This is a genomic window from Mucilaginibacter sp. 320_HR (assembly GCF_059691875.1).
Map to the genome: position 1 here is coordinate 403,699 of NZ_JCAWAI010000002.1, position 57,671 is coordinate 461,369.

Below are 57,671 nucleotides of genomic sequence, written 5' to 3' on the forward strand. Positions count from 1 at the left end.
AGGTGCAAAGTTACCGACATGCCGGCAACTGCTTCGTAGGGCTGCTTCTCATACAGTTCTATTTTGGATACTATAGAGCTGAAACCGGATGGGAGAACGGTAACCTTATCGTTAACCCTGAACGATCCGCTGGATACCCTCCCTGCGTAGCCCCGATAGTCATGCAATTCCTCTGTTTGCGGGCGTACTACCCATTGCACCGGCAACCTCGCGTGTGACGAAAGATCATCTATCTTAATTTCTACGTTTTCCAGGTGGCTCAAAAGGCTGTCGCCAATATACCAGCTCATGTTTGACGATGGATACACAATATTATCGCCTTTCAAAGCACTCACCGGAATGTAAGTTACATTGGTTAAGCCCACCTTACCTGCCAGCACTTTGTAATCAGCTACAATCTTATTGAAAACATCCTCGTTGTAGCCAACCATGTCCATTTTGTTTATCGCTACTACCACTTGCGGTATCTGCAACAGCGATACAAGGAAAGAGTGCCGGGTAGTTTGTTCGACCACGCCCTTGCGAGCATCAACTAAAATAATGGCCAAACCGGCGTTACTTGCACCAGTAACCATATTACGGGTGTACTGTATATGTCCTGGTGCGTCAGCTATAATAAACTTACGTTTGTCGGTGTCAAAGTATTTGTAAGCTACATCGATGGTGATCCCTTGCTCGCGTTCGGCTTTAAGGCCGTCTGTAAGTATTGCAAGATCTATAGTGCCGTCGTCGTTTTTACGGTTAGACGCGTGAAGGGCCTCCAGCTGATCTGCAAGTATTGCCTCACTATCGTACAAAAGGCGACCTATCAACGTGCTTTTGCCGTCATCTACACTGCCTGCCGTTATAAATTTTAGTATGTCCATCTATTTGGATATTAGATTTCAGATTTAGTTAAAAATACCCACCTTTTTTTCGTTCCTCCATTGCGGCCTCGCTTACCTTGTCGTCCATTCGGGCGCCGCGTTCACTTATTTTAGAGGATGCAATCTCGTCGATAATATCATCTATCTCGAACGCGTAAGATTCCACTGCCGCTGTGCAGGTCATGTCGCCAACAGTACGGAATCGCACGTTCTTTCGGGTAACCACATCTTCCTCATCCATATTCAGAAATGGGGAAGCCGCCATTAATTGGCCATTGCGGGTAATGCAATCCCTTTGGTGGGCGAAGTAAATAGTAGGTAATGGAATATTTTCCCTTCGGATGTAATTCCAAACGTCGAGTTCTGTCCAGTTGCTTATCGGGAAAACGCGTACGTTCTCGCCCTTGTGTATCTTGCCGTTGTAAATATTCCACAACTCAGGGCGCTGGCGTTTAGGATCCCATTGGCCAAACTCGTCGCGTACAGAGAAGATGCGCTCTTTAGCGCGTGCTTTTTCCTCGTCACGGCGGGCACCCCCTATACAGGCATCAAATCCATGCTTGGCAATGGTGTCTAACAGGGTGACCGTTTGCAGCGCATTGCGACTGGCGTTCTTACCCTTTTGCTCAATTACTTTTCCTTCGTTTATACTGTCCTGCACATGGCCTATGATTAATTTTTCACCTATGCGGGCGATCATCTCATCGCGGTAGATAATGGTTTCCTCAAAGTTATGGCCGGTGTCTATATGTACCAGCGGGAAAGGGAACTTACCCGGGCGAAATGCTTTAAGTGCAAGGTGTACCAGCGTAATGGAATCCTTACCGCCGGAAAACAGCAACGCAGGTTTTTCAAACTGCCCGGCTACTTCGCGCAAAATGTATATGGCCTCTGCTTCTAACTCGTCCAGGTGATCTAACCGGTGTCTGCTCATTCTTTTAAATCATTTAGTTCTACTGCATGCGAGTGCAGGCCGCACTCTTTTTTACTTTGATCTTCCCACCACCATCGCCCGGCCCTAAAATCTTCTCCCGGTTGTACAGCACGGGTGCAGGGTGCACAGCCTATGCTCGGGAAGCCGCGGTCATGCAGCGTATTGTAAGGTATATTATGTAGTTTGATGTATGCCTTGACATCCTCCAAGGTCCAGTTGAAAATAGGGTGGAACTTGAACAGGTTGTTACCGCCATCCCATTCTACATCAGTCATGTCTTCCCGGTTGGGGGATTGCTCTGCACGTATGCCTGTTACCCAAAGCTTGTTGCCCGCCAGAGCACGGTGAAGTGGTTCTATCTTGCGAATTCCACAGCATTCTTTACGGTTTTCTACCGACTCATAAAAACTGTTTGGCCCTTTGCGGTTCACCATATCCTCTAACAGGTGGTGCACAGGATAATAGGCATGAATAGGTTGACCGTAGATCTCCATCGTGCGGTTCCATACGTAATATGTGTCGGGGAACAAGCGACCGGTTTCCAGTGTGAAAACCTTGATGGGGATATTATTGGCGAAGATCATGTGTGTAATTACCTGGTCTTCCCAGCCAAAACTGGTAGAAAAAACAATTTCACCCTGAAACTCCGCTGCAAGTACACGTAAAGCTTCCACCGGATCTTTTCCGTCAATTATTTGGGATATGTAAGTAGTATCTGCCACTTAAAAAACCTTTGTTATAAATAAAGTAATACTGCGTAAACTGATCAAAATTACAATAACTGCTACCGCAAACATGATTGCCCGCGCGGAGATCTTATTAGATATGCGTGCTGCTATAGGTGATGCCAGTGCACTGCCGATGATCAACCCTGCAACCGCTTCCCAATGTTTGCCATTTAGCATGGCAATAAAAGTAAGCGAGCCCATTAAGGCGATAAAGAACCTTGATAGTTTTACCGTTCCCAGCGAAAATCGGGGATGGCGTCCACCGGCAATTAAAGTGGAGAGTACAATAGAACCCCAGCCGCCACCACCAACAGCGTCGATAAAACCGCCGCCTAACCCCAGTAAGGATATGTTTTTGATCTTTCCGCCTTTACGTTTGCGGTTCAGATTGATAGCTTTCATGAATATAACAGAACCCAATATCAGCGTGTAAACAGATACCAGCGGCTTAGTATACTGAGCGTAATGCTCCAGCGATGATAACAGGTAAGCTCCTGTTACTGCTCCTATAATGCCTGGCACGAGTAATAGTTTAAACAGCTTCCAGTTTACATTACCCATGCGGTAATGCATCCAGCCGGCTATTCCGTTGCTCATTATCTCCGATAGATGTACCCCCATACTGGCAGATGCAGGAGGGATACCCATGGACAGAGAAAAGGTAGTAGAGGTAACACCGTAAGACATACCTATAGCTCCATCGATAAGGGCGAATACAAAGCCTGCACCGAGAAAATAGTAAAACATCGGGTTAATTTGCTCTACAAAGTTTTTAAAACCAGGCTCTTTAAGCCACAGTGCCGAAAAGGTAATTGCCAGGAACAGGACAAACGTACCCCAAACCACTAGTTTCAGCAGCTTGTTGCTGGGTGGTTTTTCGCCGCCGATCAAAATAGCTGTTACCTTGTTAAGTTCTTTCACTTTGTGAGCAAAGTCGCCAGAGAGGTTGTTGCGTACCTGGCTCATATGTTGCAGGGTTATGTCAAGCTCTGCAGGTAGCGCTTCGTTTAAAACCTCTTTAAGGCGCTTGGCTACTGTGGGTGATTTCCCGTTTGTAGAAATGGCTAATTTTAAGTCGCCCTTTTGTACAATAGAGCCAAGATAAAAATCGCATAGCTCCGGCTTGTCAGCCACATTAATCAGCAACTTACGATCATGTGCCGCCTGCCGCGCGTACTTGTTCAGGTCAGAATCGTTTGTAGCTGCAATAACCACATCGGCAGCGTCAAGATCGCTGTCCTCAAAAGCCTTTTGTTTAAGCACCACCTGCGGGTGCCCGCCGGCTAATGCCTCTATTTGCGGCAGGAAAGTTTTAGATACGACAGTAACTGCTGCAGCAGGGCTGTTCTGCAGCAGGGCGGTTAGCTTTTCCAAGCCAACATTACCACCGCCAACAAGCACCGTATGCAGGTTTTCCAGCTTTAAAAATACCGGGAAAAGTTCATTTCCGCGCGTTTTTTCAGGCTGAGGCTCTGTTATGTTATTCTTGTGCAACAATGTCATAAAATTCCCTGATGGGCTGGAACTTTGGATGTAACGATACTACATCGCCAAACACGATCAGTGCAGGAGAGGAGATGTTGTTCTCTTCGGCGAGCTCGGCAATGGTGTCTACAATGCCTACAACAACTTTCTCGTTAGCGGTCGAGCCACTTTGTATTACCGCGGTTGGCAACCTGTGTTTGCCTTCGATACGAAATATCTCCGCTATTTCGGCTAGTTTATGAATGCCCATCAGCACGACAACTGTTGCTTTGGTTTTCGCTGCTTCATACAGGTCGGCAGATACTTTTCCTTCTGATGTGGTGCCGGTTACCACCCAAAAACTCTCGCTTAAACCACGATGGGTTACCGGAATGCCCTGCAGACCGGGTACACCAATGGAACTAGAGATGCCTGGAATGACTTCGGCGGGAATGCTGTAATCGGCAGCGTGGTCAAGCTCTTCGTAACCCCGGCCAAAAACAAATGGGTCACCACCTTTTAAACGCACCACATGTCCGTAGTTAAGTGCATAGTCTATCATCAGCTTATTGATGTTCTCCTGCGAAAAGGAATGATCGCCGGAACGTTTACCTACGTAAACCTTGGTAGCACCTTCGGGTGCAAACTCCAGCAGCTCTTCGTTCACCAGGGCATCATAAAGCACCACATCGGCAGCTTGCAAAGCTTTTATGCCCTTTATGGTGATCAGTTCGGCATCGCCGGGGCCAGCACCAACCAGCGTAATGCGTGGTTCTTTTACCGTGTTCTTTGTTTTTGTAATGATCATGACTGTAACACCGCCTCTCTTTTTTCTTTAACCAATGTCAGGAACTGCGTGGCCTGCTCTTTATAGGCGGTTGCAAATTCTTTTGTTGGTTCGTTCTTGTTTATTTGTAATACCAGGTCTGTAAAGCTGCCATCAATGGTTAGTTCACCTGTTGTTACGTAGTTATTGTCAAACTCTTTTATAATGCCGGCCTGTGTGCTGCTGTTTACACCTTTGTCCAACAGCAAAGCTTTAGCACCGCTGATCATCGTATTGTACGAGTGGTATATAGCATCGCTCCACAAGCCTTTTTCATAAGCGCCATTTGCCCAACCCAGTTTTTCGTCCGCCTCGTACAGCAGCGTTGCTACCAAGTCTATCACCACACCGGCACATTCGCCCACGCCAATAGCGGTTGCAAAAGTTTCCTGATGGCCCCAGTCAACAAACTCATCATCAGTGAGCGTGGCCAAATCTGCAAGTGGCTTTAACAGGCGGTAGAAGTAATCTTTTCCCTGTCTGTCGTAATAATCATTAAACCGTTCTTCCTCGTGAGATAAAGCTTTGTAGTCGTTCAGTACCGCTCTTAAAACATGTGTTGCACGTTTAGAGGGTACTTTTATCACCCGTTCGGCAGCGCGGCCCACACCATCGCCAACTGTGCCACCGCCAAGCATTACCTGCACCGAAGGAAGCACCTTAGCGCCGGCTTTTAACGAACTGCCGTGAAAGCCGATATGCGCCAGGCCATGCTGACCGCAGCTGTTCATACAACCACTTATTTTGATCTTGATATCGCGGTTATAGATAAAATCCTCGTATTCGTTATAGATCACATCTTCCAGCACCCGTGCCATGGTCATGCTGTTGCTGATGCCCAGGTTGCAGGTATCTGTACCCGGACAGGTGGTAACATCGGCCAGGCTATCAAAACCGGGAGCGGCCATATCCAATGCGTGCAGGCCCTGGTATAAGGCAGGCAGTGCTTCTTTACGAACGTATTTGAGTAATAGGCCCTGGTTTTGCGTAATACGTATCTCGTCGCCGACATAAGGTTCCACGGCTGCAACAAACGCGCGGGCTTTGTCTGAAGGAATATCGCCTACAGGTACTTTAACATATACGCCGTAAAAGCCGGTTTGCTTTTGTTCGAAAACATTGGTAGACAGCCACTGCTCATAACGAAAAGGATTGGCAATTAACACCTGCGGATATTCTGTTGCAGCGGGCAGCGGTGCCTCGGCTAAAGCATCACGGTTGATAGGGTAAGTTTTAACCTTTAATGCGGTACGTTCTTCTTTGGCCAGGCGCAGCACTTCATCTAAACCTAGTTTTTGGATAAGGTACTTCATACGAGCCTTATTGCGATTATTGCGCTCTCCGTAGCGGTCGAACACACGGATAATTGCTTCTATGTATGGAATCAGCTGATCCTCGGGCAAATAATCCTCTACTATGCTTGCCAGCAAAGGCTGAGCGCCTAAACCGCCGCCTAGCATTACCTTAAAGCCCCTTTCGCCATTCTCTTTTAATTTGGGGATGAAGCCAAGGTCATGTATGTAAGAGAAAGCAGTATCGTCATCCGTTGATGAGAACGAGATCTTGAATTTGCGGCCCATCTCCTGGCAAACAGGATTTCGCAGAAAATACTCGAACGTTGCTTGTGCATAGGGCGAAACGTCAAATGGTTCTTTTGGATCGATGCCGGCGGTAGGGGATGCAGTTACGTTTCGGACAGTATTACCGCAGGCTTCGCGCAGGGTTATATCATCTTGTTCCAGTTCGGCCCAAAGCTGTGGTGTGCGGTCGAGGCTTACATAATGTATCTGGATGTCCTGGCGGGTAGTAAGGTGCAGGTTGCTGCTGCCGTATTCATCAGATATGTCGGCTATCTTTAACAACTGCTTAAAAGTGACCTTACCAAATGGCAGCTTTATGCGTACCATTTGTACACCTGGCTGACGCTGGCCATATACCCCGCGGGCAAGGCGCAGGCTACGGAACTTCTCGTCGTGGATCTTCCCCTCGCGGAATGCTCGTATCTTCCGTTCCAGGTCTATGATGTCCTGCTCTACTATCGGGTTCTCCAGTTCTGTCCTGAAGCTCTGCATATCGTTTTGGTTATATCTTAAAAAAAAGCCCCTTCTGCTGCGGCTGAAGAGGCTGATATTTTTATTCTCAACTACTTACAACCGCGACTCTCCGCTGTACATACAGCAAAACATCAGTTGGTTAAAGTAAATAGTTGCAGTGTAAATCATATTATACTTCCAAATATATATATAGTATACGGGAATAGTAGAATTTATTTTAAAAAAGAAGAGAAGCTGACTTTCAGATCTAGCTTCTCTTCTTTAAAAGATTAAGAGGCATACTTATTCGTAGATTACTTTCTTAAAATACCAACCATCTGCATCTATAACCGGCATGGTTGTGCTGGTGATAACAACGCCTTTGCTGTTAGCCATAATATGCTGAACCCCGGCGTCGGTTGTAACATCAAGCGGGAGGTCCATATTGATGTTAGAAAGCTTGATCAAATACTGGTTATCGCGCCGTCCGGATGAAACGCTTATCTCAAGCTTATTGGTGGTACGCAGGTACATGTCAAACAAAGGCTTTAACGATTTGCCATATGCCTTGCTGAAGAATTGCTCAACACCATCTGTATTGTTGAGGTTATTGTACGTATGTTCCGGCGACGTAGCAAAGCTTTTCAAAGTAGGGAAGAAAAGGCTGTCGCCCATTACATAATTCAACGTGTGCATGAAGAAAGCGCCTTTGGTGTAGATGTCATTATTATAGGCGGATTCCTCGTCAATATCCTTGCCCAGCACCAGCGGCTGTTTATTCTGGATGCCCTTGCCTGATTTCTTAAAGTAATCTATATAAGCGGGCTTGCCGGCATATTCCAGGGTGAAAAGCGCATCAGAGTAGCTGTCGATCCCTTCGTGGATCCAGTAGTCGGCCCAGTCAATAGCGGTAACTTTGTTTCCCCACCATTCGTGACCGAACTCGTGGTGCAGCAGCCAGTCGTAATCCTGGTTTCCTATTTTCACATACCTGAACTTGTTGCCATAAGCCACCATGCTTTGGTGTTCCATACCTAAGTGCGGGGTTTCTACCAGGCCCACCTTTTCTTTAGCCCATGGATACTCGCCAAAGTATTTTTCTTTTTCGTGGATGGTCACCTCGAAAATGTCCATCAGCCTATCAGCTTTTTCGGCATGCTCATTAAGTACGTAGAACCACATTGGTACCGTGTTGCCGGCGATGCTTTTGTAACTGCGTTTTACCAGTTTGTAGTCGCCTACGTTGAAAAGAATGCTGTAGTTATTAATGGTGTATTTGGTGCGCCAGTGAAATGTAGCTTTATTGCCACTGGTCGACTGCTTCACCAGCAATCCCGGCCCAGCAACCACCAGACCTTTAGGCACGGTAATAATGAGATCGGCACCTTCATTTGGCTCATCAGAGGGGTGATCTTTGCAAGGATAGTAGATCTTGCCGCCTGTACCTTCGGCAGTAACCGCCAACCAATTGTGGCCAGTAGAGTCGCGCGTAAAAGTAAAGCCATCATCCCATGGTGGATTACGGGCAATATGAGGCTTGCCGCCATAAACCACCTTAACGGCGTACTTACCGGCGGGTAGTTCTTTAGCTGTGTTGATGTTGATAAGGTTGTTCCTATAAACAAACGGCTCGCTCTTGCCGTTAACGGACACGCTCTTTACAGTGAGTGAATCGAGCAGATCGAACAGCAAAGTATGCGTCGGCTTAGCCGTGATAATGTCTATAGTAGTATAACCATCTATCGTCTTCTGATCAAAGTTGACGTCCAGCGCTATCGTATAATGGCGCACATCCATGTTGGCCTGTTCGAGCTTGAGCTTACCACCGGATGTTGTTTTAGTTTGCGCTGAGGCGGTGAGGGTAACCGCAATAAAGCATATTATATGTAAGAGTTTCTTCATGTTGATTGAAGGTAGTTAATTCCGGTTAAAAGCGATTGGTAAAGACATCTGTGCCCTTATAGGCTTCCATCCTAACCCTTTGTTTACTTTAGCAGGTATCCATTGCGGACTATTTTTGAGAACTTTCAATGCTTCGGCATCATAAAGAGGTGCCAAATGTTTTGTGATTTTCACATGCGACAAGGTTCCGTTCTTTTCAACTATAAAAGCTACTACAACTCGTCCGAACAACCTTTTACCAGGCGGAAATTTAAGGTTGTGTTGAATATAACGAGTGAATGCATTTTTTCCACCCGGAAACTCGGGAAGCTTTTCAATACCATGATCATCATTAAAGGTGAATGCTTGTTTTCTTTGTCCGTAGGAAGAGGCGCAAATGCAGCAATATAAACAGATTAAGGCAAGGCAACGCATATCTAATATTCCCTTACCAACAACCCGTCAGCAAAGTCGCGGAGGTACTGTTTGCTTTCTATGGGCAGGTTTATTTTCTCAAGGGCTGTAAAAGCCTTTTCGGCGTAGGCCTGCATTTCTGCTTCAGCATGGCGCCTTACATCAACCTTGTTATAAATGGCCGTTACTGCAGCTACTTTTTCAGCTGCATCAAACTTAGGAGTGGCAAGCCAGGTATTAAGTTCATCACTCCCTGATAATTCCTGAGCTTTAAGTAGCAAATATGTTTTTTTGTTGGAGATGATGTCTCCACCTACCTGTTTGCCAAATTTCTCTGGGTCACCATAAACGTCCAGTATATCGTCCTGTAGTTGAAAGGCAATGCCCAGGTTAACACCAAAATCGGAAAGCAGGTCGGCGTCTGTTTGATCAGCATTGCCGATAAGCGCACCTATCTTTAAAGCGCCGCCAAGTACCACAGCTGTTTTCAAGCGGATCATGTTGATGTATTCCGCAATGGTAATGTTATTGCTGGTTTCAAAAGTCATGTCCAACTGCTGACCTTCACATACGCCTACAGCAGTATCATTAAAAATGTCCAGTACCTGGCGAAGGAGATCATTACGTACCTGCATCATCAGCTTGTAACCTTCAATCAGCATTACGTCTCCGCTTAGGATCGCTACGTTGTTGTTCCACTTTTCGTGAACTGTAGCACGACCCCGACGCTTTGGTGCATTGTCCATAATGTCGTCATGCATCAGCGTAAAGTTGTGGAACACCTCTATGGCAAGGGCAGGAGGAAGGGCAGCTTCTACATCGCCGCCGAACAGGTCACAGGCCATGAGCAGCAGCGCGGGTCGCATACGTTTGCCACCTATCGCTAATATGTATTTTATCGGCTCGTAAAGCTCAGCCGGGTAAACCGGGTACGCCAGCTTCTCTACAGATGTGGCTATGAGCGCTTGCAGGTCTTCGAGTTTTCTCATTTGGGATAATACACCAGAGCAGTATTAAGCCGCGGTGTTTGCTCTTTATGGTGAGCAACAAACCATTGTTGTTGAAGCTGCTAAATAACTAATTAATCCTGTACTAAACTAAAATCAATCTGTTTCTTGGTAAGATCTACCTGTTTTACGCGGATCTTTACCTCGTCGCCTAACTGGTATACCTTCTTTTTGCGCTGACCAATAATGGCGTAGTTCTTTTCGTCCAGTGTATAAAAGTCGTCGCTTATATCGCGCAGGCGAATCATGCCTTCACATTTGTTTTCAATGATCTCCACATACATACCCCACTCTGTAACACCGGAAATGATGCCTGTGAAAACGTTGCCCACTTGATCGCGCAGGTACTCAGCCTGTTTGTATTTTACTGAAGAGCGTTCTGCATCTGCAGCCTTTTTCTCCATAGCCGAACTGTGCTTACACAACTCTTCATAATGGTCGGCATTGGCGCTTTGTCCCCCATTAAGGTAGTGGAACAATAGGCGGTGCACCATTACATCAGGGTATCTACGAATAGGCGAGGTAAAGTGCGTGTAGTGGCTGAAAGCCAGACCGTAATGGCTGCTGCTTTGTGTGGTATAGATAGCTTTTGCCATAGAACGGATAGCCAAGTGGGTAAGTACGTTCTGCTCTTTTTTGCCTTCCACATCTTCCATCAGGTGATTAAGTGATCTGGCGATCTCCTTATCTGATTTCGTATTTATCTTATAACCAAACCTTGCAGCAAATTGCGCGAAATTAGCGAGTGCATCAGGTTTTGGGGAGTCGTGCGCCCGGTAAACAAAGGTGTATTTATGTTTGCCTTTACCCATTTTGCTTACAAACTCAGCCACTTTGCGGTTGGCTAAAAGCATGAAGTCCTCTATCAGCTTGTGTGCGTCTTTACGTTCTTTCACATAAACACCGGTTGGCTTACCAGTTTCATCAAGCTTAAACTTAACCTCAGTTGTTTCGAAGCTGATGGCACCAGCTTTAAATTTCCGTTCACGGAGCTTGTAAGCTAAAGCGTTAAGTTTCTCTATTTCTTCAACGTAGTCGCCTGTCTTGGTCTCGATCACTTCCTGCACTTCCTCATAGCTAAAGCGCCTGTCCGAGTGGATAACAGTCTTGCCAAACCATTCGGTAATAACATTGGCGTTTTCATCCAATTCAAATACCGCAGCAAAACACAGTTTATCTTCTTTTGGCCGCAACGAACAAAGCCCATTGCTCAACCTCTCGGGCAGCATCGGTATCACTCGGTCAACCAGGTAAACCGAGGTGCCGCGTTCATATGCTTCCCTGTCCAGAGCAGAGTCTGGGATGATGTAATGTGCAACGTCGGCAATATGTACGCCGACCTCGTAATTGCCGTTCTCCAGTTTTTTGAACGACAGCGCGTCGTCAAAATCTTTGGCATCTACCGGGTCTATAGTAAAGGTGAGTACTTCTCTAAAATCGCGGCGTTTTGCAACTTCCTCTGCACTTATCACATCAGATATCTCCTCCGCATCTTTTTCAACATCAGCAGGGAAGGAAAGGGGAAAGCCATACTCTGCCAGTATAGCGTTCATCTCTGTATCGTTTTCACCCTGGTTGCCTAAAATATGCTTTATACGCCCAACAGGGTTTTTAGCGCCTGCTGGCCAGTCGGTAATTTCGGCAACTGCCTTTATGCCGTTTACAGCGCCGTTGAGATCTGTAAGCGGAATGAAAATGTCATGCATCATCTTCCGGTCGTCGGGGATAAAAAATGCAAAGTGTTCCGATAGTTTTACAATGCCGGTAAACTCCATTTTGTTGCGCTTTAGTATCTCTACTACTTCGCCTTCCTGGCGTTTTCCTCTGCTTTTAGCATAAACATATACCTTCACCCGGTCGCCGTTTAAAGCGTTGCGGAGTTTACGCGGAGCAACGTATATGTCAGTTTCGGCAGGGTCATCTGTTACGATAAAAGCTGAGCCGTCGTTAGTGAGATCAACCTTGCCCTCTACAAAGGTTTTGAGTTCAAGTAATTGAAACTTGCCTGGAGAGGCTTCTTTCATGACGCCCTTAAAGGTTTCATCATGTAAAATATCCAGTATTACCCCGCGGGCATCAGGGTCGCGTACGTTCAGTTTAGCAGAAACTTGTTTATAATTTAACGGCGTATTACCGTTTTGTTCGAATACGTCCAGCACCATTTGGGTAAGTACCTGGTCAATGGACGATGCGTGTTTTTTCTTTTTAGACATAAATAAATGTATCGCGTTAAAGATACGGAAAGATGTATCTCTTTGTTAACCTTAGTTGTTTTGCATAGGTTTTAGCGTATTGAACAGTTATGTAGACGAACCTGTTTAAACAACAGTGATACATTCCTCCTCAATCAAGGGCTCACCACGATATCGCCTGATGAGTTGCGCGGTAGCTACCACATCCTTCTGGCAATAGGTACAAATTCGGGCCAGGTCCTTTTCCACCCAATATACATGGCCAACCTGGCTGCCGTCAATATCATCCTTTGGAGTAGGGATATCAAAAATGGCAGTAAGCAGGCTAAGTGAAGTGTAGTTTTTATAATCGCCAAATTTCCAAAGTTCCATGGTATCCAGGTGGTTTATCTCCCATGGCTTTTTACCAGCTATTTGCAGATGAGGCGGAAACTGTACGCCATTTATCAGCATTCGGCGGCAGATGTATGGGAAATCAAACTCTTTGCCGTTGTGTGCGCAAAGGATGATGCTTGCCGGCTGGCTTGTAAGCATCCGGCTAAAATCTTCCAGGAGTTCTTTTTCATCGTCGCCTGCGTATGATTTTACCCGTAAGCCTGTCTTTTTACCGTTTAAGAATATACCTACAGATATACAAACGATTTTCCCGAACTCGGCCCATATGCCGGCACGTTCGTAAAAGATATCGGCGCCCTCTTCTTTACGCTGGTATTGTGTCTTGGCATCCCATAACTCTTTCAAATGTTCGGGCACCAGGTCGTGACTAGGATATTGAGGTACGGTCTCAATATCCAGCACCATCATATTGCCAAGGTCGTATTGTTCAAGCATGCAACTAAAATAGTCTATTTATTTTTATCGAGTACTTCAAAGTTCAGCTGCAGCGTATTGCCGTCGGCATCAACCAGGGTCAGTTTATGGCGACCCGGCGACGGATTAAGCGCAACCTGGTGAAATGCGGTTGTTGCAGCTACATATTTGCCATCCAAATGCCAAAATATCTTTATACCCGTTTGCCGGTGCGCTGCATTAAATATTACTCTGCCACGTTTACCATCGGCCTCAATGGGAACGTATATTTTGGCATTCTCTTTCGGGTAGATGAGCTCCATAGGATTGCCGTAGTCGCCTTCGCCACAGCCAGCCTTAAACGGCGGCAAAACGTGGTACTGGTAGTTTTTAGCCTTGTAATAATATTCCATGGATGGGGGAAGCACAAACCATGGCCGGTTTACAATATTTTCGGGCAGTTCGCAGTTGCCGTTTACCTGCCACTGCAGGTCAGGTGAAAGGTGTACCAGCTTATGCCACGGGCAGGCAGGGGCTTTGAGTCCGCCACGGGGTACATATTGTTCAACCGTGTTATTGCAGTATTGCCCCGCCCTAAAACCGCTTTCTTTACATACGTTGATCTTGACCATTTCACTAACCGGCATATCAAACCAGTCGCGGGCTGCCGGCAAGAGCCGGAATATTTCAAAAAGGGCTGGGGCAGCGGTATTAATTCCTGTTAAACCCGGTCTTCCTTCGCCATCAGTATTACCCACCCAAACCCCTACCACGTATTTTGGTGTAATGCCTATGGCCCAGCCATCACGAAAGCCAAAGCTGGTACCTGTTTTCCATGCAATGCGCTGTGTGGAGCTAAACTGCTGCCAAAGCATTTCTTCGCCGGGCCGCATCACTTCTTCCATTGCTTGCAGGGTGTAATATATGGAGCCGGCGTCCAGTAATCCATTTTTCTCTAGATGCTCTTCAGTCTTTGCCACCGACGAGTAGACAGGCTGATGATAATCGTCAGGATCGTACCTACCGCCGTTCTTGTTGTAGTGGTTAAGCACCCGGGCCATGCCTGCGTAAATACCCGAAAGCTCCCATAATGTGCTCTCGCCACCACCCAAAATCAGCGATAAACCGTAATGATCTGCCGGCTGTTTTAACGTTGTAACCCCCGCTTTTTTCAACACATCATAAAAGCGCTCATACTTATATTGCTGCAGCATTTTTACGGCAGGCACGTTAAGGGAGCGAGCAAGCGCCGTGGAAGCAGGCACCGCGCCGTCATAACCAAGATCGAAATTTTCAGGATGGTAGCCGGCTATTTGTGTGGGCACATCGGCAATCAGGCTGTTTGGAAGTATGAAACCATCGTGCAGCATAGAGGCATACAACATTGGCTTTAGCGTGCTGCCTGGACTGCGTGGCGCGTCTATTACATCTACATCGCTCTCCATCTCGGGGTCTTCGCGGTGAGATACGTTGCCTGCATAAGCCAGGGTAGCGCCAGTCTCAACATCTAAAACTATAGCCGCAATGTTGTTAATGCTGTTGGCTTTTAGTACCTGGTGATGCTGTTCCAGTATATCTGTAACCTGCTGCTGCAGGTTGGTCTTAAGCGTTGTAGTGATACGTGTTGTTCCCTCAGGATTAGCTTTGTGATCGTTCTTAAAACGTTGCAGCAGGTGTGGGGCCATTTGCGGCAGTGCCACAGGTTTTTCAGGCACAGGTTCAAACTCGGCAAGCTTTGCTGTTGTGCTGTCTATTACACCCTGCTTGTAAAGCCTGTTTAGCAGCAGGTTTCTTTTTCTCAGCAGAATTTGGCGGTTCTTGCCCGGATGTACCAGTGACGGTGAATTAGGAAGTACCGCCAAAGCCGCCATTTCTCCCCAGGAAAGTTTATCCGGGCTTCGCCCAAAGTAGCGCCACGATGCAGCATCAAGCCCGATTACGTTGCTTCCGAACGGCGCATTGCTGGCGTACATGGCTAAAATCTCGTTTTTACTGTAGCCAAGCTCTAACCGCGTAGCCATAAAAATCTCACCTACTTTATTTAGTACAGTTCGCTTGTGGTGTGTGGCCAGGCGTGCTACCTGCATGGTAAGTGTACTGCCACCGCTGGTCACCTTCCCTCGTTTGATAGCCTGCCTTACAGCCCGGCCGAAAGCCAGAGGGTCGAACCCTAAATGGTGCATAAAGCGCTTGTCTTCAAAGGCGATAATGCATTGTTTAAATTTGGGGGGCACACTGTCATTGTGTGGAAATCGCCATTGCCCGTCTGATGCTATAAACGCGCCAAGCAGTTCACCTTTGTCATCATCAATCACAAATGAAGTAGGGCTGTTAAATAGCGGACGAGGCAAACAAAAGGCAAACCATACCCCAAAAGCCAGTAAAATGGTGCTGATAATAATTACTTTTGGCTTTTTAAAATAGCGCTTTATTCGGGAGATGACGGGTAGCATTAAAAAAGCCCTGAAGGTTAAATCGGGTATGAAAATAGGTAAATTAATTGATGGATATATTCCGGTTTAAACAATTCAGTATAAACCAGGCCGGCTGTGCCATGAAGGTGAACACCGACGGAGTTTTGCTAGGAGCCATAGCAGGAGAGGAGATGCCTGAAAGTATCTTAGAAATAGGGACTGGCACCGGTGTTGTTGCTTTAATGCTGGCGCAACGGTTTCCTGCTGCTAAGGTTGACGCGGTAGAAATTGATGTATCAGCGGCTAAAACTGCCGGAGAAAATTTTGAAAAATCTGTTTTTAAGGATCGACTTAGCATATTTCCGATGGGTTTTGAGGAGCATTTAAACAGTGATAATCAAAGTAAATATGAGCTGATTGTTTCTAATCCGCCGTTCTTCCTTAATTCACTGGCGTCCAAAGGAGTTCAAAAGAGCATGGCGAGACATACGGACGAAGCTTTTTTTGAGAAATTAGTATGCTGTGTTACAGAACACTTGACCCGGGAGGGTCGCTGTACAATGGTGCTGCCGCCCGAGATTGCTGACCTGGTGAATGACCTGTTCTTGGCAAAGGGTTTACACCTGCAGGCAGTTACCTACATTAGCTCATTCCCGCAGTCGCAACCGCATCGTGAGATAGTTTCGTTTGGCAAACTAACCAATGTTGTAACAGAGACCGAACTGACTATTTACGAACAGCAGAAGGTTTATTCGGCAGAGTACCGGGACACGTTGAAAAACTTTCTAACGATATTTTAATTGTACATAAATGCGTATAGGCCTTATATCAGACACTCACAATTACCTGGACGAGGCTGTGTTTAAACATTTCGAATCATGCGACGAGATATGGCATGCGGGCGATTTTGGATCTTTGCAATTAGCCGATCAACTAGCTGCTTTTAAACCGCTAAGAGGTGTATATGGCAATATAGACAGTGCCGACCTGCGGCAGGTTTATCCAGAAAACCTGCGCTTTAAATGTGAGAACGTAGATGTATGGATGACGCACATCGGCGGCTATCCTGATCGGTACGCGCCTGCTGTTAAAAAAGATATCTACCTTAACCCGCCACAGTTGTTTATCAGCGGGCATTCGCATATTTTGAAGGTGATCTATGATAAAAAGATCAGCTGCCTGCACCTGAACCCGGGTGCAGCAGGTAAACAAGGCTGGCACAAAGTACGAACACTAATGCGTTTTGAAATAAACGAAGATAAAATTAGCGGATTAGAAGTTATTGAACTAGGCGGAAAGTAGGTTACCGATTTTCCATCTCAAACACAGAATCAATCAGAAGGTCCTTCTGCTTGCCTGCAGCTACCGCCAGCTGATCACAGCGCTCGTTCTCCGGATGGCCATTATGGCCGCGCACCCATACAAATTTCACGTTGTGCAATTTGGCTACGGAAAGGTACCTAAGCCACAGGTCTTTGTTTTTTTTACCGGCGAAACCTTTGGCCAGCCAGCCATTTACCCAGCGTTTTTCGATGGCATCAATAACGTATTTAGAATCGGAGAAGATGGTTACATTTTGATTAGGGCTCTTCAGCGCTTCTAACCCGGTGATAACTGCCAGCAGTTCCATACGGTTGTTAGTGGTTTTACGGAACCCGGCGCTCAATTCTTTATAGTGGTTGCCAGATCGTAAGATCACGCCGTAACCACCCGGACCAGGGTTCCCGCTTGATGCACCGTCTGTATAGATCTCGATCATTCCAAAATATTGTTAAACAAAAAAAGTCCCGGCATAACTACCAGGACTTTAAGGGTAAATGATGGGGCTCGAACCCACGACCCTCGGTACCACAAACCGATGCTCTAACCAACTGAGCTACATCTACCGTGTTGGGATTGCAAAAATAGAAATTTACCTAAGCTTTGCAAAAGCTTTTTTAAAATAACATTAACTGCCAAGTTCAGAGTACCTTACAGCAGCAATTATGCCTGTTGCTGTGAAGTATAAAGGAAAATGCCTCCAATAATTACCGCCAGGGCTAATAAAATAGCAAGCACTATTTTGATTACGCTTAAAGGGCGTTCACCAATTACTTCACCTGTGCTGGCGTTTACTTTAAATTGGAATAATTTATTGTTGTATTTATAAGCACTCATCCATATTGGGAGCATGGTATACTTTATGCCTTTATTATTATATTGGCTGTCGGTGCTGTCAACACGCTGCTCGTCGCCACCGATGTCATCCCGAACGGTATCCAAAATGCGTGGGTGAATTGCCTCGGTCATTTTAACAAAACCTTCCTGTGGGGTTATCTTGTAAGTTTCGGACCGGAAACCGCTCATGTAACGCTCATCAAACTTCACCAGCATTTTGAAATTCCATGGGCCAAGTTCTAAGAGGGTTTTCTCCGGCAGTGAACGGCTTGCCGGGATAGTCTCGTCCTTAAACGTGCAGGACACCGTTCCCGATGCATAAGACCATCTGGTATGTCTTACTCGCCGGGTGCGTGTTTCAGTTTTGCCGTTTACTGTTTCGGTATAAGTTTCAGTTGTATAGTAGTAGTCGCCGCGTTCGCCGGTGTAACGGGTTACAGTATCGGCATCATAGGCCCAATGCGGTATGTAAATGCCCTTTAAACGGGCGTTACTTTGCACAAGCTTTTTCTCCAGATTATTTGGCGACCACCATAACCCGCGTATCCATTTTTTAAAAAGGTCCATTGCTTCCTTCTCCGTTATATGAAAGGGGAGAACATAATGCGGTGTAACATATTCCTGCCCTGCTGCAATGTCCAGCACCAGCGGGGCAGTACAAAACGCACATGAATCTGCGGTAACAAACTCGTCCAGTAAACTTTGCGAACCGCAGCCATTGCATTTTACCACTTTTAAGTGGCCGGTTTGTTTACCGGTGCTTATGCTTGCAACATACTCGTCGTAGTCATAACTTACAATTTGCTGCTCATCATTCTTTTCGATAATGTTGCTTTCGCCACAGTAATCGCACTTGAGTTCATGCGTGCCCGGGGCAAAATGAAGCAATGCACCGCAATTTTTGCAGCTAAGTGAATTGTTTATAGCTGATGGTGTTTCCAGTTTGTCCATGTATAATGCAGTGCAGTTTATAACGGAAATGGAGGTGGCTGGCTGTTCAGTAAGTCTGCAAGCTCGGTTATAGTTGAAGCCTTTGCCCATGCGGCCATACCTTTAGTCCACACCAATGTTTCGCCGGTAAGCGTATGCTGGCTTACAAGGTTTTCCAACACCGCTAGGGTGTGCGGGCCTTCCTGCTTACCATCTTTAACAATAAAATACTGCGTAGATGCTTGCAATGGTGGAGGCGTATCTCCTGTGTTCACTTCAGTGGTATTCGTGTCGTACTGGCCTTGTTTAAATATGTTGCCAATTTGCCCCATCATGGCTGCGCCCACTCCAAGCCCCATACCTGCAGCGCCCAGGTTGCCGCCGATGCTGTTTTCTGCAGACTTCTCTATGGCGTTAGCTGCCTGGTACTGCGCGTAAGCGCCCAAATTGCCAATGATGCCCATGCTGCTGCGTTTATCCAGTACCTGCTCCACTTCAGGAGGAAGGGATATATTCTCTACCAGCATTTTGGTGAGGTTTAGCCCCAGTTCAGCAAAGTCTGGTTGTATATTGGTGGCAATCAACCCACCCACTTCGTCGTAGTTCGCAGCAAGGTCCAGTATGCTTATTTTTGATGCTGCTACTGCATCCATACCGCGTGATACTACCAGGTTTCGCAACTGCTCATGTATATCATCTACAACAAACTCCGGGTTGGTTGCAGATATTTGCTTAAGAAAGGTTTTCGCGTCATCTACCTTAAAGTTGAACGAACCATAAGCGCGTAACCTTACCGGCCCAAACTCTGCATCGCGTATCATCACAGGGTTTTTAGTACCCCACTTTTGATTTGTGAATTGGCGGGTGCTAACAAAGTATACATCCGCCTTAAAAGGGCTTTTAAAGCCATACGGCCAGTTCATAAGAGTGGTGAGCAGCGGCATGTTCTCGGTATCAAGCGTGTAAAGCCCTGGGGTAAACACGTCTACTATTTGCCCCTCATTCATGAAAACTGCCACCTGAGATTCGCGAACGGTAAGTTTTGCGCCCATTTTAATGGCATTACCTTCGCGTGGAAACTTCCAAACTAAAGTGTTTTGCGTGGAATCTACCCATTCAATTACATCAATAAACTCGTTTAACAGTCGGCTTAACAATCCCATTTTTATAAATCTATTTGTTCTTAAATATGATTAAAATACCACTTTATTGTTACTGTGTTTTCAATTTAATTTAAAAGCCTTTTAACGACCACAATATAACAAGGATATAGGTTGAAAAACATTTCGTTTTAAGAGATGTATTTAATTAAAATACATCGATGTCAACAATCCAAATTCTTGAACGTACCCTCTTAAGTGATCAAAAATACCGTTTGGAGCGCGTGTTGTTTGAAAAACCTAACTTGAAAGGGAAGATGCACCACCAGGAAAATGAGGTGTACTTTCGACCTGACGCTGTCACCGTACTTCTTGTTGATGAAGAAAAAGAAAGGTTTTTGTTTACCAAGCAGTTCAGGCTACCTACTTTATTAAATGGTAGCGAAACCGGTTACCTTCTGGAAATCTGCGCCGGGCTTATAGATGAGGGTGAAACACCTGAACAAGCTGCATACCGAGAAGTAAAAGAAGAAACAGGGTATGATATAAAGGAGCTTACCCGCTATACAGGCGTCTACTCATCGGCAGGTGGTATTACGGAATATATCTACCTCTTCACGGCCATTTACGACAGCAATGGCGATAAGGAACAAGGTGGCGGGCTGGAGAACGAAGGGGAAGATATTGAGATTGTTGAGATGAGTTTTAATGATGCTAAAACTAAACTATTCGCAGGCGAGTTTAGGGACGCAAAAACAATAATGGTGCTGCAGCACTATTTTTTAACAAGGGATGTTGCAAACTAAAATTTCTACTTCTTGTTAATCAACTAAATTATAAACTATGAATAATTTCTTCAGAGGCATAATAGCAGCTTACGGTGCAAAAAAATTAGGTGGCGGGTGTTTTTCTACCGTTATCATATTTATTTTAATATGGGTTGCCTTAGGTAAATGTAACCAGCAGTCACGTGCGCAAACCTTGCCTGTAAAAGCAAAAACAGTGGTTTGTAAGTAAACGCTAAGTAGTTAACCCGGCGTCCTAAAATCCGATGGGGCTAATTGTTCATTACGCTATATTTTACGCTTTTCTATTCAGTTTTTTCTCTTTAAACCTTTAATCTATCATCACTATTATTGACTAACCAATAACTTTAGGTTTTAGTACGGTCGTTATTTATTAACAAATTAATTATAACGAAAATACATTTTGGCTTTTTGATAAAATGTAATAATTTAGAAATCCTGTTTTTACAGCCTGAATTAAGTACTATGCCTAAGCCGACCAACAACTCTTCTAACGCTTTAGACGAACGATTACTTCATTTACTCGTATCGAGAATTGAAGGTTATGCCATTTTTATGATGGACCCCAATGGGTATATCCTAAGCTGGAACCAGGGTGCTGAGAAAATTAAAGGGTATAACGCAGACGAAGCAATAGGCCATCACATTGCTATGTTTTACACCGAAGAAGACCGGCGTAAAAACATACCTGGCAAAAATCTAAATCAGGCACTTAAACACACCACTTACGAAACCGAAGGCTGGCGCGTTAAAAAAGATGGATCTAATTTTTGGGCTAATGTTGTATTTACTGCATTGTACGATGACAATGGGTATTTAGCCGGGTTTGCTAAAGTAACCCGCGATGTTACTGCCAAAAAAGTTAATGACGAGCAAAGGACGCTTATAAATGCCGAGCTGGAACGAAGGGTAGCCTCCAAGACCGAAAAAGTTATTGCTACGGAAAGGCGCTTTAGAAAACTAGTTGAGAACAGCACGGATGGTGTAGCGCTTTTCGATAGTCATTTTAACTTGTTTTACCGTAGCCTATCTGCCAAACGGATTACAGGATGGGGCAATGAAGAACGTGCGCTGAAACCAATAGAAGATTTTGTACATCAGGAAGATATTGCAAGTGTTAAAGAGGCTTTTAACAATGTTCTTCAACGCCCGGATTTAACGTTAATAAGTACATATAGAGCCAGGCACAAGCAAGGACATTATTTCTGGGTAGAATGCATGTACACCAACAAGTTGAATGACCCTGATATTAATGCCGTGGTTTGTAACTTTAGGGATGTTACAAAAAAAGTGGAGGCTGAAGAGCAGATTAAAGAGCAAAATAAACAAATAGAAAGCATATTTCACAGCATTACAGATGGCTTTATTGCTGTAGATAAGAACTTTAATTACACTTACGCCAATAGAAAAATTGGTGAAATGCTGGGCTGCGAACCTGCTTCGTTAATAGGTAAGAACATGTGGGACTTATACCCTGATGCAGTGGGGTCAGATACCTATAAAGCTTTCCATGAGGCCTTGAATAAGCAGTGTTATGTTGTTAAGGAAGATTACTACCCACCGTTAGAGCTTTGGCAGGAAAGCCATATCTATCCGTCAGCAAACGGCCTTTCTATATTTATACGCGATATTTCAAAACGCAAGAAGGCCGAGGCATCTTTATTACAGTCAGAATCAAACTTAAGGTCAGTTTTTGAAAATACTGACCTTGCTATTATCTTGTTTGATATGGATGCGAAGCTGCTCTCATTTAACAACAATGCAAGGGAACTCGCGAAAATTTACTTCAAAAGAGAGCTTGAAATTGGGCAATCAGCTTTTTACTACAGTCCGCCTGAACGTCTAAAAGATATAAAGCATATCATGAAGCGCCTGCGCAGACAACAGGCAATAGCTTATGAGGTGCCTTACGCTGTAGGCGATAATAACACAGCTTGGTATGAAGCGCGTTGGGTAAGCGTGTTGAACAAAGAAGATGAGGCCGTAGGGATAATCCTGACGATGAAAAATATTACTGACAAAAAGCAGGCAGACCTGGAACGTGATCGCATGACAGCGGACCTTATTCAGCGTAACAAAGACTTGGAGCAGTTCACTTACATTGTATCTCATAATTTGAGAGCGCCCGTCGCGAATATTAAAGGATTAACTGATTTGCTGCAGTTAGAAGCAGGAGAGCGTGATAAAGAAAGTACCGACGAGCTAAAAGCATTGTCTGCGTCGGTTTACAGCCTCGATAACGTTATCATTGACTTAAATAACATTCTGCAAACAGGAAACGCCTCTAACGATACATTGGAAGTGGTGTCGTTGCCCCGGTTGGTTGACGAGGTTAAAGATGTTAATGCCCAACTGATAAGCAAAAACAAGGCGATTATCAATTGCGATTTCAATAGTTTAAGTAAACTAAATAGTTTAAAAAGTTACCTGTACAGTATTTTTCAAAATCTGATTATAAACAGCATTAAGTATTCGTTACCAGGTGTAGATCCTATTATAAATATAACCTCTCAACTGGAGAATAACAAGGCTTATATAACATTTAAGGATAATGGCAGGGGTATAGACATGGAACGTAACGGGCACAATATTTTTGGCTTATATAAACGTTTCGACCTAAGCGTTGAGGGCAAAGGAATGGGATTGTTTATGGTAAAAATGCAAACCGAGAGGCTGGGTGGAAAAATAAGCGTAAGCAGCAAGCTAAACCATGGCGCGGAATTTAAACTTGAATTTCCATTGAGTAGCTAGGAGTAGCTTTACTGAGTACGGACTACTTGTTCCTCGGTTTTGTTCGTAATGGTAGTTATCACACTATCCAATTCCCTTGCCGAAATGGCTATTTTGTCCAGCAGGTCTGTCTTATCCAGTTCATCTGCATTGTAGTTTTTAAACAACTCAATAAGGCCCAAAATTCTTGCCAATGGTGCTCTTACAACGTGTGACTGTATCCAAGATATATCTTGTAAGTGCTTGTGCTGTGTTTGGATAGCGTTTATCTGCACCCTAAGTTGTTCTTCGGCCAATTTAGCTTCCGTGATGTCCAGGCATGCTCCTATCATCTTCAGTGGCTTACCTTGTTCATCAGTCTGAACTTTTCCCCAACTCTTCAGATATCTGATTTCGCCGTTGGGTCTTACTATCCGTTCTTCAAAAACCGAGTCTTTTTGGGTGTGCAGTACGCTGGTAATAAGGTTGTAAACACGTTCTCTGTCATCTTGGTGCAGCAAATCAAGATATCCCTCAAATGTCGCCTTGAATGTTTGTTTATTGAGGCCGTAGATGTTGTATAACGTCTCGCTCCAGGTTACAATATTTTGGTTAATGTCCCATTGCCAATTACCAAAATTTGCCAGTTCCTGTCCCTGAGTCATCAACAACGAGGCTTCCTCTAAGTTCTTTTGAACGCTTTCTTGCGCGGCTTTAATAGCTATCGTTTCTGTTTCCTCTGTAACGGTATGAATGATATAAGCCACTTCGCCAGTCGGGTCCATTATAGGTACGTTTGTAGCTCTAAAATGCCTAATGTGTTGTTCTCCGGAGATTAAATTTTTGAAGTTGTAACTATTGACCTCAGTTTCAGTAGCTTCTTTGGTTGATAGTACCGTTTGCAAGGCGCAAAGATCATCACTCATGTCTTTGCCCTCAAAATTGATGAAGTATTCAAAAAAACTTTGTCCTACAAGGTCTTCTTTTAAAAGATTTAATCCTTTCAAATAAGCATCGTTAACTTCAGCAATGGTAAATACCGGCTCATCTGGCAAAAGGATTAAGCATGGTAAGGGAATAAGCGAATAAATAGAATTTAGGGCGGAGTGACTGAGCATCGGGTATTCTATTACTTGATCAATTTCAACATGGTACAACCGGGGGACATAATACCTTCATAAATATAAAGTAATTAGCTGCCCTTTATATTTATAGTTGTTAATATTTGTAAAATAGATGTTCCGGATAATACGAATGTTCTAATAGTTAAAATACGTGCGGTACGGTTATTGTACTAAAGATTATGTAAATAATTGTTAACTAAACTTATTGTTATGAAGGCTCAGGATATTAAGAATAACAACAATGGACAGGGCAGTACCAGAGCCGATCGTGCATTTACAGATCAAAAGCAAAAACAGCAACAAACCGGCATTAGCAACGGCGGCGCACAACGGTCGGATCAAACTTCCAGCAGAGACGGAGCTCATCAGCCGCAACGTAAAAAATAATAAAGCAAAGCCCCGGAATGGGGCTTTTTATTTGTATGATGTTATGTTTGTATCAACACAACTTAAATGTATCCACGCGACATCATCTTTGCTGCTATATTAATTGGCGTTACAACTGCTGTCTACAAAACCGGCAAACTCACTCTCGCCGGTAGTTTTACCGGAGCAACCGTGGCAATATGTTTGTATCTAGGTTTCTTAGTTCCTGGTTTTAGTATTCTTGCTGCGTTTTTTGTTATGGCAACAGTTGCAACATCATGGCAGAAAAGGAAAAAGCTTGTAAAGGGTGAACATACGCATCAGGAAAAAAGAGACGCTTACCAGGTACTAGCCAACGGGGGCGTTGCTGCAATAATGGGCTTGTTTAACTTGTTTGTACCGTCGCTTACTTCGTATTTCGTTATCATGGCGGCTGCAATGGCATCGGCAACAGCGGATACGTTGTCGTCTGAGTTAGGCATCGTTTACGGAACGCGATTTTATAACATTGTTAGTTTCAAGCTCGACGAAAGGGGTAGAGATGGGGTAATAAGCCTGGAGGGTACTCTTATAGGTGTTGCCGGCGCGGCCGCCATCGCAGTTGTTTTTGCTTGTTACGGTGGGGCAACAGCGCACGCAATAGTGATTATAATTGCAGGTACTGCAGGCAACCTTATGGACTCTTTACTGGGAGCTACGCTTGAACGTAAAGGCTGCCTCGGCAACAATATGGTAAATTTCCTGAATACCGCTTTTGCAGCCTTTATAGCTTGGTTGTTGCTAATTATTTAATCACTACCTGCGCGGTGTTCCTGTTGGTTTGCTTCATCAACACTGTTTTGCCGTCGGTAATTTCCACCAGGGAGCTATTGGTATAATGCCTTAGTGTGATCAGTGTAAGCTCGTCATTGTATTTTACTTTAAAGGACTGTTTAAGTGTTGCCAATAGCTTTGTGAATCTTTCTAGTGAATAGTCTATACATACAGTGAAACTCAAAGCAGAAGTCTGCATCAGGTTTACCTTAACGTGATTTTCGGCAAAAATGCCAAAGATCTCGCTTAAATGTACCTCAGATATAAACGAGTAATCGTTTGTAGATATGGACAGCAATACCTGCTTTTGCTTCACGATGATTACCGGTTTGGCAAATGCATTTACAGCACCTTCCCTGATAATAGTGCCTGCAGACGAAGGATCACTAAAGGGCTTCACCAGGAGCGGTATTTTAGCGTTCTGAAGTGGCTTAATTGTTTTTGGATGAATGACGCTCGCACCATAGTAGGTCATTTCTATCGCTTCCTGGTAGCTTAACTCATCAAACTTTATAGTATCAGTAAAATATTTAGGGTCGGCATTGAGGATACCGGGCACGTCCTTCCAAGTGGTTACAGATTCTGCACCCAGGCAGTTGGCGAAAATAGATGCCGTGTAGTCAGAGCCTTCACGGCCCAATGTTGTGGTAAAGTTTTCGGAAGTGCCGCCTAAAAAGCCTTGGGTAACTACAATGCTGTTCTCCAATAATGCAGGTATGTCTTTTTGTATGCTTTCCCGTGTCTTATCCCAGTCTACAACACCTTCACGATAAGCGTTATCAGTATGGATGTAACTACGTACATCTATCCATTTGCTTGCAATGCCTTCCTGGTTAAACCAGGCATTTACGATGCGGGTAGAAACCAATTCGCCGATAGAAACAATTTGATCATATATAAAATCAAAGTCGTCGTGCGGTTCATCTTCAATGGCCCAGTCTATCTCAACAAAAGTATTCGCTACTTCGTCATAAACCGAATGCCCAGGTGCGAAAAGTGAAGATAATATGCTATAATGGTATTCTTTAATCTCATCAAAGATCTGATGCAAGTCGTCTTGTTGGTTTACGTAAGCAGTTGTAAGCCGCTCTAACGCATTAGTGGTTTTACCCATAGCAGATACAACAACAAGTATTTGATTCCCGGCATAGCTGTTTACCACTTTGCCCAGGTTTATAACACCGGCAGCATCCTTTACCGACGCGCCCCCGAATTTAAATACCAACATCGTTCTTTATGTATCTAGCTATGACAGATTTAGGTTTTATCAGCTCTTTTATCCTGTCGTAAGGAATCAGCAATTCTGTTTGCCCGGCTGCGAAGGGCTTTATCTCATATTGGTTGTAAATAAATCTGATCCCAATTGGAGTAAGCGAATAATTGTTGTTGAGTGCAAACTTGTTATCCTTGAAAAAGTAATCGCGGGCAAGAGACGAGGTGTCTTTTAACTTTTCGTTTTTTCTGAAGATGCTTTCTGCTATGTGCGTGAGCTTTTCATTATAACCATCTGTAAGCACATCCTTAAGCAATACTTCTTTTTTGATTATCGGGTTCCAGTTGATAAAGCCAGTGAAGGTGGCTCCATGTGCCCCGCCTTCGTAGGTATATCCGCCGTATTCAAGTGCAACAACCGCCGAATCCTGGTAAACAACCTTAGAGAATAAGTCAATTGTGAAAAATATTGAAGGCTGGGCATTTGCAGCATTTGGTTCGGTTTGCCTTGCAGGAACAGCATCAGTTTTTGAGTTTGCCGATTGCCTTGAGTTAAGTTTTTTATTATTGACAGAGCTTGAGAAGTTTCTGTTGAATTCCGCATAGGCCTTCATGAACGATCCAACCATTGCATTTAAAGTTGTGTCTCGTTGTTTATCTGTGTAAGCAGGATAAAGTGTGGTTAGCCTTTTTACTATTGTGTCGTTAAGCACATGATCATTATTAAACTCCGGGTATCTGATCTTTGCCACCGTGCATGCACTATCTGCCTTGTTACCGCAGTCAGTTGCCCGCTCATGAATAGTCTTGTATGTATAAGTGAGGGTGTCTTTGAAAATATCCGGCCGATCTTGCCGGCGTTCAGTTCCAAACTGACACGATGAAAAAACAATCAACACAGTACAAACCCAAAACAATATTCTCATTACATCAAATTTAAAACCTGCTCTTTAGAAAGCGATGCGTTTAGCCATCCGGCTTCTATATTCGCCTCGTACTTCCGGTAAAAATTAATAGCCGGTTCGTTCCAGTCAAGCACCTGCCAAACCATACCGTTAAAGCCAAGTTCGCGGGCTTCCTGTATTAGCCGGTCAAACAACAGTTTACCAAAACCCTTGCTGCGGTAAGCTTCCGTTATGATCAAGTCTTCAAGATACAAGCGCTGGCCTTTCCAGGTAGAAAAGCGGATGTAATACATCGCAAATCCAACTATTATCCCGTCTACTTCTACAACAAAAGCTTTCCAAACAGGTTTGCTGCCAAAGCCGGCTTCTTCAAATTCCTGCAGTGTAATGGTAACTTCCTCCGGCGCGCGCTCAAAAAGTGCTAGCTCATGTACAAGTTCCAGCAATCGTGGGCAATCTTTTTTTACCGCTATGCGGAGAGGGCTGGTTTTTTGTTCACTCATGCTAAGTAAATCTTATTAATTATTTTTCCAGTGCTTTATTACGCGGCTTCCAAATATGGTACTTCCTAGTCTCACCAGGTTACTGCCTTGCTCAATGGCTAGCTTGTAATCAGACGACATGCCCATCGACACAATATTAAACGAATCTTCCTTGCGAAAAAAACTAACCTTAACACCGTCAAAAAAAGTCTTCAACTCGTAGTATTCTTCCTTTATCTGCCGCTCTGCGTCTGTATTAGTTGCTATTCCCATTAGCCCACGTATACGCACATTGGTTAATGCAGCAAATTCTTCACTCCGCAGCAGTTCTATAGCTTCGTCAAAACCCAGGCCATACTTGGTTTCTTCATCGGCAATATATATCTGCAGCAAGCAATCTATCACACGTTTATGTTTAAGGGCATGTTTATTGATCTCCTGCAGCAGCTTAATACTGTCTACAGATTCAATCATACTTATAAAAGGTGCTATGTATTTTACCTTGTTGGTTTGCAGATGACCTATTAAATGCCATTCTATATCCTTCGGCAAAGCTTCATACTTTTCGGTAAGTTCCTGCACTATGTTCTCACCAAACAGGCGTTGCCCAGCATTGTAGGCCTCCAGTATATCTTCATTGGGCTTTGTTTTTGATACAGCCAGTAACGTAATACCAATGCCGTCCGTTTCTTTTTTTAAAGCGCGGATATTATCTGTAATGCTCATTTATGCGTATTTTTGTACTTTATAAACGCCGCTAAATTACGTAATGCATAAACATATCATTGTGTTTTTTTCAGTATTGGTATTTTTGAGTGCCTGTAAAGAAGATACCCCAGCAGGAATACTTTCAGAAAACCGGATGGTAAATGTACTTACCGACATGCACATTACCGATGGCAGCCTTTATGTAGTGCCGCAAATTCCGGATAGCTTGTACAAGTATGGTGCGGAAAAGTATAGCGCGTTATTTAAAAAACACCACATAACCAGTGGACAATTCACCGCAAGCCTTCGCTACTATAGTAAGCAGCCTGTACAATTAACAGAAATGTACGATAAAATTGCTGCCAACGTTAAGGCCAAGGTAGATTCGTTAACGAAAAGCAACAACTCAAAAGTAAAAAATGCTCTACCCGCCCAATAGTGCCGATAAACTGGGTTTTACTGAAATAAAGGAATTGATAAAAACACACTGCCTCAGCGTTATGGGGCAGCAAATGGTTGATAAAATTGGTGTAATGACCAATTACGACCAAGTGGTGAAATTCCTGAACCAGGCAAACGAATTTAAGAACATACTGCAGAACGATGACGCGCTGCCCATAAACCACTTTTACGATATTAAGTCGCTGGCCAATAAGGCCAGGATAGAAGGCGCTTTCTTATCTGAGGAGGAATTCTTCCAGGTACAGGCATCATTAACAACAGTGTTTGGTGTCATAGCTTACTTCAATGAGCGTGTCGGGGTATACCCTAATCTGGAGGCGTTGTTTGAACATCTTCCGATAGAAAAGGCGATCATCAGGAAAATAGACCAGGTAATTGATCCTAAAGGCAAGATACGCCATAATGCTTCACGCGAGTTGCTAGAGATAACTAGTGGTATCGCGAAAGCCGAACAGGAGGCACGCCGTAAAATAGACCAGATATTTAAGAATGCTGCTGCTAACAACTGGACAGCAGATGGCTCGCTGACTATACGCGACGGCAGATTATGTATACCTATGCTTGCCGAAAATAAGCGTAAGGTGAAGGGCTTTGTTCATGACGAATCTGCGTCTGGGCAAACCGTTTACCTGGAACCTGAAGAGGTATTTACCCTTAACAATCGTATACGAGACCTGGAATTTGACCGCCGCAGAGAGATCATCAAAATACTTACGGCGCTTACAGATGAACTGCGGCCGTATGTTCCACTGCTGTTATCTTATCATGGGTTACTCACTAAATTAGACTTTGTACGTGCAAAGGCATTGTTCGCCATTGATATCGAAGCTGAAATGCCCAAGGTAGTGAACGAAGCCAAGCTAAAGCTATTTAACGCCCGGCACCCGCTGCTGTATCTAAATTTTAAAAGGGAACAGAAAACTGTAGTGCCGCTTAATATGTCAATAGACGATGGTACACGTATAATAGTTGTTTCGGGGCCTAATGCGGGTGGAAAATCGGTTTGTATGAAAACGGTTGGCTTACTGCAAATGATGGTACAGGCAGGGTTGCTTATACCTGCAAGCGCAGACAGTATTGCAGGTGTTTTTAAGCAGCTGTTTGTTGATATAGGCGATGATCAGTCGATAGAGAGTGACCTGAGTACTTATAGTGCGCATCTTTCCAAAATGAAGAACTTTGTAGAGAACGCCAACGGCAAAACTATGGTACTTATAGACGAATTTGGTACGGGTACCGACCCTCAGTTTGGTGGCCCCATTGCTGAAGCAGTACTAGAAGCGCTGAACCATAAAAAGGTAAGGGGAATGGTAACAACCCACTACTCTAACTTGAAAATATTTGCCAGCAATACCGAAGGCATTGAGAATGCTTCTATGCTGTTCAATAATACGGAAATGCAGCCGCTGTACATGCTAGAAGTAGGTAAACCAGGCAGTTCTTATGCATTTGAGATTGCCCAGAAAATTGGCCTGCCACAATACGTATTAAACCTTGCACGAAACAAAATAAGCACAGGTCAAAAAAAGGTAGACAGCCTGCTGGTTGATCTGGAGCGTGAGAAGAAGGAAATTATTGATACGAAACAAAAGCTGAATAAGCAGCAGCAACGTGTAAATTCATTACTGGCGGAGAACGAGGAGCTAAAAACCTTTTTAGACGAGAACCGCAAAAATCTCATCCGTGAAGCAAAACAGGAAGCTAAAGATATTATACTAAATGCTAACAAGCTTGTTGAGAACACCATTGCCGAAATAAAGAGCAGCAATGCCGATAAAGGGGTTACCAAAACCCTGCGTGATAACTTGAATGCTGAGGTAAAGAAGAACACGATAAAAGCAGAGCAGGCAAAGACTGCAGTAAAGGTAGATGAAGAAATAAAGCCAGGTGACTGGGTAAAGTTGATAGACAGTGACACCACGGGCCAGGTAATGGAAGTTATTAAAGATAATGTGGTGCTGGCTATGGGCGAGTTGCGCACTGTGGTTAAAAAGAAGCGGGTAGAAAAAGTATCCAGATCTGCAGTGCCGAAAGAGCAGCGCCGGAGCAGTAATGTTTCTACTGGGGATATAGCGAGCTTTAGCCCCGAAATAGATGTGCGCGGCATGCGCACAGAAGATGCGCTGCATGCCATTGAAAAGTTGTTTGACAGGGCATTGATGATGGGCTACGGCAACTTAAAAATACTACATGGCAAGGGCGACGGGATCCTGCGAAAAATGATACGGCAATACTTAAAAAAATACGAACAGGTAGACAGAATGGAGGACGAGCACCCGGACAGGGGCGGAGACGGTATTACTTACGTTTACTTAAAGTAAGCAGTGTTATTACAAACAATAAAGGCCACGATATTCGTGGCCTTTATTGTTTGTAACAGGTTCTTTATTTCCTGACTATTTTCAGGATGTCATTACCAAAGGCAAACACCATAAGGGATATCAGCAGTACAAATCCAACAATTTGCGCCCGCTCCAGGAACTTATCACTAAGTGGTTTACCCTTTACAATTTCTATAAGCAGGAACACAGTGTGCCCGCCATCTAATCCGGGGATAGGCAGCAGGTTTGTTAATGCAAGCACCATAGAAAGGAAGCCTACAAGGCTCCAAAAGCGTAGCCAGTCTACATGATTGCCAAACTTTTGTGCAATGCCTATAGGGCTTGATATAGCTTTGGTGGCCTTCACCTGGCCAGCGAAAATCTTACCTATCCCTTTAGCATTGTCCCTGAACATTCCCCATGCCCGCGATGCGCCAACTGGCAAAGATTCTACAAAGCCGTAAGATATATGTTTAATACCCGGCTCGTTAACTTTTGGCCTGAAACCCAGTACAGCTTTATTGTTTACCATTGCTGATACCTTCTGTACGCTGTCAGCACGTTTTATGGTAAGTTCTACTTTCTTGTTTTTATTTGCCTTAAGCTGATCTTGCAATTGGTCAAAAAAGGTAACAGCAACGCCATTTACGGCCAAAATACTGTCTCCATGTTGCAAGCCGGCAGCCTGTGCGCCGCTTTTTGGTGCGACGGAGTCTACACTGAACTTGCTACGGGGTAACGGACTGATGAATTCATCTAAGCCAAGGTCAGACAGGTCGTTCAAAATTGTAGCTGGAACAGTAAGCATTTTTGTGTCTGCACCTCTAACAATAGTAAGCTGAGTTTTGTCCAATAAAACCTTTGAACTGATCACGTCTTCAAAGCGTTCTACAGGTTTGCCGTTTATAGCCACTATTTTATCGCCTGCCTGCAAGCCCATCTTTTTACCTATTACACCTGGCACAATACCATATTTGATATTGGCTACTGGTGTATAGCTTTCGCCGTACTTCATGGTAAGTATCCAGAAGATAAAGATGCCTACTATTATGTTGACTATAATGCCACCAAGCATCACAATCAGGCGCTGCCAGGCTGGTTTAGAGCGGAACTCCCATGGCTGCGGAGGACCGGACAATTGATCGGTATCCATTGACTCGTCGATCATACCGGCTATTTTAACATAACCTCCTAACGGAAGCCACCCAATTCCATATTCAACACCCTTATAATTAAACTTAAAAAGGCTTACACCCCAGGCATCAAAAAACAGGTAGAACTTCTCAACTTTTATATTGAAGGCGCGGGCAGCAATAAAGTGACCAAATTCGTGCAGTATAACCAGTATAGAAAGACCAAGTATTAATTGGCCAGACATTATCAAAACATCCATTCGTTATTTTATTCTAAGATCGTATAGCCTTTAACGGCTTTTTGGTAATTAAATTTTCCGCAAATATGCGTGTTTCTTTATCGGTATTCAAATAGTCATCCAGGGTAGGCTCGGCAAGGTAGCCTATATCCTGCATGCAGGTTTCAATTATATCGCTCATATCCAGAAAGCCGGTATTGTTTGCAAGGAAAGCCGCCACCGCAACCTCGTTAGCCGCGTTGATGATACATGGCATATTGCCGCCGCACTCGAGGGCTTTGTAAGCTAGTTCTAAGTTCCTGAAGGTTGCCGTATCTGGCTGCTCAAAACTTAGGTTCGGGTAAGATGTAAAGTTAAAACGGGCGAAGCTGCTTTTGACTCTCTGCGGATAAGAGAGCGCGTACTGTATAGGCAGCTTCATATCTGGTAAGCCCATTTGCGCCTTTATGGACCCATCTTCAAACTGAACCATAGAATGAATAATAGATTGCGGATGTACAATCACATCTATTTGGTCTGCCCGAAGATTAAACAACCATTTCGCCTCTATTACCTCCAGCCCTTTATTCATCAACGAAGCTGAATCAATAGTGATTTTGGCACCCATCACCCAGTTAGGGTGTTTAAGCGCGTTTTCTCGTGTCACCGTAGAAAGAAACTCACGATCTTTGCCCCTGAATGGCCCCCCCGATGCGGTAAGTATAATTTTTTCTACAGGATTCTGTTCTTCCCCGGTAAGGCACTGGAATATGGCGGAATGCTCGCTGTCTACCGGTAATATCTTCACTTTGTGTTCCTGAGCAAGCGCGGTAATAAGTTCTCCCGCAACAACAAGGGTTTCTTTATTTGCAAGAGCTATGTCTTTACCGGCTTTTATGGCGTTAATGGTAGGCTCCAGCCCCGAAAACCCAACCATAGCTGTAAGTACAATATCTATTTCGGCTTGGGTAACCAATTCCTTAATAGCATCATAGCCAGCCATCACTTTTGTAGGGAGGTGTATAAGCGCATCACGTACCTGCTGGTATTTACTCTTATCGCATATAACAGCATACTTCGGCTTAAATTCAAGTGCTTGCTCTATTAACGCTTCAGCATTTACATTGACAGTTAGTAAAAACACGTTGAAAAGCGCAGGATTTTGGCGAATAACATCAAGCGTTTGTGTACCTATGCTGCCAGATGAACCAAGAACGGCTATTTGTTTAATTATACTCAAGTTTAATTTAGATGTGTGTTATTGTTTTACCAGCTGACTGGATTTAAATACGTTTGTCCACTTAAAAACAAATACAGTCGGGATCCATTTAGCTTTTACTGCTACGAAGCTAACATATAAAGTTCTATCGCCTTGTATAGCGTAGTAAAGTTGTGATTCAGGGGCGGGCGAATTTTTGAATGAAGGCGATTCAATCTTAAATATCGTCCACTGCCGTCCCGCTCTTACACCATTTTCTAAAACGGTAAGTTTCGCCAGGGGTGCATTTTTTTGAGTAGTAGCAAAAAGCATCGGCGGTACTTTTGATATAGATGGCACGCGCATGTTTTTATAGGACATCATCGTGGCCATTATTGTCCAATTGTTCAGCGTCTCAGTACCGGGAATAAGCTCTATCATATTAGCCGACGACGTTTGCTGATTAGAGGCTACTTTCCATTTGTACTCTCCCGGCCAGGCTATCTTCAGGTTTTCTGTTCCCTGTCCGTTAGCCATCATTAATGATAGCAGCGAGAACATTAATATTGAAAATAGCTTTTTCATCTCGTTTGGTTTACAACATACTGCTTTAACTCGTCCGCTATCTTCCTGTCGTTTGATAGCCTGGGTACCTTGTTTTGGCCTCCAAGTTTACCCTGGCCACGCATGTAGTTTATAAAAGCGTCTTTTTTTAAACTATTGACTACTAACGGCCTCAAAATGTTACCCTCAATAAGGTCCATGTAGTAAATATTTTTTTTCTGAAGTGCCTTATCTACCTTCAAAGCAAAGTCTGCCAGGTTATTAGGCTCTTTTCCAAACTCTACAAACCATTCGTGAAAAGGCAGCTCGCCACTTGCGGGTGTTACCTGTGGCGCTACGGTAAATTCAATAACATCAACACCTTCTTCAGCGGCAACGCTCATTAAAGCTTGTTCAACTTCTTCGCCTATTACATGCTCTCCAAAAGCAGAAATGTAATGTTTTATGCGTCCGGTCACCACTATACGGTACGGGTTCTTGCTAACAAACTTTACAGTGTCCCCTAAACTATAACCCCAAAGCCCTGCGCTTGTGTTTAGTATCAATGCATAATTTTTATCCAGCTCAACATCTTTTAAGTTGATGCGGGTGGGGTTTTCATTATAATACTCTTCGCTGGGAATAAACTCATAGAAGATACCTGCATCAACCATTAACAGCAAACCCTTTTCAGTACGAGTATCCTGAAACGCGATAAATCCTTCAGATGCAGGATAGGTTTCTATACTGTCGATACCAAAGCCAATAGTCTCTTCCATACGCGCGCGGTATGGTTCAAAGTTTACACCGCCGTGGACGTATAATTTAAAGTTGGGGAAAATGTCTTTTATCTTTTTACCACCGTTCACGGCAGATAGCTTGTCAAAATACATTTGGCACCATGGCGGTATGCCCGAGATCAGGCGCATGTCCTCGTTTTGGGTCTCCTGCACAATTGCATCCACTTTTTCTTCCCAATCTTCTATGCAATTGGTATTGTAGGAGGGAAGCCTGTTTTTTTGCAAATACCCGGGAACGTGGTGCGCTACAATCCCTGAAAGCCGCCCGGTCTGAATACCTGCTTTTTTTGCAAGTACAGGGCTACCCTGCAAAAATATCATCTTACCATCTACAAACTTTGCGTTGCCTGTTTCATGGATGTAGCTTAGTAAAGCATTGCGTGCAGCCTTAATGTGTTCGGGCATACTTTCCTTTGAGATGGGAATATACTTTACACCGGAGGTAGTTCCCGATGTTTTTGCGAGGTAAGCCGGTTTACCCGGCCATATTACGTCTTTTTCACCGTCTACAACACGATCTATATACAACCTCAACTCTTCGTAATCGCGTACGGGAACTTTCTTTTTAAAGTCTTCGTAGCTTTCAATTGAAGAGAAATCATGATCCTTCCCAAAGGTTGTATTCTTAGCCGTAAAGATGAGATCACTAAATGTTTTCTGCTGCAGGGAAACCCCGTTTTGGCGAATGTGGTTCAATTCACGGTTTACCCACCAGGCAAATACTTTACTCAATGATGCTTTTAAACCCATGTTAGTTGGTTTCGGCAATATCATCGTCTACATCCTGGTGACTGTAGATAAGTTTACGATAGGTGACGGCGAGTATAATGTTTACAAAAGGATAGGTAAAAACAATTGTAATAGAGATGAGCGGAAAATATTGTGACAGCCAGGCTGGTATTGCTATAGAAATGATTATGCTTAGTAGTATCAGTACTACTTTCAATATGTAGCCTTTAGTCAAGTCAAAGCTTTGTTTAATAGACTCGATAGGGCCGGACGCGTCATCAACGATAAATGTGTTAAAAAACATAATGCGAAGAGCAAAGTACAGGCCAACAAGCGTTAGCACGTCTGTGATCACCAACCTTAAAATTGAATCATCTTCAAGATAATCCAAACCAATATTCACATTTGTAATAATGAAAGCGAATATAAAGATAACTCCCAAGTAGCTTAGTACCATCTTAAACGTGGGAACAATTTGCTTAAATTCAAACTCGTAATATTCATTATCAATCACGGTAAATATTAGTTTGTAAAGTCCAAGGGTGGTAAAAGCTTGTACAAAAATGCCTATGAACGATACTATCATCGTACCTGCAAAATCTTTTTCCGATGGAGAGTAGGTGAAAGAGATGATCACGCCAATAACAATCAGCAACAGAAAAGAAAGGATCGAATAAATAATTATAACCGCAAAGTTCTTTTTAAGAAGATCCCAGGAAGTCTTAAGGGTTTCCCCAACGGAAAATGGATGGTACATACTACTCTTATGATCTTTTTAACACCACACGCTTCCAGTAATCCTGCATAAATCCTAACCCGTAGGCAGTCAGTTGTGTGAAGGCAGCTATCACGCTCAAAAATGCAATTTTAAGCGATTTGTTTTTCCACCAGGCATGAAAAAATATCAACAAAATAATCAATACCAACACTGCATTGCACAATACTGCTATTTGCCATCGTAAAAGGTTGGCTGCAAACGTAAATATAATTCCAAGCGTAAAAAGTGCCGGAAAAAAGTGCACGGCTTTTAGCTCCGATGGAAAAAATTTATAAATGTTTATTCTTGACCTACCAAAAAAATGTAGTTGCTTATAAAACTTTAAGAAATCTGTACGGCGCTTATGATAAACAATTGCCTCAGGTATAAGCCCAATTTTAAAACCAAGTGAATGCACCCTGATGCTATACTCAATATCTTCTCCGAGACGGGTAATTATGAACCCGCCGGCTTTTTCCCAAACCTGCCTGGAGATACCCATATTAAAGCTGCGCGGATGAAATTGCCCGATAGCCTTTTTACTGCCACGTATACCGCCAGTTGTAAATGGGGACGTCATACTATAGCTAATGGCCTTTTGAACCGGCGTAAATGATTCATGGGCTCCGTCCGGGCCGCCGTATGCATCCAGCCAATTAGTGCTTAACGAGTCGTTAACAATTTGCAGGTAATCAGCAGGTATCAGGCAATCTGAATCAAAGATGATAAAGTAATCTCCTTTTGCTCGTTCGAAACCAAAGTTGCGGGTGAAGCCTTGTCCTTCGTTTGCCTTTTCGAAATACCGGATATCAAGTTTGTCTTGATAGCCGCTAACAATATTATCAGCTTTGTTAGTAGAGCCATCCTCTATCACCAATACCTCGAAGTGCTTGTACGTTTGCTGTACAAGTGTTGCAAGCAGCTCATCAATCTCTTGAGGGCGGTTATAAAGGGGTATTATTATCGAAAAAAACATTGAAACTATTTAGAGAACACAGGTAAATGGTAGTTTAATAAAACAGAACAGCCTAAACGGTTTCTTCGATCTGGTACCTGTTCCTTTCGGGAGCATTTCTTGATACCAACTCCGCAACAAAGCCGGTAAGGAAGAGTTGCGAACCAAGAACAATTGCAACCAATGCTAAATAAAATAAGGGATTGTCTGTAATATCACGATAATGCTCGTGTTTTGCTATCAGGTATAGCTTTTCACCCATTATCCATAACGCCAATACAGTACCTGCGAAAAAGCTCAGCGTGCCCATAGTGCCAAAAAAGTGCATTGGCCGCTTGCCAAATTTGCCTACGAAAAATATGGAAAGCAAGTCGAGAAAGCCGTTAATGAACCGGCTCCAACCAAATTTGGTTTTGCCGTATTTACGGGCGCGGTGTTCCACAACCTGTTCGCCAATTTTTGTAAACCCGGCCCACTTTGCTAACACCGGAATGTAGCGGTGCATTTCGCCATACACTTCTATATTCTTAACAACAGTTTTTCTGTAGGCCTTAAGTCCGCAGTTAAAATCGTGCAGGTTATTTATACCGCTCATCTTGCGTGTAGCGGCATTAAAAAGTTTTGTAGGTATGGTTTTACTTAGCGGATCGTATCGTTTGGCCTTCCAGCCAGAAACCAGGTCGTACTTATCTTCCGTAATTCGGCGGTACAAGCCGGGTATCTCATCCGGGCTATCCTGCAGGTCGGCATCCATAGTTATGATGACTTCCCCACGCGCAGCTTCAAACCCGGTGTTCAGGGCTGCAGACTTACCATAGTTGCGCCTGAACTTAATTCCATAGATGAAGGGATTGCTCTCCTTTAAACGGCATATCATGTCCCAGGAGCCATCACGGCTGCCATCATCCACCAAAATTATCTCATATGTATAATTGTTATCGTTCATTATCCGGCTTATCCACGAGGTAAGCTCAGGCAACGATTCTACTTCATCATACAACGGTACTACTACAGATATATCCATTTATAAAGGCACCTTGCGTAAGGTAAGCCGCAAAAATAGAAAAAAGACCCAACGGTTAAAAAAACATTGTTGTAGGGCAATGGGTGATGAGGTTTGCGTTAAAATATTTTTTGGTATAACAAGTTATTTATACTTTTATGTATTGATTAAATCCTGCTCACAATGCTCTTGATAACACCGTCGAAGTACTGTATAAGTGCTACCCTTAGGCCCCTCCCGCCAGTACTGTATTCTACGATAGTCTCTTACCTTTAATAATCGGTGGTGTGAGAAAAATCATCTTCTTACTGTGCTTTTTGTACAGCGGATCACTACTTGCTCAAAAACAGGGGAACATCTGGTATTTTGGTAGTTATGCAGGGGTTAATTTTAATACCTCGCCACCTACCGCGCTAACCGACAGCAAAATGGCAGCCTTTGAGGGCTGCTCCAGCATTGCAGACGCAGAAGGAAATCTTTTATTTTATACCGACGGCCTTACTGTGTTCAATAAAAAACATGAGACCATGGAAAATGGTTCGGGCTTAAACGGAAATTCGTCTTCAACGCAGTCCGGAGTAATAATTCCTCAGCCTGGTAACCCTGATTTATACTATGTTTTCACTATAATAGACGTGGGTGGTTCTATGTATTACTCTGTTATAGATATTTCGAAGCAAGGTGGATTGGGTGAGGTTATTGAAAAGAATCATCTACTTTTAGAAAAGTCGACAGAAAAGATTACTGCCGTAAAACATCAAAATGGTGGAGATATTTGGGTCATTACGCATGAATATCTTTCTGATAAATTCTTGTGCTATCTTATAACAAAAGATGGGCTGCAATTAACACCGGCGGTGTCTGCAGTAGGAACTTATATGGCAGAAAGCGCTTCAAGTACTATTGGATATATGAAAGCTTCACCAAAAGGAGATAAGTTAGCCGCTGCCATGGACTACAACGCCCACCTGGTAGAAGTTTATGACTTTGATAAATCCACCGGAAAGGTAACTAACCCTCAAACTATAACGGGTTTCCAGGGCACTGGTCCGTATGGAGTGGAATTTTCTCCCAATGGTAACTTTTTGTATATTTCTGAGGAAGGTCCAAATCTTTATCAGGTGAAGATGCCTGTAACAACAGGTAATATCAATGCCAAGGGGTCGCTAATAGCCACCTCTTCTGGATTTGGTGCAATGCAGCTCGCTACTGACGGGAAAATATATGTATCCGTGTTCGGTAACGGATATCTACATGCTATAGAGCAACCAAATTTAGAAGGTAAGAATTGTGAGTATAAAAAAGACGCCATATATCTTGAAGGCAAGAACACCACATTTGGCTTGCCAAATTTCATTCAAAGCTATTTTGCAGAGGTAGCATTTTCGGCTGTGGGAACATGTATAGGCGAAACAACTAATTTCAAGATGAACACTTCACTTGAGAAGATCCAAAGCATGAAATGGAATTTCGGGGATCCTGCATCCCCCGATAATACATCAGCTACAGCAACTCCAAGTCATAATTACGCCACTGTAGGTACTTATCCTGTAACGCTGGAAGTTTTACATAATGGGGAAACAACAAAGTTTACTAAAGATGTTGTAATAGCGCCATTACCCCAAGTAGATCTCGGTAAGGATGTTACACTTTTCTACGGGCAAACACTACAGCTTGACGCAGGCAATCCCGGCAGTACTTACAAATGGAGTAATGGTACAACATTGCAAAATTTGTTAGTTACTGCCCCTGGTACCTATAGTGTAGAAGTTACCAGTTCGGCGGGTTGTAGCTCAAGCGGATCCATAAACATTAAATATGACCAGGTAATTGACGTATCGTTACGTACAGACACTGTGATATGCAAAGACGAAACCATAACGCTCGACGTAAAATTACCCGGCGCAACATACCTATGGTCTACCGGTAGTACGGCATCTTCCATTAGCCTGAACCAGCCGGGCACATATTCGGTAACTATTACCAATGCTTATCAAAACCGTACAAAAACGCTGTCAATCAACGTTGCAGAATACCAATTTGCGCCTGTTACCGTAACCAGTAACACAATCCTTTGCGAATGGGGTAGTACATCTATTAACGTGAAGGGTGCTAAAGCGAAAGAAAAATACAGGTGGTTTGACGCTAATAAGAATTTCGTTGAAGAAAATTCAGGCACGCTCTTTACCGGTATTATCCGTAGGGACACCACAGTGTATGCTCAGCTTACCAACGGTAAATGCGAGAGTACCTTATATCCGGTCACGTTAACTTTTGATAAGCCACTTGCTACTATTTACAACAAGGATACCATTGTAACCTTGGGCGACGTGGTTAAACTTAAAGGTACGGGTTCAAAGTATTATCGCTGGGTGCCCGACACCTATCTTGACAATGCAAACATAGCTGCACCAACCAGTACCCCTGATGACGATATAACTTACCAGCTAATTGTGTCTAATGACAATGGATGCTCGGATACATCCACTGTGACCATACTTGTCAAAAAGCAGGTGGTAATACCAAACACTTTTACCCCTAATGGTGATGGTATAAACGATGTGTGGAATATTAAGTATGTAGACAGGTTGTTAGGTAATCACCTTTACATTTATAACCGTAATGGCTCGATAATAAAAGACATAAAATATTACACAGGCGGTTGGGACGGAACCAACAACAGCGGTAAGCCTCTTCCTGCAGGTGTTTACTATTATGTTATACAACTAGATGAAAAGAATAAACAATCTGGCTATGTCACAATCATCAGGTAGCATTTTGGTTTATTTACTAAAAACTATATCACTCATCAACTATGAAAATTATTTCACTGGCACTTTCTGTGCTCCTTGCGGCAGGCTCCTACACGCTTCATGCGCAGGATACTACATCAACCAAATCAAAGTACGATCAGCACAAAGTGTTTAACCCGCTTTTCTATTTTGGAAAAGGCACAGAGTTCCGCTCTGCATCTGGTGCGCCCGGCGTTAAATACTGGCAAAACCGCGCCGATTATAAAATTGACGCCAAATTGGATACGGCTGCGCACCGTATTACGGGCAGCACTATAATAACCTACACAAACAATAGTCCTGACCCATTGAGCTTTTTATGGCTGCAGTTGGATCAGAATATTTATAAAGAGGATTCCCGCGGGCAAGCAACAACCGTTGTTGGCGGCGGTCGCTTCGCAAATACAAGCTTTACAAAGGGCTACGAGATTAAATCGGTAACTATTATAAAAAACGGCAAAGCTGAAACACTTGTTTACCGCGTTACAGACACCCGTATGCAAATACGCCTAAAAGATACGCTGCGGTCATCTGGAGCTAAGCTTCAGATAAAAATAGAATATGCTTATACCGTACCTGAATACGGCACCGACCGCACCGGCCGTTTGAAAACACCCCAAGGCTGGATATACGACATAGCGCAATGGTATCCACGTATGGAAGTTTATGATGATGTGAGCGGATGGAACACCATACCTTATATGGGTTCATCTGAGTTTTACCTGGAGTATGGTAATTTCGACTACACCATTACTGCGCCAGCAAGCCTGGTTATTGTAGGCTCAGGTGAATTAATTAACCCTAACGAAGTGCTTACCGCAACAGAACTTAAGCGCCTTGCACAAGCGCGCACAAGTGACAAAACAGTCATGATAAAAGACTCGGCAGATGTGGTTGGTGGTAATGCTTACCTGAAAAAGCCTACACTCACCTGGCATTTTGTGTGTAAAAACTCACGTGATGTTGCCTGGGCAGCTTCAAAAGCCTTTGTATGGGATGCCGCACGCATTAATCTTTCAAATGGTAAAAAAGCTTTGGCGCAGTCGGTATATCCTATATCAAGCGGTGGTAAAGGTGCTTATGGCCGTTCTACCGAATACGTAAAAGCTGCAATTGAGCTTTATTCGGGCAAATGGTTTGAATATACTTACCCGGTTGCCACCAATGTTGGCGGTCCGGTTAGTGGTATGGAGTACCCGGGAATTGTGTTCTGCAGCCATGAGAGTGAAGGAGGTGGTTTATGGGATGTTACTAACCACGAGTTTGGCCATAACTGGTTCCCGATGATAGTAGGCTCTAACGAACGTAAGTATGCCTGGATGGATGAAGGTTTCAATACCTTTATAAATAAGGTAGACACCAAACAATTTAACAGCGGAGAGTACTATCACCGTGATGAGGTACAAGCCGACGCGCCAAGCATGTTCAGTGCTGATGCAGACGCCATCATGAATACACCGGATGTTATCCAGTCTTCTTACCTGGGCTACGCTGCGTACGAGAAGCCAGCTGCGGGTCTAATGATTTTACGCGAGCAAATATTGGGCGAAGAACGGTTTGACTATGCATTTAAAACTTACATTAAACGCTGGGCGTTTAAGCATCCAACACCTTGGGATTTCTTCCACAGTATGGATAATGCAGCAGGAGAGGACCTGAGCTGGTTTTGGAACGAATGGTTCCTGAATACCTGGACGCTGGACCAGTCTGTAAAAAGCATAGCCTATATAAAGAATGATCCATCCCAAGGCTCGCTTATCACCATTGAGAATCTAGGAGAAATGGCCTTACCTGCTATAGTCTACGTAAAGGAAGAAAATGGAAAAAGCAGTACCGTTAAGTTGCCCGCAGAAATATGGCAGCGTGGACCAGAATGGACCTTCGCTTATAAATCCACTTCAAAAATTTCCTATGTAACATTAGACCCCGAAGGTGTACTGCCCGATATTAATCCGGAAAATAATTCATTAAGCGGTCAGGAAGTTGCCAAAGGCATAACGGCACAAACAGTTATACAGAACTACATCAGCGCTGTAGGAGGTGAGGGAAGGCTTAAAGATGTAAAAGACCTGACCGTAACCGGCGAAGCAACTCTGCAGGGTGTGGCGTTGAAATTGACAACCAAATACAAGCAGCCGGATAAGTTCAACATGAATTTGATTGCGCCGTCTTACAACAACTTTGTGGTCTCGAATATTGTAATCAATGGCGACAGCGTACGCATGGTGCAATTCAACCGGCCATCTGATGTATCAAAAGAAGCAAAAGGCGTACGCAATAGGTACAAGTTATTTCCTGAGCTGGATTATGGTAAAACCGGGTATACTTTAACACTGGCACCTAACTTACAGGTTGTACACGATAAACTTGCTTACATGATCACCATCACCAACCCTGAAGGTGTGCGTGTTAAGCACTGGTACGATGTTAAAACAGGTTTAAAAATTAAGCGCGTAACAGATATCGCGGGAAGTTCACCAACAGAATACGACGACTATAAAGGAATACCAACAGGAGTAAAAATTCCTTTTAGCGAAAAGACCAGTATAGGCGGCGCAGCTACTGCAATCAAGATAACTGACGCAAGTGTAAACACTGGAATATCAGATGCTGATTTCAAGTAATCGACTAACAGCATAAAGAAAGAGGCCAAAGTGAATACTTTGGCCTCTTTCTTTTATAACGATGTCTAGCTTAAATCAGCCCCAACACTCCGCTTGTTCTTGCCCTCGTTGCATCAGCTAAAGCTTCATCTTTACTAAGCGATTGCCCTAATGATGGTATCATTTGCTTCAGTTTATTTTGCCATTCGCCTGTGCCTGATTGTGTTTTAAAGCAACGGCTGATCAGATCTATCATAATAGGAACTGAGGTAGACGCACCCGGAGAGGCACCAAGCAGTGCAGATATGCTTCCATCTGCGGCGGTAACTACTTCTGTTCCAAATTCAAGCACGCCAGTGTGTTCCTGATCTTTTTTAATAATTTGCACGCGCTGGCCGGCCACTTCCAGTTGCCAGTCTTCTGCTTTTGCTTCAGGAAAGTATTCTTTTAAAGCATTCAACCTGTCGGCAGGCGATTGCATTACCTGGCCAATTAGGTACTTGGTAAGCGGCCAGTTATCTCTGCCCACCGCAAGCAGTGGGAGTATGTTATTTGGTTTTATAGAACCAAATAGGTCCAGAAGCGATCCTTTCTTCAAGAATCTTGTAGAAAAGCCTGCATATGGCCCAAAAAGCAACTCTTTTTTGCCGCCGATATTTCTTGTATCCAGGTGCGGTACAGACATCGGCGGAGCACCCACAGACGCTTTACCATAAACCTTAGCCCAATGTTTTTCAACTATCGCGGGGTTGTTGCAAACCAGCCATTGGCCGCTTACAGGGAAGCCGCCAAAGCCCTTGCTCTCTGCAATGCCGGATTTTTGCAGCAGCGGCAGAGCGCCCCCGCCAGCACCTACAAATACAAATTTGGTATTCAGCCTCCTCTTTTTGCCGGTAACCTTATCCGTGACTGTAATGCGCCACGTATTGTCGCTGTTTCGTTTAATGTCGTTTACGTCATGGTTAAGGCTCAAGCCAACATTTGCTTGTTTACTTAGGTTGGCGAAAAGGCTGCGGCTCAGTGCGCCAAAGTTTACGTCGGTGCCTATGTCCATGTAAGTGCCGGCAACTTTTTGGCTGGCGTCACGGCCTTCCATTACCAGCGGCATCCATTTTCTTAGCTGCTCATGATCTTCTGAGTACAGCATATCCTTAAAAAAGTGGTGCTTAGTTAATAAGCGATGGCGTTCTTTCAGGAACTTTACATTTTCTTCGCCCCATACAAAGCTTATGTGCGGCACTTTGCTGATAAAGCTTTCCGGGCTGCCTACCTGTCCTTTTTCTACAAGGTGCGCCCAAAACTCTTTACTTATCTCAAATTGCTCGGCTATTTGAATGGCTTTGTTTGTGGTGATTGTTCCATCTTTTTTCTGCGGGGTATAGTTAAGCTCGCAAAAAGCAGAGTGTCCGGTACCCGCGTTGTTCATCGCGTCAGAACTTTCGGCGGCAATGGTGTCCAGCCTTTCAAAAATCTCAATAGAAATATCCGGCTGCAGCTCTTTTAGCATTACACCAAGTGTGGCGCTCATAATGCCCGCGCCAATTAAAACCACATCAACCACCGAATTAGATACTGTACTGCCGTTACTCATGATATTACCGAATGCCAAAGATACATTCAAACAAATAGCCTGCCGATAAAAGCCGCTTTTGAAATGTTAAATGATAAAAATTTTACACTGATGGACTGTACAAAGGTGTTATCCTACAGCAAAGTGTAAATCGGACAATATTAATAAATTTCGGGCTAAAAATTTCACAAAAACGTTTAAACAGCTATTTGTTACCATAGTGCCATTCACACAAAACTTCTTTTTGCAGGTTAAGTATAAAAACCATTATAAAATGAGCATATCATCTTTTGGAGCACTTATGGCTATAATATGTTTTGGAGTGTTGTCGTGCAACAACAATAAGCCGAAGCCAGCGTCTGACACTATAGGGCGGACAACTGTTATGTTGAACGGGAAGAAAGACAGCGTTATCAATAATCCACAAAAGAATTACGGCAACGCAACAATTGCGGAGCCCTGTGTTAAATGCCTGCTGCAGGTGATCCAGGCTGATGACAATTATAAGAAGAGTACATTAAACATACCCGACGTGAAATACGTTGTGAACTACGTTAAGACCGCTATGCCCGAAGATACGGTGACGGAAGTTAAAGCAACAAACGCCTTACGGGTTGACGTTATAAACAAAAGCCGACAACCTCAAAAGCTCTCTGCATTTTTATATGATAACAGTAAGGCCAAGCTATATTTCCTGTCAGGCAAAAGCAAAAATGAGCTAAAGGTTGACAGTGTTGGATTGATGAAGATCAGGAACAGTTGCTACTGGGGCGTAGCTTCCGGGAAGTAAATCTACTGCTGATAAGCTTAATGAAAGCGGCAACCGTAAAAGTTGCCGCTTTTTGCTTTTCAGTAGTAAATCTAAATTTAGAGCTAAAATCTATGAAACTGATAGGTATTTAATCGATTTTAGAATTAAACTTGAACTTTATTACTGATTTTTATAAAATTTATAAACAATACTATGAATTTTATAAAAATAATTTAAATTCGCCATATAATTTAGAAGTACAAACTCTGCGATAACTATAAATTAAACTTAAAATTACAAAACACATTAAAATGGCAACAAAACTCGAGTACATCTGGCTTGACGGCTACAAACCAACTCAAAGCCTGCGTAGTAAAACAAAAATTGTTAAAGAATTTAGTGGCAAGGTAGAAGATCTGGATAACTGGAGCTTCGATGGTTCTTCAACCGAGCAGGCACCAGGTGGTTCGTCAGATTGTATTTTGAAACCAGTTTTTGTTGTTCCTGATCCGGCAAGAAAATCAGCTTACCTGGTAATGTGCGAAGTGTTAGATTCTACCGGCAAGCCACACGAGTCTAACGGCCGTGCGCTTATCGAAGATGATGATAACGATTTCTGGTTCGGTTTTGAGCAGGAGTACTTCCTGTGGGATCCTGAAACCAACAAACCGCTTGGTTTCCCGGCAGGTGGTTACCCAGGTCCGCAAGGCCCTTACTACTGTTCGGTAGGTGCTAAAAATGCTTACGGACGCGAAATTGTTGAAGAGCACCTGGATGTTTGTTTAGAAGCAGGTCTTAACGTTGAAGGTATCAATGCAGAAGTTGCTGCCGGACAATGGGAGTTCCAAATATTTGCAAAAGGCGCAAAAGAAGCAGGCGACCAGATTTGGGTTGCACGTTACTTGCTTGAGCGTATAGGCGAAAAGTACGGAGTTGCAATAAACTGGCATTGCAAGCCGCTTGGCCAGCTTGACTGGAATGGCTCTGGTATGCACGCTAACTTCTCTAACACCCTGTTGCGTACAGCTAACAGCGAAGAGAAGTTCAAGGCAGTTTGCGAATCATTCCGCCCTGCAGTTGCTGAGTGTATTGCTGTGTATGGTGCAGATAACGATCAGCGCTTGACTGGTAAACACGAAACCGCTTCAATTCATGACTTTAGCTACGGCGTATCTGACCGTGGTGCTTCTATCCGTATCCCGCTTTACGCTGTTGATCACAACTGGAGCGGTTACCTGGAAGATCGTCGTCCTAACTCTGCTGCCGATCCATACAAAGTTGCAGCAGTTATTATCAAAACAGTCAAATCTGCAAAAGTTTAAATACCCCTAGTTCTATCTTTATCCCCCGGCTTAACTACCCGGGGGATTTTTTTTGTGATAATATTCCAAATAGTCTCCGCCTTCTACCACCACCAGGTTTTCTACCGATAGATTATACTGGTACACCCATGATTCTAGATAGCCCTGTGCGGTAAGTACGCTGGTTTTTGTTCTGATGTAAAGGTTTGGCTGCTGCTCATCCGGTCCATAGCCTTCGTAAGCGTCAATCTCGGCCATTATCAGCGGGCTTTCTATAACGTAAATGCTGCCATATACGTAACTAGCATTATCATCTAATATAAGCCCGGGGTATTCGCCAACGTCGTAAAGCTTACCTTTTACTTTCCCCGTGCTTACGAGTAAGCAATGCTTGCGCAGGTACTTTCCAAACGCGTTATGCTGCTGCAGAAGTGTGCCGTAAACAAATAGATAGTCTTTTTGCATCAGTGTATTAATAATCTTGAACCGGAATCAATGATTACATGAATGATCAGAGTCCTGGTAAATTCTTTAATTCTGAAAAATCAAGTTCATATAATAGAAATTCCTGTTACGCTGTGGTAAAACAAATCATCATTTATAAAATTACTAACTTGCATTCATTAATAAACCACCATGAACCGCGAACAAGTAATAACCTATATAAAAGACAACAATATTCAGAAAGTTAAATTTGCTTTCGCAGATATAGATGGCGTTTTACGCGGAAAGGTTATCAGCACTAAAAAGTTTCTTGAAGGGCTAAAAACCGGTTACGGTTTTTGCGATGTTGTGTTTGGATGGGATAGCAACGATGTGGTTTACGATAATGTAGATATCACCGGCTGGCACAGCGGTTACCCGGATAGGTTATGTTTTATTGACCTGGCCACTATGCGTAATGTGCCTTGGCAAGACGATATTCCCTTTTTTCTTGCTGATTATAGTGGCCCTAACGGGTTAACCGTACCGGCAGACCCCCGAAGCTTGTTAAAAAAGATAGCTGAAGAATGTAAAGCAAGGGGCTACCATGCGGAGTTTGCCCAGGAGTTTGAGTGGTTTAATTTTAAGGAGACACCGCAAACGCTTCAACAAAAAGGATTTGCCAACATGGAGCCACTAACACCGGGTATGTTTGGCTACTCTATATTGCGAATTTCCCAAAATGATGCATTTTATGCTGATCTCTTTAATTTATTAACTCGTTTTAAAATACCTGTGGAAGGCCTGCATACCGAGACCGGCCCGGGTGTATATGAAGCAGCAATTGAACATTGCGAAGTGTTGCAAGCAGCTGATAACGCGGTTCTTTTCAAAACAGCTGTAAAGGAGATTGCTGCCAAACATGGCATAGCTGCCACCTTTATGGCTAAGTGGAACCAGGAACTACCAGGCTGTAGTGGCCACATTCACCAAAGCCTTTGGACAGAAGAAAACGGCGAAAACCTATTTTATGATGGTACAGACGCGAATAAGATGAGCGAACTGCATAAGCAGTATTTAGCCGGGCAATTGTACTGCCTGCCACACCTGCTGCCCATGTATGCGCCTACCATTAACAGTTATAAGCGGCTTGTAGAAGGGGCCTGGGCACCAACTACCATCACCTGGGGAGTAGAAAACCGCACCACGGCTCTGCGCGTGATAAACACGTCTGTGGGTTCAACCCGTTTGGAAACGCGCATTCCCGGGTCAGACACCAACCCGTACCTGGCAATAGCCGCTGCGTTGGCTTCAGGCTTATACGGCATTAAAAACAAGCTCAAACTTAATATACCCCAAACTATTGCCAACGGCTATCAGGATAAAACACATGGATCGTTGCACAGCAACCTTTTTGATGCTGCAACAGCAATGCAAAATTCTTCGGTAGCAAAAGAGCTGTTCGGAGAAGGCTTTGTTCAGCACTTTACCCAAACCCGCTTGTGGGAACACCGCCAATATGCCAAAAGTGTAAGCGACTGGGAACTGAAACGTTATTTCGAGATCATTTAATAGGAGCAGCTTGCGCTTGCTCAAGAAACTTATTACAGTTATTTTGCAGTATGTTAAAACGTTACCTTTTATTTCTACTACTAGCGGCAGGTACCGCCTGCAAAGCAGATACGGTTGTGCCCTTTAATGACCCCAATATACACTACATGGGGCGAATCGGCATGACGGCAGATGCTGCGAAACTTACCTGGACGGCATCATCTGTAGTTATTAACTTTACCGGAACCGGTGCTAAAGCTACCCTGAGCGACGACACTGGTTTTGATTTTGTTACGGTAGTGATAGATGGTAAGGTGATGGCCACCCTGCAACCAAAAAAATACAGGCAGGAGTTTGTGTTAGCAAGCGGACTGAACGCGGGTAAACACAAACTGGAGCTTTTTAAGCGCACTGAGTATGACATGGGCACGCTGATGTTTTACAAGTTTACACTTGATGGAGACGGCAAGATATTGCTACCACCTGCTTATAAACACAGGATAGAATTTTACGGGAACTCCATTACTTGTGGTTATGCTATTGAAGACAAGGAAGGGAAGGACAGGGGGACCTACGAGTTTGAAAATGGTTATAAAAGCTACGCGAATATTACAGCGCGGCACTTTAATGCCGATAATTACTGTATAGCTAAAAGTGGGATAGGGGTAGTGATCAGTTGGTTTGATTATGTGATGCCGGACATATACGACAGGGTAGCGGCGCATGACTCCATCGCAAAATGGGACTTTACTAAGTACACCCCTGAAGTTGTAGTTGTAAACCTGTTTCAGAACGACTCCTGGTTAGTGCTAAAGCCTGAACATGAGCAGTTTAAAAAACTATTTGGCGACACACCACCCACAGCGGAGTTCATTGTAAAAAGATACCAGGAATTTATCGGTAAGATCCGGTCTAAGTACCCGTCTGCCAAAATTATCTGTGCACTGGGAAGTATGGATGCAACAAAAAAGGATTCTCCATGGCCTGGATATATAGAGAAAGCCGTAGGTAACATGAAGGATAAGAACATCTACACGCATTTCTTTCCATATAAGAACACGCCTGGGCACCCAAGCGAAAAAGAACAGCAGGAGATGGCCGATAGCCTGATAGGGTTTATTACCAAAAAAATAGAGTGGTAAGCCCAATGCGACGCTATCGCTTATTGGTTTTTACTTGTGTAGCGTTATTGTTAATCTCGCAATTTGCCTGTAAGCCAAAACCTACAATTAATTTTAACGATCCCCACATTCGGTATACTGGTCGCATTGGACGCAAAGACGATGCTGCTGAGCTGAGCTGGACAGCTTCATCGGCCACCATCAATTTTAAGGGTACAGGTGTAAGCGCGGTTTTTAACGATACCAAGGGATACGACCTGCTGACCATTGTAGTTGACGGTAAGGTTGTAAACACAATACAACCAAAACGAGGAAAATACAAGAAGTACCAGCTAATATCTGATTTGCCCGATACCATGCATCGACTTGAACTATTTAAACGTACCGAGGCAGAGAACGGGACGTTATTGTTAAGGGGATTTTCTATTGAAGGTAGCGGGACTTTGCTGCCGCCTCCCACATTCAAGCACCGGATAGAATTTTACGCCAATTCCATCACCTGCGGGTTCTCTCTTGAAGACCCTGAAGGAAAGGACAGGGGAGATTATGGTTATGAGAACGGCTTTTTATCGTACGCCAACCTTACAGCACGCCATTTTGATGCGGAATATTACTGTATAGCCAAAAGCGGGATAGGGGTAACAGTAAGCTGGTCGCCCAACATTATGCCGGAACTTTACAATCGTGTGAACGTAGATGACGCTACGCGGCTGTGGGACTTTAATAAATATACGCCCGAGTTGGTTGTGGTAAACCTGTTCCAGAACGACTACCACTTGGTTAACCTTAAGGATCACAAAGAATTTAAACACCGCTTTGGCAGCACTCCGCCAACGCCTGGATTTTTAGTAGCCAAGTATATAGAATTTATTCAAACCATCAGAAGCAAGTACCCGAATACCAAGATTATTTGTGCGATGGGCAGTATGGACAGTGTGGAGCCAGGCTCGCCATTTCCGGGCTATGTGGAGAAGGCCGTAGCGGAGTTGAAGGACAAAAATGTTTATACTTTATTCTTCCCTTACCTCGGCGCGCACCGCCATCCAAACGCTAAGGAACACCGGGCAATGGCAAAACAGCTGATCAATTTTATTCATGAAAAATTCGGTTGGTAACTGTCCCACTTAGTTTGATAATGAGGTGTCCCATCGATTTTAGAACTAAGCTGTAATAAAGTGATAATCGATTGTATAATAAGCTAATAGGTAAAATTAGTTAAACCTTTTGTACTGTCCCGGGGTGTCCCACATTAATGCCCTAATATATTGGTTGTTAGTTAATTAAGTATTTTAGCTGTCCCGGTGTCCCACTATCTAAGCGGGACACTTTGAACAAGAATACAAACAAAAAAGGCCGGAGTAAAACTCCGGCCTTTTTTGTTATTCACCAACTTTCTGCTGGTCTGGTAGTTCGTTATAACCCGGTATGTTGTTATCATCCTCAGACGGGGCACTTCTGTTTCCATCGTTGTCTGCAGTACCCTCTTCATAACTAACATTAGCGTCCTGCTGGCTATTTTCAGATGGTTCTGCATCCTGCTCCCGTCGCGGAGCATTGTCCTCGCTGTCCGACTGGCCTGCATTTGCACCATCAGCTGCCTGCGCGTAATTAGGCTGGCCCAGCTGGTTAGGGTCTTTAAAGTTATTGTGCTCGGGGTGTTCTTCCAGCGGTTCTGTCCGGCGGAAGTATTCGTTACTATAACCTGCGTTTTGTGACGGATTGTTTTTATCGTCGCCCGCCGGTGTGCCAACATTTTCTCCAAAGGACTGGCCGCCGTAACCTTTACCTTCAAGGTTTGGCTCGTCGCCGCTTAGTTCGTCGTCGCCCTTGCCAAACAAGTAGGTACGGCGCAGGTCTTTTTCTTCTATAGCATCATCGTCTTCTACACGGTATGCGTTAGGTTGGGTGTTTTCTTCGTTAAGGGCCATGGTAATTATAGATTGATGTACCCGTATAAAACAAGATGCGTGCCAGTGTTGGCTACAGGGAATTGGTTGGTATCAGCCGGCGCTATCTACGGGAAAAGGATTATCTATGAACTAAAATCCCTACTTTCGCCTTACCAATTATACACTACTAACATGAACAAAGTTGTAAGCGGCGCCGATGAGGCCATCCGCGACATACAAGATGGCATGACCCTCATGCTAGGCGGCTTCGGCATGTGCGGCCTTCCCGAAAAATGTATCCTGGCGCTGGTGAAAAAAGGAGTGAAGGACCTTACCTGCATCTCCAACAATGCAGGCGTGGATGATTTCGGCATCGGCCTTTTACTGCATCGGCACCAGGTTAAAAAGATGATATCCTCCTACGTAGGCGAGAATGCTGAGTTTGAACGTCAATTACTGAGCGGCGAATTGGAGGTAGAACTTATCCCGCAGGGAACACTGGCAACACGGTGTATGGCAGCAGGGTACGGAATGCCGGCTATATTTACTCCTGCCGGCATTGGTACCGAAGTAGCCGAGGGTAAAGAAGTGCGCAACTTTAACGGTAAGGATTATCTCATGGAAATGGCCTTTGATGCCGACTTTGCTATTGTAAAAGCCTGGAAAGGCGACAGATTAGGCAACCTTGTATATAGGTCTACCGCACGGAATTTTAACCCCGTTATGGCTATGGCCGGCAAAATTACCATTGCTGAAGTAGAAGAGCTTGTAGAGCCGGGTGAACTGGACCCGGATCATGTGCATACGCCGGGCATATACGTTCACCGCATTTTCCAGGGCGAAGATTATGAAAAAAGAATAGAGCAAAGAACCGTAAGGAAACGAGACAACTAGTAAGGGCATCATGTTAGACAAAACAGGAATAGCAAAACGCATAGCACGGGAGATAAAAGATGGTTACTATGTTAACCTTGGTATAGGCATTCCCACACTCGTAGCCAACTACATTCCAGATACAATGGACGTGGTGCTGCAGTCTGAAAATGGCTTGCTCGGAATGGGGCCATTCCCGTTCGAAGGTGAAGAAGACCCGGATGTTATCAACGCCGGTAAACAAACCATTACCATGCTACCGGGCTCCGCGGTTTTTGATTCAGCAATGAGCTTTGGAATGATTAGGGCACGCAAGGTGAACTTAACCATACTTGGTGCTATGGAAGTCTCTGAGAATGGTGATATCGCCAACTGGAAAATACCAGGTAAAATGGTGAAAGGTATGGGCGGTGCAATGGACCTGGTAGCATCCGCAGAGAACATTATTGTTGCTATGCAGCACATTAACAAAGCTGGTGAGTCCAAATTGCTGCCGAACTGTACGCTGCCGCTTACCGGGGTGAAATGCGTCAAAAAGATCGTGACTGAACTGGCGGTGCTGGACGTTTTGCCTGAAGGTGGTTTTAAGTTGATCGAACGTGCGCCGGGTATTAGCGTAGATGAGATAAAAAATGCCACAGCTGGCAAGTTATTAATTGAAGGGGATATTCCGGAGATGGTGATTTAAGTCAGTTAAGTTTGTAATATTAAAACTTTGACTAGCTAAAATACGAGCAACCTGCTACCTTTACTACATGAGTCATTTGGTAGCACCCTCAGTTTTAGCAGCCGATTTTGCCAACTTACAACGCGATATCGAACTTGTAAATAACAGTAAGGCAGATTGGTTTCATGTTGATATTATGGATGGCATGTTCGTGCCGAATATATCTTTCGGTTTTCCGGTAGTAAAAGCTATTAAAAAGCATGCTACAAAACCGCTGGATGTTCACCTCATGATTGTTGATCCGGACAGGTATTTAAAGCAGTTTGCGGAAGCGGGAGCTTACAGCATTACTGTGCATTATGAAGCTTGCCCGCACCTGCACAGGACAGTTCAGGCGATAAAAGAACTAGGATGTAAAGCATCCGTTGCTATTAATCCTCATACACCAGTATCACTCTTAAAAGACATCGTTGCCGACTTAGATATGGTATTGGTAATGTCCGTTAATCCTGGCTTTGGTGGACAGAAGTTCATCGAACATACCTACAGTAAGTTAGCGGAGGTGAAGGAGCTTGCTAAAGCTGCTAACCCAAACCTCTTAATAGAAGTTGACGGCGGGGTAGATGACACTAATTATCAGGCATTACTTTCAGCCGGTGCAAGTGTGCTGGTTGCTGGTAACTCGGTATTTTCAGCTCAGGACCCATCATCAGCCATTACAACACTCAAGCAGGCTCAGGTTTAATCGGGTACTTACCATAGGGCAACTTCGTTGTGGTTACCTGTTTGCTGTTTATAAAAAAGCAAAAAAAGTCTATGAACTTTATAGGAATTACTAACTTCGAAGCTCCAACGTATCAAGTTGTTAAAAAAAGGAAAACAAACCAACCCATAATATGAAACATAATTTCGGTGCCGGTCCCGGCATTTTACCGCATGAAGTTTTAAAACAAGCAGCGGCAGCAGTAATAGATTTTAACGGAACAGGTTTATCATTACTCGAGATATCGCACCGATCACCGGAGTTTGAATCTGTGCTAAACGAAGCGGTTAAGCTTGTAAAAGAACTGTTTGAAGTACCCGAAGGATACTCTGTGATGTTCTTGCAAGGCGGTGCAAGCACTCAGTTTGCATTAGCACCATATAACCTTCTGCCGGAGGGCGGCAAAGCAGCCTATGTGGAGTCCGGCGTTTGGGCTAACAAGGCATTAAAAGAAGCAAAGTTCTTTGGTGATGTTGAAGTTGTGGCTACTTCTAAGGACAGCAATTTCACCTACATTCCAAAAGATTTTACCGTCCCGGCTGACGCTGCTTACATCCACATTACCACCAATAACACAATTTACGGTACGCAGATGCATAGCTTCTTTGATTCGCCTGTGCCTGTTGTTGCAGATATGTCGTCAGATATTTTCAGCCGTAAAGTAAATGTTGCTGATTTCGGTTTGATTTACGCAGGTGCTCAAAAGAATATGGGGCCGGCTGGCGTAACGCTTGTGATAGTTAAAGATAGCTTGCTTGGGAAAACCGGGCGTAAGATACCGGCTATGTTCAACTACCAGGTACAGGCTGAGAATGGCTCAATGTACAACACTCCACCTGTATTCGCCATTTACGTGTCAATGCTGACCTTAAACTGGTTGAAAGCAAAGGGTGGTGTAGCTGCAATCGAGAAAGAAAACGACGCTAAAGCACGTGTGCTTTACGAGGAAATAGACCGTAATCCAATCTTCAAAGCCGTTGCTGCTAAAGAGGACCGTTCACACATGAACGTTTGTTTCGTTACTGAGAATCCGGAACATGAAAAGCCGTTCCTGAAGCTTTGCGATGAGCGGGGCATAGTAGGTATAAAAGGGCACCGCAGTGTAGGTGGTTTCCGGGCGTCTATTTACAACGCATTGCCAATAACCAGTGTTTATGTGTTAATTGATGCTATGCAAGAATTTGCTGAAAAGAATAAATAATCTTTAATCCCTAAAGTAGAATAGTATACAGCTATGATTAAGATACTCGCCAATGACGGCATAGACCCGATAGGAAAAAGAATGTTAGAAGATGCGGGCTTTTTTGTTGAAACCAACAACATCCCGCAGGATGAACTTCCCGTAAAATTACAGGAGTACGATGCTATAACCGTACGCAGCGCAACAAAAGTGCGTAAAGCGCTTATTGACGCCTGTCCTAACCTGAAACTAATAGGCCGAGGAGGCGTAGGTGTAGATAATATAGATGTTGACTACGCAAAGGAAAAAGGCATAGGTGTTTACAACACGCCGGCTTCGTCATCATTGTCCGTTGCGGAGCTGGTGTTTGCGCACCTGTTTACCGGCATACGTTTTCTTCAGGACAGCAACCGCAAAATGCCTGTAGAAGGTGCAACAAAGTTTAACGACCTAAAGAAAGCTTACGCAAAAGGCGTAGAACTGCGTGGGAAGACTATCGGTATACTTGGTTTTGGCCGTATCGGTCGCGAAGTGGCGAAGATTGCCATTGGTATAGGAATGGAAGTACTGGCTTATGACTTATTTCCCTTTAACCCTGAAGTTGATGTAGTACTTGGTGGTGGATACATAGCCAAAGTAAAGGTAAAGACTGCTTCAAAGGAGGAAATAATTGTTAATGCAGACTTTATATCTCTGCATACGCCTTTTGTAGATAAACCTCTGATTGGTGCCGAAGAATTCAACCTGATGAAAAAAGGAGTAGGCCTGGTAAATTGTTCACGCGGCGGACTAATAAACGAAACTGAACTAATTGCTGCTTTAGACAGCGGTAAAGTTTCATTCGCAGCATTAGACGTGTTCGACAACGAGCCAACACCCCGTCAGGACATCTTGTCTCATCCAAAAATATCTCTTACGCCCCACATTGGTGCTGCTACAAACGAGGCACAAGAACGCATAGGAGTGGAGCTTGCCAGCCTGATCATTCAGCATTTTAAAGGATAAGCCAACATCTTTATACAGACAAAGAAGCCCGTTTACATGTAAACGGGCTTCTTTGCTTATTTAATTACCAAACTAACTTACACTAATTCATAAGCAACGCCTTTTTCTGGTATGGTTACTTTGTAACCATCTGCTTCTAAATCATCAGCCAGCTGTTGCATACTTCCAACTTCTCCGTGAACCAGGAAGACGCCTTTTAGCTT

The 57,671-nt window shown here is 43.9% G+C and carries 52 protein-coding genes and 1 tRNA gene (2 of these 53 only partly in view); 21 read left to right on the forward strand and 32 right to left on the reverse strand.

Going from position 1 to position 57,671, the window contains the following annotated elements:
• The 12 genes from AC59GT_RS07355 to pbpC all read right to left on the reverse strand — a co-directional run.
• Positions 1-866, reverse strand: partial view of a sulfate adenylyltransferase subunit 1 gene (locus AC59GT_RS07355; protein ID WP_497237024.1) — the 5' portion only. 385 nt of this gene lie to the left of the window's left edge; 866 of the gene's 1,251 nt are visible here — the first part of the coding sequence; it begins with the start codon at positions 864-866; the stop codon falls past the left edge of the window.
• A 28-nt stretch (positions 867-894) separates the two neighbouring features.
• Positions 895-1,800, reverse strand: a complete 906-nt coding sequence (gene cysD / locus AC59GT_RS07360; protein WP_497237025.1) for a sulfate adenylyltransferase subunit CysD — start codon at positions 1,798-1,800, stop codon at positions 895-897.
• A complete protein-coding gene (locus tag AC59GT_RS07365; protein WP_497237026.1) occupies positions 1,797-2,522 on the reverse strand; it encodes a phosphoadenylyl-sulfate reductase in 726 nt (241 codons plus the stop codon). The genes cysD and AC59GT_RS07365 overlap by 4 nt, the downstream gene beginning before the upstream one ends.
• Entirely contained in the window at positions 2,523-4,031 is a 1,509-nt protein-coding gene (locus AC59GT_RS07370) for a TSUP family transporter (RefSeq protein ID WP_497237027.1), read from the reverse strand.
• Entirely contained in the window at positions 4,009-4,800 is a 792-nt protein-coding gene (gene cobA / locus AC59GT_RS07375; protein ID WP_497237028.1) for a uroporphyrinogen-III C-methyltransferase, read from the reverse strand. Before cobA ends, AC59GT_RS07370 begins: the two co-directional genes overlap by 23 nt.
• Positions 4,797-6,890: a ferredoxin-like domain-containing protein gene (locus AC59GT_RS07380; RefSeq protein ID WP_497237029.1), complete on the reverse strand. Its 2,094-nt coding sequence runs from the start codon at positions 6,888-6,890 to the stop codon at positions 4,797-4,799. The genes cobA and AC59GT_RS07380 overlap by 4 nt, the downstream gene beginning before the upstream one ends.
• Positions 6,891-7,154: 264 nt before the next feature.
• Complete coding sequence (locus AC59GT_RS07385; protein WP_497237030.1) at positions 7,155-8,753, reverse strand: M1 family metallopeptidase; 1,599 nt, start codon at positions 8,751-8,753, stop codon at positions 7,155-7,157.
• Positions 8,754-8,768: 15 nt separating this feature from the next.
• The gene (locus AC59GT_RS07390) at positions 8,769-9,167 is read right to left on the reverse strand and encodes an energy transducer TonB (RefSeq protein ID WP_497237031.1); all 399 of its coding nucleotides are present in this window, start codon (positions 9,165-9,167) and stop codon (positions 8,769-8,771) included.
• 2 nt (positions 9,168-9,169) lie between these two features.
• Positions 9,170-10,135 carry a polyprenyl synthetase family protein gene (locus AC59GT_RS07395; protein ID WP_497237032.1) on the reverse strand — a complete coding sequence of 322 codons (966 nt, stop codon included), beginning with the start codon at positions 10,133-10,135 and terminating at the stop codon, positions 9,170-9,172.
• A 92-nt stretch (positions 10,136-10,227) separates the two neighbouring features.
• Positions 10,228-12,366: a ribonuclease R gene (rnr, locus tag AC59GT_RS07400; protein ID WP_497237033.1), complete on the reverse strand. Its 2,139-nt coding sequence runs from the start codon at positions 12,364-12,366 to the stop codon at positions 10,228-10,230.
• A 105-nt stretch (positions 12,367-12,471) separates the two neighbouring features.
• Positions 12,472-13,176 (reverse strand): 3'-5' exonuclease, encoded by a 705-nt coding sequence (locus AC59GT_RS07405; protein WP_497237034.1) that lies wholly within the window; start codon positions 13,174-13,176, stop codon positions 12,472-12,474.
• A gap of 14 nt (positions 13,177-13,190) precedes the next feature.
• Positions 13,191-15,587 (reverse strand): penicillin-binding protein 1C, encoded by a 2,397-nt coding sequence (gene pbpC, locus AC59GT_RS07410; RefSeq protein ID WP_497237035.1) that lies wholly within the window; start codon positions 15,585-15,587, stop codon positions 13,191-13,193.
• 50 nt (positions 15,588-15,637) lie between these two features.
• Between pbpC and AC59GT_RS07415 the strand changes: the two genes are divergently transcribed.
• Together AC59GT_RS07415 and AC59GT_RS07420 are read left to right on the forward strand one after the other, a co-directional pair.
• Positions 15,638-16,348: a tRNA1(Val) (adenine(37)-N6)-methyltransferase gene (locus AC59GT_RS07415; protein WP_497237036.1), complete on the forward strand. Its 711-nt coding sequence runs from the start codon at positions 15,638-15,640 to the stop codon at positions 16,346-16,348.
• Positions 16,349-16,358: 10 nt separating this feature from the next.
• Positions 16,359-16,850 (forward strand): metallophosphoesterase family protein, encoded by a 492-nt coding sequence (locus AC59GT_RS07420; protein WP_497237037.1) that lies wholly within the window; start codon positions 16,359-16,361, stop codon positions 16,848-16,850.
• 1 nt (position 16,851) lies between these two features.
• Here AC59GT_RS07420 and rnhA read toward each other — a convergent pair whose 3' ends face one another.
• The 4 genes from rnhA to AC59GT_RS07440 all read right to left on the reverse strand — a co-directional run bounded on the left by rnhA (position 16,852) and on the right by AC59GT_RS07440 (position 19,798).
• On the reverse strand, positions 16,852-17,307 hold the full coding sequence (gene rnhA, locus AC59GT_RS07425; RefSeq protein WP_117381794.1) for a ribonuclease HI: 456 nt from the start codon (positions 17,305-17,307) through the stop codon (positions 16,852-16,854).
• Positions 17,308-17,360: 53 nt separating this feature from the next.
• Positions 17,361-17,434, reverse strand: a tRNA-His gene (locus AC59GT_RS07430).
• 97 nt (positions 17,435-17,531) lie between these two features.
• Positions 17,532-18,656 carry a TFIIB-type zinc ribbon-containing protein gene (locus AC59GT_RS07435; protein WP_497237038.1) on the reverse strand — a complete coding sequence of 375 codons (1,125 nt, stop codon included), beginning with the start codon at positions 18,654-18,656 and terminating at the stop codon, positions 17,532-17,534.
• A 17-nt stretch (positions 18,657-18,673) separates the two neighbouring features.
• Positions 18,674-19,798, reverse strand: a complete 1,125-nt coding sequence (locus AC59GT_RS07440) for an SPFH domain-containing protein (RefSeq protein WP_497237039.1) — start codon at positions 19,796-19,798, stop codon at positions 18,674-18,676.
• 158 nt (positions 19,799-19,956) lie between these two features.
• Here AC59GT_RS07440 and AC59GT_RS07445 point away from each other — a divergent pair, with 158 nt between their 5' ends.
• The 3 genes from AC59GT_RS07445 (at position 19,957) to AC59GT_RS07455 (ending at position 23,292) form a co-directional block, all read left to right on the forward strand.
• Positions 19,957-20,541 (forward strand): NUDIX domain-containing protein, encoded by a 585-nt coding sequence (locus tag AC59GT_RS07445; RefSeq protein ID WP_497237040.1) that lies wholly within the window; start codon positions 19,957-19,959, stop codon positions 20,539-20,541.
• A gap of 37 nt (positions 20,542-20,578) precedes the next feature.
• A complete protein-coding gene (locus AC59GT_RS07450) occupies positions 20,579-20,752 on the forward strand; it encodes a hypothetical protein (protein ID WP_497237041.1) in 174 nt (57 codons plus the stop codon).
• Positions 20,753-21,006: 254 nt separating this feature from the next.
• Entirely contained in the window at positions 21,007-23,292 is a 2,286-nt protein-coding gene (locus AC59GT_RS07455; protein ID WP_497237042.1) for a PAS domain-containing sensor histidine kinase, read from the forward strand.
• An 8-nt stretch (positions 23,293-23,300) separates the two neighbouring features.
• On the opposite strand, the gene AC59GT_RS07460 is transcribed toward AC59GT_RS07455, so the two are convergent.
• The gene (locus AC59GT_RS07460) at positions 23,301-24,368 is read right to left on the reverse strand and encodes a PAS domain-containing protein (protein WP_497237043.1); all 1,068 of its coding nucleotides are present in this window, start codon (positions 24,366-24,368) and stop codon (positions 23,301-23,303) included.
• Positions 24,369-24,584: 216 nt separating this feature from the next.
• On the opposite strand from AC59GT_RS07460, the gene AC59GT_RS07465 reads away from it, so the two are divergent.
• Complete coding sequence (locus AC59GT_RS07465) at positions 24,585-24,761, forward strand: hypothetical protein (RefSeq protein WP_497237044.1); 177 nt, start codon at positions 24,585-24,587, stop codon at positions 24,759-24,761.
• A 66-nt stretch (positions 24,762-24,827) separates the two neighbouring features.
• Positions 24,828-25,532: a DUF92 domain-containing protein gene (locus AC59GT_RS07470; protein ID WP_497237045.1), complete on the forward strand. Its 705-nt coding sequence runs from the start codon at positions 24,828-24,830 to the stop codon at positions 25,530-25,532.
• Here AC59GT_RS07470 and AC59GT_RS07475 read toward each other — a convergent pair.
• The 4 genes from AC59GT_RS07475 to AC59GT_RS07490 all read right to left on the reverse strand — a co-directional run bounded on the left by AC59GT_RS07475 (position 25,525) and on the right by AC59GT_RS07490 (position 28,878).
• Positions 25,525-26,781 carry an aspartate kinase gene (locus tag AC59GT_RS07475; RefSeq protein ID WP_497237046.1) on the reverse strand — a complete coding sequence of 419 codons (1,257 nt, stop codon included), beginning with the start codon at positions 26,779-26,781 and terminating at the stop codon, positions 25,525-25,527. The two genes, AC59GT_RS07470 and AC59GT_RS07475, sit on opposite strands and share 8 nt — an antisense overlap.
• Entirely contained in the window at positions 26,768-27,517 is a 750-nt protein-coding gene (locus AC59GT_RS07480; protein WP_497237047.1) for an RsiV family protein, read from the reverse strand. The genes AC59GT_RS07475 and AC59GT_RS07480 overlap by 14 nt, the downstream gene beginning before the upstream one ends.
• A 173-nt stretch (positions 27,518-27,690) precedes the next feature.
• Positions 27,691-28,173, reverse strand: a complete 483-nt coding sequence (locus AC59GT_RS07485) for a GNAT family N-acetyltransferase (protein ID WP_497237048.1) — start codon at positions 28,171-28,173, stop codon at positions 27,691-27,693.
• Between the two features lie 15 nt (positions 28,174-28,188).
• The gene (locus AC59GT_RS07490; protein ID WP_497237049.1) at positions 28,189-28,878 is read right to left on the reverse strand and encodes a YggS family pyridoxal phosphate-dependent enzyme; all 690 of its coding nucleotides are present in this window, start codon (positions 28,876-28,878) and stop codon (positions 28,189-28,191) included.
• Between the two features lie 43 nt (positions 28,879-28,921).
• On the opposite strand from AC59GT_RS07490, the gene AC59GT_RS07495 reads away from it, so the two are divergent.
• Entirely contained in the window at positions 28,922-29,299 is a 378-nt protein-coding gene (locus AC59GT_RS07495) for a DUF4296 domain-containing protein (protein ID WP_497237050.1), read from the forward strand.
• Positions 29,280-31,643, forward strand: a complete 2,364-nt coding sequence (locus AC59GT_RS07500) for an endonuclease MutS2 (RefSeq protein WP_497237051.1) — start codon at positions 29,280-29,282, stop codon at positions 31,641-31,643. The genes AC59GT_RS07495 and AC59GT_RS07500 overlap by 20 nt, the downstream gene beginning before the upstream one ends.
• Before the next feature lie 64 nt (positions 31,644-31,707).
• Here AC59GT_RS07500 and rseP read toward each other — a convergent pair whose 3' ends face one another.
• From rseP to AC59GT_RS07535, 7 genes are read right to left on the reverse strand one after another with little or no spacing between them, the layout of a single operon-like run.
• Positions 31,708-33,036: an RIP metalloprotease RseP gene (gene rseP, locus AC59GT_RS07505; RefSeq protein ID WP_497237052.1), complete on the reverse strand. Its 1,329-nt coding sequence runs from the start codon at positions 33,034-33,036 to the stop codon at positions 31,708-31,710.
• A 13-nt stretch (positions 33,037-33,049) separates the two neighbouring features.
• Entirely contained in the window at positions 33,050-34,225 is a 1,176-nt protein-coding gene (locus AC59GT_RS07510) for a 1-deoxy-D-xylulose-5-phosphate reductoisomerase (protein ID WP_497237601.1), read from the reverse strand.
• 27 nt (positions 34,226-34,252) lie between these two features.
• Positions 34,253-34,777, reverse strand: coding sequence for a hypothetical protein (locus AC59GT_RS07515; protein WP_497237053.1), 525 nt, complete (start codon positions 34,775-34,777; stop codon positions 34,253-34,255).
• Positions 34,774-36,285, reverse strand: a complete 1,512-nt coding sequence (locus AC59GT_RS07520) for a GH3 auxin-responsive promoter family protein (protein WP_497237054.1) — start codon at positions 36,283-36,285, stop codon at positions 34,774-34,776. Before AC59GT_RS07520 ends, AC59GT_RS07515 begins: the two co-directional genes overlap by 4 nt.
• Position 36,286: 1 nt before the next feature.
• A complete protein-coding gene (locus AC59GT_RS07525) occupies positions 36,287-37,021 on the reverse strand; it encodes a hypothetical protein (protein ID WP_497237055.1) in 735 nt (244 codons plus the stop codon).
• A gap of 7 nt (positions 37,022-37,028) precedes the next feature.
• Positions 37,029-37,997, reverse strand: a complete 969-nt coding sequence (locus AC59GT_RS07530) for a glycosyltransferase family 2 protein (protein ID WP_497237056.1) — start codon at positions 37,995-37,997, stop codon at positions 37,029-37,031.
• Positions 37,998-38,049: 52 nt separating this feature from the next.
• On the reverse strand, positions 38,050-39,000 hold the full coding sequence (locus AC59GT_RS07535; RefSeq protein ID WP_497237057.1) for a glycosyltransferase family 2 protein: 951 nt from the start codon (positions 38,998-39,000) through the stop codon (positions 38,050-38,052).
• Between the two features lie 266 nt (positions 39,001-39,266).
• On the opposite strand from AC59GT_RS07535, the gene AC59GT_RS07540 reads away from it, so the two are divergent.
• Positions 39,267-41,753 (forward strand): T9SS type B sorting domain-containing protein, encoded by a 2,487-nt coding sequence (locus AC59GT_RS07540; RefSeq protein WP_497237058.1) that lies wholly within the window; start codon positions 39,267-39,269, stop codon positions 41,751-41,753.
• A 41-nt stretch (positions 41,754-41,794) separates the two neighbouring features.
• Positions 41,795-44,395 (forward strand): M1 family metallopeptidase, encoded by a 2,601-nt coding sequence (locus AC59GT_RS07545; protein ID WP_497237059.1) that lies wholly within the window; start codon positions 41,795-41,797, stop codon positions 44,393-44,395.
• A 70-nt stretch (positions 44,396-44,465) separates the two neighbouring features.
• On the opposite strand, the gene mqo is transcribed toward AC59GT_RS07545, so the two are convergent.
• Positions 44,466-45,965 (reverse strand): malate dehydrogenase (quinone), encoded by a 1,500-nt coding sequence (gene mqo, locus AC59GT_RS07550; protein WP_497237060.1) that lies wholly within the window; start codon positions 45,963-45,965, stop codon positions 44,466-44,468.
• Positions 45,966-46,218: 253 nt separating this feature from the next.
• Between mqo and AC59GT_RS07555 the strand changes: the two genes are divergently transcribed.
• Entirely contained in the window at positions 46,219-46,734 is a 516-nt protein-coding gene (locus AC59GT_RS07555; protein WP_497237061.1) for a hypothetical protein, read from the forward strand.
• A gap of 272 nt (positions 46,735-47,006) precedes the next feature.
• Positions 47,007-48,017 carry a glutamine synthetase beta-grasp domain-containing protein gene (locus tag AC59GT_RS07560; protein ID WP_117381772.1) on the forward strand — a complete coding sequence of 337 codons (1,011 nt, stop codon included), beginning with the start codon at positions 47,007-47,009 and terminating at the stop codon, positions 48,015-48,017.
• 30 nt (positions 48,018-48,047) lie between these two features.
• On the opposite strand, the gene AC59GT_RS07565 is transcribed toward AC59GT_RS07560, so the two are convergent.
• Positions 48,048-48,461 carry a gamma-glutamylcyclotransferase family protein gene (locus tag AC59GT_RS07565; RefSeq protein WP_497237062.1) on the reverse strand — a complete coding sequence of 138 codons (414 nt, stop codon included), beginning with the start codon at positions 48,459-48,461 and terminating at the stop codon, positions 48,048-48,050.
• Positions 48,462-48,632: 171 nt separating this feature from the next.
• Here AC59GT_RS07565 and AC59GT_RS07570 point away from each other — a divergent pair, with 171 nt between their 5' ends.
• From AC59GT_RS07570 to AC59GT_RS07580, 3 genes are read left to right on the forward strand one after another with little or no spacing between them, the layout of a single operon-like run.
• Positions 48,633-49,991, forward strand: a complete 1,359-nt coding sequence (locus tag AC59GT_RS07570) for a glutamine synthetase family protein (protein ID WP_497237063.1) — start codon at positions 48,633-48,635, stop codon at positions 49,989-49,991.
• Positions 49,992-50,041: 50 nt separating this feature from the next.
• Positions 50,042-51,112: an SGNH/GDSL hydrolase family protein gene (locus AC59GT_RS07575; protein WP_497237064.1), complete on the forward strand. Its 1,071-nt coding sequence runs from the start codon at positions 50,042-50,044 to the stop codon at positions 51,110-51,112.
• A gap of 5 nt (positions 51,113-51,117) precedes the next feature.
• Complete coding sequence (locus tag AC59GT_RS07580; protein WP_497237065.1) at positions 51,118-52,206, forward strand: SGNH/GDSL hydrolase family protein; 1,089 nt, start codon at positions 51,118-51,120, stop codon at positions 52,204-52,206.
• Between the two features lie 264 nt (positions 52,207-52,470).
• Here AC59GT_RS07580 and AC59GT_RS07585 read toward each other — a convergent pair whose 3' ends face one another.
• The gene (locus tag AC59GT_RS07585; protein WP_497237066.1) at positions 52,471-53,019 is read right to left on the reverse strand and encodes a hypothetical protein; all 549 of its coding nucleotides are present in this window, start codon (positions 53,017-53,019) and stop codon (positions 52,471-52,473) included.
• A gap of 153 nt (positions 53,020-53,172) precedes the next feature.
• Here AC59GT_RS07585 and AC59GT_RS07590 point away from each other — a divergent pair, with 153 nt between their 5' ends.
• The 5 genes from AC59GT_RS07590 (at position 53,173) to AC59GT_RS07610 (ending at position 57,468) form a co-directional block, all read left to right on the forward strand.
• Complete coding sequence (locus AC59GT_RS07590) at positions 53,173-53,874, forward strand: CoA transferase subunit A (protein WP_497237067.1); 702 nt, start codon at positions 53,173-53,175, stop codon at positions 53,872-53,874.
• Between the two features lie 10 nt (positions 53,875-53,884).
• Entirely contained in the window at positions 53,885-54,541 is a 657-nt protein-coding gene (locus tag AC59GT_RS07595; protein ID WP_497237068.1) for a 3-oxoacid CoA-transferase subunit B, read from the forward strand.
• A 67-nt stretch (positions 54,542-54,608) separates the two neighbouring features.
• Positions 54,609-55,265 (forward strand): ribulose-phosphate 3-epimerase, encoded by a 657-nt coding sequence (rpe, locus tag AC59GT_RS07600; RefSeq protein ID WP_497237069.1) that lies wholly within the window; start codon positions 54,609-54,611, stop codon positions 55,263-55,265.
• 151 nt (positions 55,266-55,416) lie between these two features.
• The gene (gene serC / locus AC59GT_RS07605; protein ID WP_497237070.1) at positions 55,417-56,484 is read left to right on the forward strand and encodes a 3-phosphoserine/phosphohydroxythreonine transaminase; all 1,068 of its coding nucleotides are present in this window, start codon (positions 55,417-55,419) and stop codon (positions 56,482-56,484) included.
• A gap of 33 nt (positions 56,485-56,517) precedes the next feature.
• Entirely contained in the window at positions 56,518-57,468 is a 951-nt protein-coding gene (locus AC59GT_RS07610; RefSeq protein ID WP_497237071.1) for a D-2-hydroxyacid dehydrogenase, read from the forward strand.
• 77 nt (positions 57,469-57,545) lie between these two features.
• Here AC59GT_RS07610 and AC59GT_RS07615 read toward each other — a convergent pair whose 3' ends face one another.
• Positions 57,546-57,671, reverse strand: partial view of an MBL fold metallo-hydrolase gene (locus AC59GT_RS07615; RefSeq protein ID WP_497237072.1) — the final stretch only. 1,275 nt of this gene lie beyond the right edge of the window; 126 of the gene's 1,401 nt are visible here — the last part of the coding sequence; the start codon falls outside the window, past its right edge — the gene reads right to left on this strand; its stop codon occupies positions 57,546-57,548.

What these genes read in the sequence shown, in the direction of transcription:
- AC59GT_RS07500 (WP_497237051.1), top strand. Translation starts at nt 29,280, where the DNA reads ATGCTCTACCCGCCCAATAGTGCCGATAAACTGGGTTTTACTGAAATA.
- AC59GT_RS07405 (WP_497237034.1), bottom strand. Translation starts at nt 13,176, where the DNA reads ATGCTTGAACAATACGACCTTGGCAATATGATGGTGCTGGATATTGAG.
- AC59GT_RS07470 (WP_497237045.1), top strand. Translation starts at nt 24,828, where the DNA reads ATGTATCCACGCGACATCATCTTTGCTGCTATATTAATTGGCGTTACA.
- AC59GT_RS07490 (WP_497237049.1), bottom strand. Translation starts at nt 28,878, where the DNA reads ATGAGCATTACAGATAATATCCGCGCTTTAAAAAAAGAAACGGACGGC.
- AC59GT_RS07395 (WP_497237032.1), bottom strand. Translation starts at nt 10,135, where the DNA reads ATGAGAAAACTCGAAGACCTGCAAGCGCTCATAGCCACATCTGTAGAG.
- AC59GT_RS07555 (WP_497237061.1), top strand. Translation starts at nt 46,219, where the DNA reads ATGAGCATATCATCTTTTGGAGCACTTATGGCTATAATATGTTTTGGA.
- AC59GT_RS07485 (WP_497237048.1), bottom strand. Translation starts at nt 28,173, where the DNA reads ATGAGTGAACAAAAAACCAGCCCTCTCCGCATAGCGGTAAAAAAAGAT.
- AC59GT_RS07610 (WP_497237071.1), top strand. Translation starts at nt 56,518, where the DNA reads ATGATTAAGATACTCGCCAATGACGGCATAGACCCGATAGGAAAAAGA.
- pbpC (WP_497237035.1), bottom strand. Translation starts at nt 15,587, where the DNA reads ATGCTACCCGTCATCTCCCGAATAAAGCGCTATTTTAAAAAGCCAAAA.
- AC59GT_RS07525 (WP_497237055.1), bottom strand. Translation starts at nt 37,021, where the DNA reads ATGTACCATCCATTTTCCGTTGGGGAAACCCTTAAGACTTCCTGGGAT.
- AC59GT_RS07385 (WP_497237030.1), bottom strand. Translation starts at nt 8,753, where the DNA reads ATGAAGAAACTCTTACATATAATATGCTTTATTGCGGTTACCCTCACC.
- AC59GT_RS07440 (WP_497237039.1), bottom strand. Translation starts at nt 19,798, where the DNA reads ATGGGATTGTTAAGCCGACTGTTAAACGAGTTTATTGATGTAATTGAA.
- mqo (WP_497237060.1), bottom strand. Translation starts at nt 45,965, where the DNA reads ATGAGTAACGGCAGTACAGTATCTAATTCGGTGGTTGATGTGGTTTTA.
- rseP (WP_497237052.1), bottom strand. Translation starts at nt 33,036, where the DNA reads ATGGATGTTTTGATAATGTCTGGCCAATTAATACTTGGTCTTTCTATA.
- AC59GT_RS07585 (WP_497237066.1), bottom strand. Translation starts at nt 53,019, where the DNA reads ATGGCCCTTAACGAAGAAAACACCCAACCTAACGCATACCGTGTAGAA.
- AC59GT_RS07460 (WP_497237043.1), bottom strand. Translation starts at nt 24,368, where the DNA reads ATGCTCAGTCACTCCGCCCTAAATTCTATTTATTCGCTTATTCCCTTA.
- AC59GT_RS07565 (WP_497237062.1), bottom strand. Translation starts at nt 48,461, where the DNA reads ATGCAAAAAGACTATCTATTTGTTTACGGCACACTTCTGCAGCAGCAT.
- AC59GT_RS07435 (WP_497237038.1), bottom strand. Translation starts at nt 18,656, where the DNA reads ATGGACAAACTGGAAACACCATCAGCTATAAACAATTCACTTAGCTGC.
- AC59GT_RS07520 (WP_497237054.1), bottom strand. Translation starts at nt 36,285, where the DNA reads ATGGGTTTAAAAGCATCATTGAGTAAAGTATTTGCCTGGTGGGTAAAC.
- AC59GT_RS07560 (WP_117381772.1), top strand. Translation starts at nt 47,007, where the DNA reads ATGGCAACAAAACTCGAGTACATCTGGCTTGACGGCTACAAACCAACT.
- AC59GT_RS07380 (WP_497237029.1), bottom strand. Translation starts at nt 6,890, where the DNA reads ATGCAGAGCTTCAGGACAGAACTGGAGAACCCGATAGTAGAGCAGGAC.
- AC59GT_RS07465 (WP_497237044.1), top strand. Translation starts at nt 24,585, where the DNA reads ATGAAGGCTCAGGATATTAAGAATAACAACAATGGACAGGGCAGTACC.
- rnr (WP_497237033.1), bottom strand. Translation starts at nt 12,366, where the DNA reads ATGTCTAAAAAGAAAAAACACGCATCGTCCATTGACCAGGTACTTACC.
- AC59GT_RS07575 (WP_497237064.1), top strand. Translation starts at nt 50,042, where the DNA reads ATGTTAAAACGTTACCTTTTATTTCTACTACTAGCGGCAGGTACCGCC.
- AC59GT_RS07515 (WP_497237053.1), bottom strand. Translation starts at nt 34,777, where the DNA reads ATGAAAAAGCTATTTTCAATATTAATGTTCTCGCTGCTATCATTAATG.
- AC59GT_RS07475 (WP_497237046.1), bottom strand. Translation starts at nt 26,781, where the DNA reads ATGTTGGTATTTAAATTCGGGGGCGCGTCGGTAAAGGATGCTGCCGGT.
- serC (WP_497237070.1), top strand. Translation starts at nt 55,417, where the DNA reads ATGAAACATAATTTCGGTGCCGGTCCCGGCATTTTACCGCATGAAGTT.
- AC59GT_RS07415 (WP_497237036.1), top strand. Translation starts at nt 15,638, where the DNA reads ATGGATATATTCCGGTTTAAACAATTCAGTATAAACCAGGCCGGCTGT.
- AC59GT_RS07455 (WP_497237042.1), top strand. Translation starts at nt 21,007, where the DNA reads ATGCCTAAGCCGACCAACAACTCTTCTAACGCTTTAGACGAACGATTA.
- rpe (WP_497237069.1), top strand. Translation starts at nt 54,609, where the DNA reads ATGAGTCATTTGGTAGCACCCTCAGTTTTAGCAGCCGATTTTGCCAAC.
- AC59GT_RS07545 (WP_497237059.1), top strand. Translation starts at nt 41,795, where the DNA reads ATGAAAATTATTTCACTGGCACTTTCTGTGCTCCTTGCGGCAGGCTCC.
- cobA (WP_497237028.1), bottom strand. Translation starts at nt 4,800, where the DNA reads ATGATCATTACAAAAACAAAGAACACGGTAAAAGAACCACGCATTACG.
- AC59GT_RS07595 (WP_497237068.1), top strand. Translation starts at nt 53,885, where the DNA reads ATGTTAGACAAAACAGGAATAGCAAAACGCATAGCACGGGAGATAAAA.
- AC59GT_RS07530 (WP_497237056.1), bottom strand. Translation starts at nt 37,997, where the DNA reads ATGTTTTTTTCGATAATAATACCCCTTTATAACCGCCCTCAAGAGATT.
- AC59GT_RS07420 (WP_497237037.1), top strand. Translation starts at nt 16,359, where the DNA reads ATGCGTATAGGCCTTATATCAGACACTCACAATTACCTGGACGAGGCT.
- AC59GT_RS07590 (WP_497237067.1), top strand. Translation starts at nt 53,173, where the DNA reads ATGAACAAAGTTGTAAGCGGCGCCGATGAGGCCATCCGCGACATACAA.
- AC59GT_RS07495 (WP_497237050.1), top strand. Translation starts at nt 28,922, where the DNA reads ATGCATAAACATATCATTGTGTTTTTTTCAGTATTGGTATTTTTGAGT.
- cysD (WP_497237025.1), bottom strand. Translation starts at nt 1,800, where the DNA reads ATGAGCAGACACCGGTTAGATCACCTGGACGAGTTAGAAGCAGAGGCC.
- AC59GT_RS07570 (WP_497237063.1), top strand. Translation starts at nt 48,633, where the DNA reads ATGAACCGCGAACAAGTAATAACCTATATAAAAGACAACAATATTCAG.
- AC59GT_RS07535 (WP_497237057.1), bottom strand. Translation starts at nt 39,000, where the DNA reads ATGGATATATCTGTAGTAGTACCGTTGTATGATGAAGTAGAATCGTTG.
- AC59GT_RS07370 (WP_497237027.1), bottom strand. Translation starts at nt 4,031, where the DNA reads ATGACATTGTTGCACAAGAATAACATAACAGAGCCTCAGCCTGAAAAA.
- rnhA (WP_117381794.1), bottom strand. Translation starts at nt 17,307, where the DNA reads ATGATCGAGATCTATACAGACGGTGCATCAAGCGGGAACCCTGGTCCG.
- AC59GT_RS07445 (WP_497237040.1), top strand. Translation starts at nt 19,957, where the DNA reads ATGTCAACAATCCAAATTCTTGAACGTACCCTCTTAAGTGATCAAAAA.
- AC59GT_RS07450 (WP_497237041.1), top strand. Translation starts at nt 20,579, where the DNA reads ATGAATAATTTCTTCAGAGGCATAATAGCAGCTTACGGTGCAAAAAAA.
- AC59GT_RS07390 (WP_497237031.1), bottom strand. Translation starts at nt 9,167, where the DNA reads ATGCGTTGCCTTGCCTTAATCTGTTTATATTGCTGCATTTGCGCCTCT.
- AC59GT_RS07580 (WP_497237065.1), top strand. Translation starts at nt 51,118, where the DNA reads ATGCGACGCTATCGCTTATTGGTTTTTACTTGTGTAGCGTTATTGTTA.